Here is a 55482-nt window from a genome sequence, read left to right as displayed (position 1 = left end):
TCGTTCCGCTTCTTCTTACCGCCCTTGCTTTCTCCGTGGCCTCCAAGGCCTCGGTGTTCAACGTGGGTGTGGAGGGAGAGCTTTACCTTGGGGCGATGGCTGCCGCGTGGGTGGGCATCGCCTTTGGCCCCATGCCGTGGCCGTTGCACCTTGTGCTTTGTTTTGCCGCCGCGGTGCTGGCTGGTGCCCTTTGGGCGCTTATACCCGGCTACCTCAAGGCCTACTACGACGTGAACGAGGTCTGTGTCACCATACTGGCCAACTACGTGGCCATATTCTTCACCTCTTACCTGGTCAACTATCCCTTGTCTTCGGGCTTGGGGGCTCCCCAGACCACGCCGGTGCCGGATTATCTCATGCTATCCCGCATAATGCCTCCCAGCATGGCGAACACCGGTCTATTTATGGGCATAGCCATATTGGTGGCCTGTTACTGGGTGGTCCACAAGAGCACCTGGGGCTACCGGTTGCGGGCGGTGGGGGAGAACCGGCAGTATGCGGAACACGTGGGCATAAATTCAAAAGCGGTCATGCTGTGGGCCATGGCGGCCAGCGGCGCCATGGGCGGAATAGCTGGGGCCATACAGGTTTTGGGTGTGTTCGGCTCCTTCGTTGACAACTTCTCTCCGGGGCTAGCCTTTGACGGAATGTTGGCGTCCCTGATAGCCAGGAACGACATAAGGCTTATCCCATTGCTCTCCTTTTTTCTGGCGGCCCTCAAATCCGGGGCGTTGGGGATGGAGCGTTTCACCGGGGTCCCCAAGGCGCTGGTGGATACCGTGATAGCCCTGTTCATACTGTTGGCCTCCATGGAGGGGCTCTTTAAGTTTAAGTTCAAAACCAACAAGTCCGGATCCGATGGATCCGTCGGGAGGGGCTGAAGATGCTGGAGTCCTTGGCGGATTTGATGGACAACCTGTCCTTGGTGGTGGACTACACCCTCATAAGATCCACCCTTAGATCCTCAATGCCCATAATTTACGCCGCCATGGCGTGCGTCATAACCCAACAGGCGGATATATTGAACATAGGTGTGGAGGGCATAATGTTGTGTGGGGCTTTCACCGCCGTGGCGGTTAGCTACTTCTCCGGAAGCTGGCTCCTGGCCCTAGGGGCGTCGGTTCTCGTGGGGGTGGCCATAGCCTCTTTTATGGCCTTGGCCCACATAAAGTATAAGTCCGACGTGTTTGTGGTCGGCATGGGGGTCAACATGTTTGCCCTGGCCATAACCAAGCTCCTTCTGAACAGGCTCCTCAACGAGTCCGGTTCCTTCATGGACCCCGCCATAGCGCCCATGCCAAGGATCAACCTGCCCTTCTTAGGGTCCAATGAGGTCCTCGACAGCCTTTTTAACGGTTACTCGCTTCTGGAGCCGGTGGGGATCCTATTGGTGCTATTCCTTCAATACATGCTGTACAGGACCGTTTGGGGCCTTAGGCTCCGCTGCGTGGGGTTGAACCCAAAGGCGGCGGAGACCGCGGGCATAAGGGTGGCCCTTCGCAAGTTCGAGGTCATGATCTACTCGGGCATCATAGGCGGTGTCGCTGGAGCGTACCTGTCGTTGGGGTACAGCAAGGTCTTCGCGGAGAACATGACCAACGGAAGGGGATTCATGGGGGTGGCGGCGATGCTCTTCGGCGGAGGAGATCCAGTTAAGAGCATGATAGGCTGTTTCATCTTCGGGTTGGCGGACTCGGTGGGGGCGAGGCTTCAGACCTTTGGGTTCCCATCCCAGTTCATCTTGATGATCCCCTATATAGTCACCGCCGCTATACTTAGCCTTGCCATGTACAGAAAGCTTAGGTCCCAGAGGGCCAGGATGAGCGCCCTCTCGGTTCACCTGGAGGAGTGATGCAGCTTGAAGAGGGAAAAGATCATCCTTGACGTTGACCCGGGGCACGATGACGCGGTGGCCATGATGATGGCGGCGTCCCACCCGTCGGTGGAGCTCCTGGCCGTGACGGTGGTGGCTGGAAACCAGACCCTTGATAAGACTGTGAGAAACGCACTCAACATCGCGTCATTGCTGGGGCTCAAGGGCGTGCCGGTGGCGGCTGGGATGTCCCGCCCCATGGTGAGGGAGCAGATAATAGCGGACGACATACACGGGAAGACCGGCCTGGACGGTCCAAGCTTTGATGAACCCACCGTTCGGAAGGACCCAAGGCACGGGGTGGATCTTATGATCGAAACCCTGATGAACTCCGATGGGGACGTAACCGTTGTCCCAACGGGGCCTCTTACCAACGTTGCCATGGCCATGCGCAAGGAGCCTAAGATCGTAGAGAAGATAAAGCGGATAGTGCTCATGGGGGGCTCATATCAACTTGGCAACGTGACCCCTGCTGCGGAGTTCAACATATACGCGGACCCAGAGGCAGCCCACGTGGTGTTCTCCTCCGGAAGGCCGGTGGTGATGATGGGGCTTGATCTCACCAGGCAGGTTCGCTGTACCTCCCAGGTTGTTAGCAGGATAGGAGCCATAGGCAACAGGGTTTCCAAGGTTTTTGTGGAGCTCATGGAGTTCTTCGCTAAGACTCAGCGGGAGATCTTCGGATGGGACGCCCCGCCGCTTCACGATCCTACCACCGTGGCGTACGTCATAGACCCTTCCATATTCGTCACAAAGCCCATGAGGGTTGATGTGGAGCTGAGGGGAGAGCACACCTACGGGAGGACCTGTTGCGACTACTTTGGCGTAACCAAGAGGGAGCCGAACGCCGAAGTGGCCGTCACCCTGGACCTTGACAGGTTCTGGGACCTGTTGGAGGAATGCATAAGACGATACTCCTGAGCTTAGCGGCGGTGTGGGCCGGGTTGGCGGAGGACCTAAGGGAAGCCGGTGCCCCTTAAGGCTAGCCATATTTTAAATGGCGGCGGGACCCCTTTTAATGGGCCCCGCCGCCTTATGTTTTTAACTGGGCTGTGCCTTATAAACCCTGTGCCGTTGGAGCCTTGAAAGAATGGGGGTTGGTTTGATGCTCATCCCACGGAGGACATCTTGAGAAACAGCTTGTGCATTGAGTCGTCCTCGGTGAGCTCCGGATGAAAGGACATCAAAAGGCACCGACCCCATGATAGGGCCACCGGTTCCCCCTGGTGCAGTCCCAGCACCGAAGCCCCTTCTAGTGGAACCAGCTTCGGCGCCCTTATGAAAACCCCAGGTATCCTTTGGCCGTCGTAAAGGGTGATATCCCCTTGGAAGCTGTCTTTTTGGGTGCCGTAGTGGTTCCGCCTTGCCTCCGCCGGGAAGATCCCTATGCTTCCCATTGGGGGATCGTTCAAAACCTTCTTGCAGGTGAGTATGGCCCCTGCGCAGGTTCCCATGAGTGCCAGAGATCCGTCCTTCACTCTGTCCGCTATGGCGGAGGACAGCCCCTCCTGCTGGAGGAAGCGGCCTATGACCGTGCTCTCCCCTCCGGGTATCACGATGCCATCTAAGCCCTCCAGGTCTTCGAGTTCCTTGACTGGCACGGCATCCGCCCCAAGACGGCTAAGCTTTGACATGTGTTCCCTGAAGGCCCCCTGGAAGGCCACCACGCCTACCCGCATGGTTACCACCCTCTTGTCTGAAGCATGGAGGCCTCGTCTATGGAGCTGACGCATATGCCTCTCATGGCCTCTCCCAGTCCTTCGGAGACCTTAGCCACCAGGTCCCAGTCCTCATGGTGTGCCACCGCTTGCACGATGGCCGCCGCCCTCTTGGAGGGGTTCTCGCTCTTGAAGATGCCGCTGCCCACGAAGACCCCGTCGCATCCAAGGTTCATCATGAGCGCTGCATCCGCGGGGGTGGCTATGCCTCCGGCGGCGAAGTTGACCACCGGAAGCCTCTTGAGGCTGTCGCAGGTCTTGATTAGCTCCAGCGGGACCCTAAGTTCCACCGCCAACCGGGAGAGTTCCTCTTCCTCGACCCCAGCTAGGGCCTCTATCTCCTTGGTTACCGTCTTCACGTGTTTTACCGCCTGGGACACGTCGCCGGTGCCCGCTTCGCCCTTGGTCCTTATCATGGCGGCCCCCTCGTTCACCCTTCTTAGGGCCTCGCCGAGGTTCCTCGCGCCGCATACGAAGGGGACGTTGAAGGAGTGCTTGTCGATGTGGGCCTCGTGGTCAGCGGGTGTGAGCACTTCGCTTTCGTCGATGAAATCCACCCCCAGGGCCTCCAGTACCCGGGCCTCCGCGAAGTGCCCTATCCTGGCCTTTGCCATCACCGGTATGGAGACCGCGTTGCGAATCTCCATTATCTTGCTTGGATCCGCCATCCTGGCCACCCCGCCCTGCTGACGGATCTCGGCTGGCACCCGCTCAAGGGCCATCACCGCCGCGGCTCCCGCATCCTCGGCGATCTTTGCCTGCTCTGCGGTGGTGACGTCCATTATCACCCCTCCAACCAGCATTCGGGCCAGGCCGTCCTTCAGCTTCCAGCTTTTGTCCTCCGTGTTCATCATAAAGGCGCCTCCCTTCCGGATTTAACCGAGAGGATATAACAGTTCCCCCGGTGGAGAAATGGACATCCCCGGGGGAACCAAGCGCCTCTTTGGCACGGCACAGTGTGGGATCCAACTTACCCTAATCTGTGCTCATGGATGTTTAAGGTTTTCCTAGCCCTGGTAGTCGAATATTGGGGTGCTGAAGTACCTCTCCCCCCGGTCGCCGAAGATCACCACTATGTTGCCCCGTTCCATCTTGAGGGCCAGCTGCTGGGCGGCGTGGAGGGTGGCTCCGGAGGACATGCCCGCCATTATGCCCTCTTTGGCGGATATGGCCTTGGCCCCCGCGATGGCTTCGTCCCGACTTACGTCTATTATCCCCGTCAGGAGCCCCCTGTCGGCGATGAGGGGCTGATAGGCCTCGGACCTGTGCTTGAGGCCGTCTATGCCGCCGGTGTTGGGCATCGGCTCCACCCCGTAAACCTTAGCGGGCACGCCCTTGTCTTGGAACGCCTTGGCCACCCCCATAAGGCATCCGCCGGTGCCGAAGCCCGCCACAAAGGCGTCAACCTGCCCCTTCAGCTGCTCTATGATCTCCACCCCGGTGCCGGTTCGGTGGGCCTCCACGTTGTCGAAGTTCTCGTTCTGGTTTGCGTAGAAGCAGTCGGGGTTTTCCTTGGCGTACGCCATGGCGGAGAGTATGTGGCTGTCCGGGTCGTCCTTGGTGGTGAGCACCAGGTCGGCCCCCCAGTACTTGAGGATTTTCCGCCTCTCTATGGTCTTGGCCTCGGACATGAAGATCTTCAGCTTGTATCCCTTGACCGCCGCCACCATGCCCAGGGCTATGCCGGTGTTACCGCTGGTGGCCTCCACCAGGGTCATGCCGGGCTTGAGTTCCCCGCGCCTTTCGGCTCCCTCGACTATAGAAAGGGCCACCCGGTCCTTCAGGGATCCGCTCGGGTTCAGCATCTCCAACTTGGCCCATATCTTGACGTTGGGGTTGGGTGACGAGTTCTTAAGCAGCACCATGGGGGTGTTACCCACGTGGGCAAGGATTCCTTCTCTCAAAATTTATTCCTCCCTCGAAGTAATTGACGCTAAGGATTTTGATTCTCATCTCAGGATATGTCAATAAAGCCGGGAAATGAAAATCTTAATCCTCAATGATGATGACTGATGGAGTGACAGGTGATTAAATCGGGAGCGGTTTGACAGGTGGTCCAGCTTGTTTTACAATCTCCCGCATGTTGCGGGAGGGGGTAGGGAACTTGACGTTGTGCTCCTGGTCTGCGTTTCAAGCGATCCCTAGCCCGGGGAGCCCTTGGGGTTCCCCGGGAGGATGCCCTTTGCCCGTCCTTGGCCTTGAGGTATGAAGCAGCTGAGATCGTAAGGCCCTTTGGATGATTTGGGTGCGGGGCCGTCCCTTCGGGGGCGGCCCCGTTTTATTTTCACGGGAGGTGCGACGGATGGACAGGGTAGTTGTGAGGAAGGTGGCCATAATAGGGGCGGGAACCATAGGAAGCGCGGCGGCCATGGCACTTAGGCCCCATTTTGAGGTGATGGCCACCCGGAAGAGGGGCGTGATACCTACGGAGCTTTTGGAGGCCGGAGTGGAGGAGGGAGGGTCTAACCAAGAGGCCGCGTCGTGGGCCGACGTGGTGATATTGGCGGTGAAACCCTACCAGGTGCTGGACGTTATGTCCCAGATAGCTGCCTTAGCGCCGGGATCCGGCCCGAAGGTGGTGATATCCCTGGCGGCGGCCATGACCATCCAGATGATGGAAGCGGTTTGTCCCTTCCCGGTGGTGAGGGCCATGACCAACACCGCCTGTCGGATAAGGCGGGGGTACACGGTTTACGCTAACGGATCGGGCGTGGGAGAGTCGGAGGAGGCCATGGTTAGGAGCGTCTTCAGGTCCATGGGGGCCTTTGAGAGGGTGGATGAGCAGTACCTGGACGTGCTTACCGCCATGTCCGGCAGCGGGCCTGCTTACATATACACCGTCTTGGAAGCCATGATATTGGGCGCCCTCAAGGCAGGGCTGCCCAGGGATCTGGCGTTGCGCGCCGCGGCCAACACCGCCATAGGGGCTTCATCACTTTTGCTTGAGTCCGGTGGACATCCGGCGGAGCTGAGGGATCAGGTGATAACACCAGGAGGGGTTACCATAGAGGGGCTTTACGAGCTTGAGGAGGGTAGGGTAAGGACCGCCTTCATGAGAGCGGTTTCCGCCGCGGCCTCAAGGGCAGTAGAACTGGCGGATTCCGCCAGGAGGAACGTGATTGACAAGGGGATCCTTGCGCATCAGGTCAGGGAGAGTTAGAGTAGAAAAACCATATGGGCTTCTGTGGGGTCATGCCCTTGGGCTTGGGGGTCACTTAGGGAGGGGTGTTGGGAATGGACGAGAGAAAGGGTTATTTGACGGTGCCTGCGGCGTTGTTGGGCATCTCCTTGGTGTTGTCCGCCTTTCTTATAGCAGGTTCCATTGGGAAGATCAAAAGCATCGACCGTTATGTTACGGTGAAGGGCTTCTCCGAGATGGAGGTTAGGGCGGACCTGGCGGTGTGGCCCATAATGTTCAGGGTGTCTGCCAACGACCTTAGTACTCTGCAGAGGCTTAACGACAGGGCTAAGGGAGAGATAAGGGCTTTTCTGCTCTCGTTGGGCTTCAAGCCGGAGGAGATAAGCGAGTCCCCACCCCAGATAAACGACCTGAAGACCCAGTACGGGGTTGATCAGTCCTCCAGGATTGATGAGCGCTACGTGGCCCAGAGCTTCGTGACCTTGCGGACCACGCAGGTTGATAAGGCGAAAAGGGCGATGGAGCGCGCTGGGGAACTGGTGAGCAAGGGGGTTGTTCTGTCCCAGGAGTACGGGGTAATGCCGGAGTTCGTGTTCACCAAGCTGGACTCAATCAAGCCCAAGATGGTGGCGGAGGCCACGGTGAGCGCCAGGAACGCGGCGGAGCAGTTCGCCAAGGACTCCAACAGCCGCTTGGGGGGTATTAGACGGGCGGAGCAGGGGTACTTCAGCATAGAGGATCGGGACAAGGGATCCCCGGACTACAAGAGGGTACGGGTGGTTACCACCGTTCAATACTACCTGGAGGATTGAGGGAAAGCCCTTGGAGGACTTAGGGGCTGATTTGCAAGGTGCATGCCCCCGGGCTAGGTCCTGGCCAGGATTTAGCCCGGGGGCTTTTGTTGAATGTTGAAGCTGTCAGCTTTGTTGAAGAGGCTGAATCATTGGCGGGATCCCGTTAATGGCGCCTTAGGACCATTGATATGAAGTTGAAGTATTTTCCGCCCCCTGCTTGGAAGGCTTTTCTGTCCGATACGGCATATTGGTTATCCAGCTTAAGCCAGTCATCCCAAACCTCCTGGAAGCTCTGCATCTCTCTTATGGACAACAGCTCCCCCTTCTTAGAGTTTTCTACCATTGATCTCCAGTAGCTTATGTCGTGGATGTAGTCCAGTTGATCCTTGGTCCAGGAGAGTAGCAGCTCTGATGGGGGGTTATCGTGGAGGTCCTTCTTCATCCCTGGGATGGCGATGTAGATAAGCCCACCCGGCTTTAGAAAGTCCATTATCTTTTCATCTAGGAAGCGGGGATCCCTTCCGAAGTAGTTGTAAGAATCGACGCTCACTATGGCGTCAAAGAAGTTCTTTTCAAAGGGCAGTTGGTTGGCGTCTCCTTTTACGGCTATTAACCTGTCCTTGCACTCGAACTGGTTAAAGAACTCCTGGTTTTCCTCTGGATCGCTCCATAGATCCAGCGCATAGACGGTAAAGCCGTATTCAGAGGCCATGAAGACGCTGGTTACTCCGTTGCCGCTTCCGAGGTCGCATATTACAGCGTCCTTGGGTATTTTGTGGTCCGTCAGGAGTTCTTCGGCGAGCTTTATTGGGTTGGGACCCATTATTTTATCCATGAATTTTTTGTTCTCATACTTTTTGCTAAGCGTATATATCATCGAATAAAACCTACCTTTGGTTGATTTTAGTTGCAATTTTATCGATCATATCAAAATAGAGATCTAGGTAGTTATTTATTGCCTTTGTGAGCTCTTGCTCTCTTTGTAGAGAATTTTCGGTGCTTATGACATCCATGAGCTCGTAGAAAAAATACATTGGACCTATCAGCCCTATTGATATTATGGTTGCCGAGCCTTGGCTTAGATTAAATTTTTGGGCCATAATATCGCTTACGTATTCTAGGGGGCCAAGTCCAAGATGTTTATTGAAAAGATCGCGCATGTGCTGATTTCTTTCTCGTTCCTTGGTTATCATCCTCCTGAAGTTCGCTGCTAGATCGTCGCTAGACCAATAAGTGAGTTGGTGTTTTGCAAAATCCAGCAACTTGTTTAGATCGAGATCCTCATATTGATCTTTGCAGATATCTATGGTTTCGTCCGGTACTCCCTTGTCCCTGGCCCTTTCCCTGTCCAATTCCTCCATCCTGGCCACAACGCTGTTTAGGATGTCCTCCTTGTTTTTAAAATGTTTATAGAGGGCCCCCTTGGTAAGTCCCACCGACGAAGCTATGTCCGCGGTGGATACCGCGTCGTAGCCTCGCTGGGCGAACAGCTTCAGCGCGGCGGAGAGGATCCGCTCCTTCGTTTGATTCATGGCACCACCATCCCGGTAATTTAAGGTAAACGATCGTTTACCAGTCAAGGGTTCCGGGCTATAGGAGTGTATCGGAGTAAGTTGCCTTAATAGTTTCCGCTTAATGTTGGTTTTCTATTAAAGCCAGGCACTCCACGTGGTCGGTCATGGGGAAGAAGTCATAGGGTATTACCTTTGCCACCCCGTATCCCATGGAAGCCAGTTGGGCTAAATCCCTGGAAAGGGTGGAGGCGGCACAGGATAGGTAGGCTATCCGCCGTGCCCTGACTTCCCCCAGCATGTTCAAAACCTCGGCCTCCATGCCGGACCTTGGGGGGTTTGCGTAGACAAGGCGGTTTTCAACCGGGAAGGATCTCAGAAAGTCCGCTATCTGGGGCACCCTCTGGGCGCAGGTCCCTTGAAGCAGCAACGACGAAGGGGAGTTGATGCCCGCCATCTTCAAGGACAGGGATGACAGCTCCACCCCCAGCGTGGATGCCCCGTTGGCTGACCACAGGGCCAAGGACGCCCCGTCGCCACAGTAGAGGTCCACCACCCCCTTGCCCTGGGAGGGGCGCAGGAAGTTCAACGCCTCCTCCAGAGAGTCCCTGTGGAGGTCTGGTATCTGCTGGACGAAGGACCATGGCCCGTAGGCCATGTGGGACTCATCAAAGGAGAAGGGCTTGCCGTAGATCAGGTGCCATCCGTTTTTTGCGAATATCCTCTGCCCCGCCGACGGGTTGGCGTGTCCCCACAGCCCCTCGCAGCCCCAGCGGGCAAGATCTTCAAAGGGGAACTCCATGGTAGGAAGTCGTCTGTCCTTGAAGACCAATGCCACCTGGGCCATGGTTATAGCCACCATGAAGAGCGGGATGCCCTTGGGCAAGCCCATGAGCGCCTTCAGCATCCCATTTATTTGATCCCGCTGAACCGGACACTCCTCCAGGGGGATGATGTGATCTCTTCTCATCATGCCGAACCGCCAGCGGAACCCATCGTGAAGGGCCTTGAGGCGTACCCGCCTCCTGTACCCCAACGCCCTGTGCTCACCGGCGCTTCGAATGGGATGGATCGCGTCCCTGTGGTCCGAGAGCGCCCTGCGTATCCACCCTTCCTTCAGCCGAAGACCCTCTTCGTAGGGTATGCCTTTGTACCTGCAGCCCCGGCACTGGTCCGGGCACCCCGGGCGGCTCATGGCCTCCGTCCTGGCCTCCCTGAGGGCAGGTGTATCCCCTTGTTGAGGCAGTATATCCTCGAGGCGGTGGTTATTATCATGCACGCGTACATGGCATGTTCTGCGGACAGTGCCCTGGTTATTGGCAGGAGTGTGGCAGATCCCATAAGCGCCGCTACAGCGTAGACCTCCCGGCGGAATATGAGGGGAGTTGAGCTAGAAAGCACATCCCTTAAGATACCGCCCCCTGCGGCGGTTATGACCCCGAGGGCGGTTACGGTGAAGAAGCTTTGGAACCCCATGTTTATGGCCAGCATCCCCCCCACGGCAGAGAAGGCCCCAAGGCCCACCGCGTCCATGAGGGCTATGGTCTTGTCCATTTTGAGAACCGGAATGGGTTTGACAAATACTAGAACCGAAGTTGCAACGGCCATGAGGCAGTAATGTGGGTCCTTCAGCGCCAGAGGGGGTAGATTGCCGGACAAAAGGTCCCTGGTTATGCCTCCCCCCACCGCGGTTACAAGCCCCAGCACGCAAACCCCAAAAAGGTCAAAACCCCTCTTTATCCCCGTAAGCGCCCCGGAAGCTGCGAAGGCCACGGTGCCCAAGGCTTCGAATATGTTCCATAGGATCACGATTTACCAGACCTCCTTAATTCAGCAACCAGGAGTTTATCATAAAATGGACAGGACTTTACCGCTCCTGCTTTTGGCGCGGGGTTGTGGAGGTGTGGGGTGTTGGGATCGGACGTTTTGATAAGGATTGATGGAAAGCCTGTGGCGGCGGTGAAGGACGGCGTCCTTTCGGATCCATCGGAGGCCCTTGCGGTGAACTCCGCGGCGGAGAGGATCGAGGACTACCAATGTGGGTTTTCCGTGACGGCAGGGGATTTCAACGGCCACAGCCATCCGGAGCAGTCCGTTTACGCCCACGTGGTTCAGGAGGGGTGGGACCTTCCAACTTGGTGCAGGAGGACCATATACGCTCACAGCGTCCACATGACCCCTGAGCTTGTTTACCTAAGCTGCTGCAGGGCCTTTGGCCGCATGCTGCTGAACGGAATAACCTCCGTTGCGGTTTCCTTTTACTGCCACAACCGCATGGGCAACGCCCTTGACCGAGAGGTCATAAGAGCCGCGCTGGATTCGGGCATCAGGATCCTGTTCGGAAGGATGAATTACGACCTGCTGTCCGAGGACGCGTACCCTAATAAGCGGGCTTCTCAGGAGAGCTACTTCGAGGGCCCCTATTACGAGAACCATCTAATATCCCTCATGGAGGAGTTCAAGGGCCTTCCTGGGGTGCAGATCGTCCCTTCCCTTCACAGCTTTCACGCCAACACGTTGGGCGCCATAACAAGGGGGTTGGAGCTCGCCGTAGAGCTTGATTCGCCCCTACAGTTCCACCTTTCCGAGGACAAGGGAGATGTGGACCTGTGCCTTGACCTCTATGGGGAGCGGCCCGTGTTCGTGTTGGCCCGGCTTTTGGAGAGAACTGGCCCCGTAAGACTTTTGCTCTCCGATTGCATATGGTTGTCCCAGGAGGAGAAGGACCTGCTCGTCCAAATGGGGGCCTCGGTGGTATTGAACCTTAGGATGAACCACCGAATGAAGGTGGGTACCCCTGACTTGCCGGGCTTCCTTGAAAGGGGCGTTCCGCTTTACCTCGGTACCGACGGCGAGGCCAGCAACTATGGCCTCAGCATCCAGGAGGAGCGGGATTTCGCCCTTGAACGCTTCGGGGTGTCGGTTCCGCCGATGCCCTTCAACATGAGGTGTGGAACTGTGGGGTCCATGGAGGTGGGCGCCATGGGGGACCTTAAGGTTATGAACGGCAGGCAGGTTCTAGATGTATTCGTAGGGGGACGCAAGGTGGTGTCCCAAGGCAAGCTTTTGACAATGAACCTTGAGGCGGTGGAGGAGCGCATCAGAGAGATTACGTCGAGTTGGGATGTGTTGTGATAAAATAAAAGGATAAAGTTAAAGGGGGTGATGCTATGGACCTGAAAGATCTTCTGCCGCTGGGCAGCGTAAAGAAACTGGTGAAGAAGGTGTCCACCTCCGATACGGTGGGCAATAAGTCCAAGGCGCTGGAGGAGTTCCTTTCCACCGCCGCATGTCTTGAGACCATGACCCAGTTGGCGGTTGAGCTGGTGGATCCTAAACTTCCGGAAGGCCTTATATCGCTTGGGGTCATGTCCCACGTGGAGAACCTGGCCCCCGCTGTGTTGGGGGAGGACGTGGCCTTCACCGTTTCCCTTGACAGCGTGGAAGGCAACCGGGTGTTTTTCTCCATGGTCGCCAGCGACATGTATGGTCCTGTGGCGAAGGGGACTCAGGAGCGGGCGGTGGTCCACGTGTCCGCCCTGGAGCGGAAGGTGGCGGAGCGGCAAGGCCGTTAGCTTTTGCTCCCTTGACCTCCGCTGGCGCGTTTCAAGATAAAGGAGAAGAGGGGGCTTATGGCCCCCTCTTCTTTTAGCTTTTAGCGCTGCTTAGCGCCAGCCCCGCATCATCTGTTCGTGGTGGCGCTGCTTCTCCCTGTCCTGGATGGAGAACTTCCGCTCCGCCCATCGGGATAGCCTCACAAAGGGCAGGCCCAGCAGTAGGTATATGGCGGCCACCATTATCCCGGTCCCGAAGTAGTCGTAGTAGGTGGCGGCGATCTGGCCGTAGGCCTTGGTAAGGTCCACCATGGTTATTATGGACACCAGCGACGAGTCCTTAAGAAGCGAGATGAAGTCGTTGGTGACCGGCGGTATGACCACCCGGAAGGCCTGTGGGATAACCACGTGCCTTAACGCCTGCCATCGGGTCATGGAAAGCGCCAGTGCGGCCTCCATCTGCCCCCTTGGAACTGCAAGGAGTCCCGCCCGGTAGTTCTCTGCCTCATAGGCTGCGTAGTTGAGCCCCAGGCCTATGACCCCTGCCATGAAGGGGGAGAGCTTTATCCCAACGTTGGGCAACCCGTAGAAGATGAAGAAAAGCTGTATCAGCACCGGCGTTCCCCTGATGACCTCTATGTAGCCCAAAGCCAGCGCCGATGCCCACTTAGGCCCGAACACCCTCATGATTGCCAGCACGAACCCCGCCGCCATGGCAAGAAGCATCGCGCATACCGACACCTTCAAGGTCACCACCGCAGCCTCGCCGAAGGTGGGCAGGAAGCTGAGGTACCGATTGATGCGGTCTTTTAAGGACAACCTTGGCTTGTGGGCCTCTGCCCAGTCGTTATAGGCATAGGGCGGGCTTTTAGGAGGGGAGAAGTCGTTCCACTCCTTGGCCATCACCGGATTCCAGAGGTTCCAGCGGTCGTATATACGCCTTAACTCCCCGGTATCCCTGAGCTTCATCAGTGCGGCGTTTATCTCCCGCAGCAGCTTTTTGTCCTCCTTGCGCACCGCTATGGCGTATGTCATGCTCCCCACCGGCTCCCCAACGAACTTGACCTCCGGGTTGAACCCCGCGGAGTACATGGCTATGGGGGCGTCGAACAACGTGGCGTCAAGGCGGCCGTTCACCAGGTCGTCGTAGGCGTTGGCCTCCACGATGTAGGTCCTTATGTCCTTGCAGCCAAGATCCTTCAAGAGGAAGTAGGCGTAGGACTGTTTAAGGGTCCCCACGGTCTTGTCCTTGAGGTCCGAAAAGGCTTTTATGTCCCTGTTGTCCCGGCGCACCGCTATCTGGAGGTAGGTGTGATAGTAGGGTATGGAGAAGGCCACCTCCTGCTGGTGCTCCGGGGTAACCTCAAGGCCGTTTATGGCCACGTCGTAGAGCCTTCTGTTCAGCCCCGGTATCAGGTTGTCCCAGCTGTTGTTGACGAAAACCGGTTTGCGCCCCATCTCCCTGGCCACGGCCTCGATGATGTCCACTTCAAAGCCTATGAGGCGATCCACGTTCTTGGGGTCGTTGAACATGAAAGGAACGCCACCTTCGGAGTCCCCAGCCCAGCGCAAAATCTTCTCCTGCCCCCACGCGACCCAGGGTATGAGAAGGCACAACATAATGGTGAGCATCCCAAGGAGCGGGAAGCTAAGATGGCGGCGTCCCATCACGCGATCCCCGTCCCCACCAGGTGCCTTAGGAACTCCCTGGTGCGCTCGTTCTTGGGGGAGGAGAAGAGGACCTCCCCATCGTCTATCTCCACGATCTCCCCCCGGTCCATGAAAACCACGTAATCTGAGGCCTCCTTGGCGAACCGCATCTCGTGGGTGACTATTATCTGGGTCATCCCCTCCGCGTCCAGGTCCCTCATGACCTGCAGGACCTCTCCAACAAGCTCCGGATCCAAAGCCGATGTGGGTTCATCGTAAAGCATGACCCTTGGGCTCATGGCCAGGGCCCTGGCTATGGCGGCCCGCTGGGTTTGCCCGCCGGACAACGTGGAGGGGTAGCGGTTCATCCTGTCCCCAAGGCCTACCTTCTTGAGCAGCTCTACAGCCCTGGCCTCCGCCGTTTCCCGATCCTCCCCCTTTACCACCATAGGCGCCAACATAACGTTCTCCAGAACCGTCTTGTGGGGGAAAAGCGTGAAGGACTGAAACACCATGCCCACTTCCTTGCGGATCTCGTGGGCCTTCATCAGGGTCTCCTTGCCGTATCCCCTTTCACTGCCGTCCCGTTCCAACGTGTGTCCGCACACCGTAAGGCGTCCCCGGTCCATGATCTCAAGACAGTTAAGGCACCTAAGCAGCGTGGACTTGCCGCACCCGGAGGGGCCTATTATGGATACCAGGTCCCCTTCCTCTATGGTGAGGCTTATGTTGTTGAGAACCTCTCCGTCTTCAAATCCCTTGCAGAGGTTTTCCACCACCACCAGGGGCTGAGCCTTCCCGTTCATCCCTTCTATCCCTCGAATACGTACGTTTTGATGGGGGGAAACCCGTTGAAGTTGACCGAGCAGTAGCTTGCGGTGTAAGCCCCGGCGGTGAGGAAATATACCCTGTCCCCTTCCGCAAGGCTCACCGGCAGCTCATACTTGAAGTGCTCGTAGAGGATGTCCACGCTGTCGCAGGTGGGGCCCGCCAGTATCACCTTCTGGCTGGGTCCCTTTTTCTCCACGTATATGGGGTACTTTATGGCCTCGTCCAAGGTCTCTATAAGTCCCCCGAACTTGCCGGCGTCCAGGTAGACCCAGCTGTAAGGGTTCGTCTGGGACTTTTTGGAGATCATCACCACCTCGCAGACCAGTATCCCCGCGTCGCCCACCATGCCTCGGCCCGGTTCTATCCATATCTCCGGCAGCTGCTCTCCGAAGTCCTCCTTGAGGAAGCGCCTTATCTCAGAGGCGTAGAGGGACAAGGGCGCCGTGGGTTCCAGGTACTGGGCTGGCAATCCCCCTCCCAGGTTGATCATCTTTAGCTCCACATCGAACTCCTTGGCGGAGTCGAAGAGGTACTTACAGGTGGATATGAGGAATCCCCACTGACCTATGTCCCTCTGCTGGGACCCCACGTGGAACGAAAGACCGTATGGCTCAACCGCCAACCTCTTGGACAGCCCTATGAGGCGGTATATGGAGTCCGGGTGGGTGCCGAACTTCCTCGACAGGGGCCAGTCCGCCCCGCTGCAGTCCGACAGGATCCTGTAGAACACCTTGGACCCCGGTGCGTTGTCCGCTATCTTCCTAAGATCCGACTCGCAATCCGTGGCGAACACCCGGACCCCCTTGGAGTATGCGTAGGCTATGTCACGGGCCTTCTTTATGGTGTTGCCGTAGCTTATCCTCTCCGGCTCCACCCCCAGGGAAAGGAGCTGATCCAGCTCGTATACGGAGGCCACGTCGAAATGGCTGCCCCGGTTCGCAAGGGCCTTGACCACCTGGTCGTGGGGGTTGGCCTTCACGGCGTAGTAACACGTTGCAAAGCCCATCTCTCGTTTTATCTCTTCGTACCTTTCCACCACCTTGGAAATGTCCACCACTAAGCAGGGTGTCTCCTTCTGGGCGGCGAAGGCCTTAAGCCTCTCGAACCTGTCCGGAGGGAAGTACCTGTCCAGGTCAAAGGTGTAGATGGGTGTCTTCAAATTTTCCTCTCTCCTCCCCTTTTTTGTGCGCTCATTTCGGCGAGCCCTGGAGAAGTTTAATGGCTTACACCTTAATGAGCAATCCCATTTGGTGCTATATTTATATGACCTCTCGAGCGGATTGCGCCACCGCCGAGGCTGTGACACGTAAATGGTTAAGGACTGGAGGTTGTTCCACACATGAGCCGAGCCTTCGTTAGGGAAGAAGACGAGGATCTGCTTAACCTCAAGTACGATGAGTCATACGTTAAGAAGCGGACCGATTGGCTCAACATCCAGCGGAAGAAGCTCGCTTTCCTTACCACGGACCCCAAGGCGGAGTCAATAGACCCCGCCACCAGGCAACGCTGGATAGCCCAGACCAAAGAGGACATCGAGCGCACCGAGGAGGAGCTCCGGCGGGTCAAGGCCATGCTGGAGGAGCCCAGGGGTTAGCGGACTTAGGCGCCTAATCGCCCTTGACTTGGCGCTACAGGTACTCCTTCTTTTCGTTGTGGGTAGCGTTGTTCGGGTCCTTTGCCCCTTGTGGCAGGTCCTGTGATGCTGGAGCGTTGCCGGCGGATCCTTCGTCCTGGGGGGCCGCGGTGAAGGACTCCGACGGAGAGGCGCTGGCCTCCTCCTGCTTGTCCTTTACCACTTCCTTGGTAGCCCCCTTGGGTGGAAGCCCTGGCATCTTGGCTTTCCCCTGACTTTGGGCGGCCGCCTTGCCCCCTTTTTGTGGGGCTGCGTTTTTTGTTTCCCCAGGGGTTATCCATATCTTGGTGCCTGGGGCTATGTACGTTACCAGCTTCTCAATGTCCCGGTTGCGCATCCTTATGCAGCCGTGGGTCACCCTCTTGCCTATTGACCCAGGGCTGTTGGTCCCGTGAATGGCTATCTGCCACGGGTTGTAGAAGGATATGAGCTTGCTCCCGTAAACCCCCTTCTGGGGCTCTCCTGGCTCGTTGAACCACGCGGGGTCGAACACCAGGTTTGTGGCGTCCTGGAGGATTCTGCGGACCTTGAAGACCCCCACAGGTGTGATGAGGTCCAGACGGTCCTTCTTGGTGTCTCCCTTGCCTCGGCCTATGGCCACGGGGAAGGATTTAAGGGGCTCGTCCCCCTTCATGAGGTAGAGCCTCAACTTCGACTTGTCGATCTTGATCCAGTACTCGTCCTTCTTTATGGTAAAGGGGGCCCCCCATGCCGTTGTGGCGGAGATCATAAACAGCGCGGCTAAAAGGACAGCTATCTTCTTGCTCAATCTTGGGGTCTCCTCCTGAGGCGAGGTGTCTTTAAGTGGGAATTATAGCATCTTTCAACGGTTTGGTTTATAGTATCCTCAAAGCCCCTTTAAGGGGTTGCCTTTTGTGAACAAGAGGCCTTTCGATTCGCTTGATGTGCTTTAAGCCGGGTGCGGGTCGCCACATCTACAAACTTAAGGGAGGGGAAGCGATATGGAAGTTCTTAAGGTCTCGGGCAACTCCCAGCCGAAGTCCGTGGCTGGTGCCATAGCGGCGGTTCTTCGGGAGTCCGGTTCCGTTGAGGTCCAGGCGGTGGGCGCCGGGGCGGTGAACCAGGCGGTGAAGTCCATAGCCATTGCCCGCGGTTACGTGGCCCCTAACGGGATAGACCTGATATGCATTCCCGCCTTCGCCAGGATAGAGATAGACAACGAGGAGAGGACCGCCATCAAGTTCCTGCTGGAGTCCCGTTAAATTTGTCCGAGGGTCCCAGCCCCTTCTCTGCGGGGTTTAAGCCATGACGGCGTGCTGTGCTAGGGGCCATTAGGCGCGGAGATTGGCGGGAATAGGTTCATCTGTCCATCCGCGGGTCCCCCGTGAGTTGTCACGGGGGACCCCATTTTAGTAATATGAGAGGATAAGCCTTTTGTGGGATCCCTTTAGGGGGTTGTTTCATGGGAGGGATCCGCGTCTTCATAATTGAAAGTCTTGGGGGGATTAGAGATGGAGGCCATAAGGGCGCCTAGGGGAACTAAGGACATCATGCCCGACGAGTCATGGAAGTGGGCGTACGTCCTTAAGGTGTGCCGCGATGTGGCGGATGACTTCGGCTACCGGGAGGTTCAGCTTCCCATCTTCGAGCACACGGAGCTGTTCTGCCGGGGCATTGGTGACACCACCGACGTGGTTGAGAAGGAGATGTACACCTTCACTGATCGGGGGGGCAGGAGCATAACCCTGCGGCCGGAATTGACCGCCTCCATGGTGAGGGCCTACCTTGAGCACGACCTCAAGAACCAGCCCCAGCCGGTAAAGCTTTGGAGCGCCGGTCCCATGTTCCGTTACGAGAGGCCCCAGAAGGGGCGCTACCGGCAGTTCTGGCAGGTGGACGTGGAAGCGCTGGGCTCTCAGGATCCGCTGGTGGATCTTGAGGTGATAGGCTTTTCCCTGGAGTTGTATCGCAGGCTTGGGCTTTCCAATCTCGAGGTAGTTCTTAACTCGGTGGGGTGCCCTAAGTGCCGTCCGGAGCACCGGAAGGCCTTGACCGATTACCTGGAGCCCCGTTTGGGTCAGCTCTGCGAGACCTGTCAGGGCAGGTTTTCCAGGAACCCCTTGAGGATACTGGACTGCAAGAACCCCTCATGCAAGGAGCTGACCGAGGAAGCCCCTGCCATGACGGATCACCTTTGCGAGGAGTGCAGGGCGCATTTTGACGCCCTCCTCAGAGGATTGGATTCGGTGGGGGCCAAGGTCAGCCTGGACAAGAGGCTCGTCCGGGGGCTTGATTACTACACCAAGACCGCCTACGAGATACTGTCCGGGGACTTGGGCGCCCAGAACGCGGTCTGCGGCGGAGGCCGATACGACCACCTGGCGGAGGCCATAGGGGGTCCCTTCGTGCCCGGCGTTGGCTTTGCGTCCGGCATAGAGCGGATCGTAATAACCATGGAGAGCCAGGGCTGTTCCTTCGGAGATGCTCCCAGCACCCAGGTCTTCGTGGTGGCCGCCGACCAGGACATTGAGGTCCGCCTGGCCGCCGCCGGCATCCTGAAGGAGCTTCGCTCCATGGGCGTTAAAGCGGACATGGATTACTCCGGCAAGTCCTTCAAGGCTCAGATGAAACTGGCTTCCCAGAAGGAGGTCCCGTGGGTTTGCATAATCGGCCGCAATGAACTTGAGAAGTCCGTGGTGGCCCTCAAGGACATGGGGCAGGGCACCCAGCAGGAAGTGCCTATTGCAGCGGCGGCGGAGGTTATCTTTAAGACAGCAGGGGAGGTAAGGTAGGATGTCCGTTTCAGAGGGTCTCTTCGGGGAGTCTTGGAAGAGGACCGTTAAGTGTGGTGAGGTGGGGCCGTCCCTGACCGGCGATGCCGTGGTTTTGAACGGATGGCTCAGACGCCGCAGGGATCTTGGTGGGATAATATTCCTTGAGCTGTGGGACTATACCGGCCTTGTCCAGGTGGTGATAAACCCCGAGGTGGCGCCCTCCGCCCACGAGAAGGCCAAGGACGTGAGAAGCGAGTACGTGCTTGCCGTGAAGGGTCGCGTAAGCCGGCGGCCCGAGGGCACCGAGAATCCCGATATGCCCACCGGGGAAGTGGAGGTGGTGGCGGAGGACATTCAGGTGCTGGCACCCTCCAAGCCCCTTCCCTTCGAGATAAACGAGGCGGACAGGGTTGATGAGAACCTGAGGCTTAAGCACCGCTTCTTGGACTTAAGGCGCGATAAGATGCAGCATAACCTGAGGGTGCGAGGTAAAGCCGCGCTGTTCACCAGGAGCTACCTGTCCCAGAACGGTTTCCTTGAGGTGGAGACCCCCATGCTCACCAAGTCCACCCCGGAAGGGGCAAGGGACTTTTTGGTTCCCAGCAGGGTAAACCCCGGCAAGTTCTTTGCCCTCCCGCAGTCGCCCCAGATATTCAAGCAGATACTCATGGTGGCCGGATGCGACCGGTACTTCCAGATAGTCAAATGTTTCCGCGATGAGGATTTAAGGGCGGACCGCCAGCCGGAGTTCACCCAGGTGGACCTGGAGATGAGCTTCATAACCGAGGAGGACGTGTTTTCCCTGCTTGAAGGCTACATCAAGGGGCTGTTCTCCCACGTGCTGGGGGAGGATATCCCAACCCCCTTCAAGCGAATCACATGGCGGGAGGCCATGGATCTTTACGGAAGCGATAAGCCGGATTTGCGGATACCGTCCCATATGGTGGACCTATCGTCCGTCATGGCCTTTGAGGGCTCTCCTTTGAAGGCATTGGTGGATGAGGGCGGTTCTGTGAAGGGGCTTAGGCTCCAGGGTGGCGCCAAGCTGTCCAGGAAGGACGCGTCCAACCTTGAGGCCCGAGCCATTGAGCTTGGGGCTAAGGGCTTGGCGGTCATACAGCGCACCCATGAGGGGCTTAAGGGGCCCTTTGTGAAGGGCATGGATGACGGAACAAAGCAGAGGCTTCTGGAATTGTCGGCCCTGGAAGAGGGCGATGCCCTCCTGGTCTTAGCGGATAAGTCCTGGCGCCTGGCCTGCGAGGTCCTTGGCACCATAAGGCTTGAGGCCTCCCGGTCCCTTGGGTTGGTGGAGGAGGGATGGCGTTTCCTTTGGGTGGTGGACTTCCCGCTTTTCGAGTGGGACGAAGATCAGGGCCGCTACGTCTCGGTACATCATCCCTTTACCTCTCCCAAGCAGGAGGACCTTGGCATCCTGGAGTCCGATCCCCTGGCGGTGAGATCCCGGGCCTACGACTTGGTGCTGAACGGAAGCGAAGTTGGAGGGGGGTCCATAAGGATACACCATCCAGCGGTGCAGGAGAGGGTGTTCAAGGTGTTGGGCTTCTCGGAGGAGCAGCTGAGGGATCGGTTCGGATTCCTGTTGGACGCCCTCTCCTACGGAACTCCTCCCCACGGAGGGCTTGCCCTCGGTTTCGACCGGCTGGTAATGATGCTCTGCGGAGCCAAGTCCATAAGGGAGGTCATGGCTTTCCCCAAGACCCAAAGGGCTCAGTGCCTGCTGTCGGGAGCCCCTTCGTGGGTTGATAAGTCACAGCTGGATGAGCTATACATAGCCAGCACGTTCAAAGGAGATGACGCGGCGGATTGACCGCCTTCCAGATTTGATTATTTGATTGTTTGATTAAAGCTTGCAAGGTGGTACGCTAATCCCAGGACAGGAGGTGTTGTCTTTGCTTTCCGTCAGGTTTCTTGGACATGCGGCCTTTTACCTGGAGGGGGATTCCTTCGGCGCCCTGGTGGATCCCTTCATAAGCGGCAACCCCGTGGCCAGGGGGATTGAAGGAATAAGGCCCCAGTGGATCTTCGTGACCCATGGCCACGGGGACCACCTGGGGGACACCGTGGCCATGGCAAAGGAATACGGAGCCACGGTGGTGTGCAACTATGAGTTGTCCCTCATCCTTGGCCGCCGGGGTGTTAGGACCATGGGGATGTACTTTGCCGGAAGGACTCCTATGCCCTTTGGCAGCGTCCGGATGGTGAAGGCCCTTCACGGCTCCGGGGTTGACGAAGGGGATACGGTGGCCTACGGAGGTGTGGCCTGCGGCTTTGTGATAGAGGCCTGTGGGGTAAAGGTGTACCACGCGGGGGACACGGGGCTTACCGCTGACATGGGGCTTTTAGCCCAGGAGGGCATAGATCTGGCCCTGTTGCCCATCGGCGGATTTTACGTGATGGACTGTGAGGATGCCGTAAGGGCGGTGAGCATGATAAAGCCCCGGAAGGTGGTTCCCATGCACTATGACACGTTCCCTCCCATAAAAGCGGATCCTAAACGGTTTGCTCAATTGGTGGGGGCAGAGGCAGAGACCGTCGTATTGTCCCCGGGGGAGTCCTTGACCGTAGGGGATTGACCCAAGGAGATGCTGCACGAAGGGTTAAAGTAGTTGGGACGGTCCATTGGTGACCACAGGTTTCAAGGGCGGGATGGGGAGTCTCCCGCCCTTGATCTTTTGATGCAATCAGTATCTGAGGCCGAACACCGGGTGGAAGATGCGCTCGTCGTGCAGGAACTTGGCTTGTTCCTCCAAGGCTTTCTTTGCCCGGTCTCCCATGCGGATCGCCAGGACGGATGTTATCACGTGCACCAGGAAGAGCGGGCCTATTATGCTGCTTCCGAAGGTGGGGGAGGAGGCGGAGACGTACATGGATAGCTCCGCGAACCTGCAAACCGGCGCTGCGGGGCTGTCGGTTATGGATATAACCTTGCAGCCGTTGTTGTGGGCGGTCTCCACGGATTCGGTGACCTCCACCACGTAGCTGGGAAGTTCGCAGACCACCAGCAGATCCTCCTTGCCCGCCACCCGCACCTGCTCATGCAGCGTTAAAGTTCCCCGCTTAAGGAGGAAGGAGTTTAAGTTCATAACCCTAAGCCGTACCTGAAGGGATTCCGCCACCATGGAGGATATGCCCCAGCCGATGCAGTATATGTTTCGCGCCCGCTGAACCATATCGCAAAAGGTGGACACGCTTGCGGCTGACAGCTGGGACCAAGTGTCGTCCAGGTTTGCGTGTTCCATGCGGTATATGGTGTCCGGCAGGCTCTCCTCCGAGCTGGATACCTTGGCCAGCATGGCGGCGGGGTTCACCTGCTCAAGGATGGCCTTCTGCAGTGCGTCCTTGAGCTCTGAATAGCCTTCGAACCCGAGCATCCTGGCCACCCTCACCAGCTGGGCCTTGGAGACGTTGAGGTCCTCCGCCACGTCCCCTATGGATCTGAAAGCCGCTTCCCGCATGTTCGACAGCAAGTACTCAACCACACGCCTTGCCTTGTTGGGCATGGTTTCCACCCGTTCCATCATCAGCGCCTGAAGCTGGGCACTGTCCATGTTGACACCCCTTCCGTTATCAGTGGGATTTACGAACCTGTTAGTCCCTACCTTCAAAGGGGCCCTTACGGCGCCATCGGCTTGGAGGTGCTTTGACCTCTTGAAACCTCTTGAAGGCACGGCCTCACCCCATGGTTTCTACCATTGGGGTGAGATATTGGGGACTTTAGTAAACCTTAACGGGGTTTCCGTTCAAGTTTTCCTGTACATTATATACCATGGCATATGCCAAGGAAACTGATTTTCCCTTTTGGTTCGTTGTCTACAGTTGACACCTTTGGGCTGTAAAAGAAGAAGGGCCCCTCCTCAACGGAGAAGGGGCCCTTGGCTTTGTCGTTTAATGTTTCAGCTTTTAAGCGGAAACCGCTTCCTTGGCCATCTGATACCCCCGCTCGATGGCGTTCTTGTTCACCTCTATGAGGGATGCCTTGCCGCCGGCGGAGAGCTTCTTCTCCAGGGCCTTGACTATGCTGTCCATGGAGACGACGCCGGTGGCTCCCGCCACGGCGCCCAGCATGACCATGTTGGCCACCTTGAGGTTCCCCAGCTGGTCCGCTATCTCGTTGCAGGGGACCTTAACTGACACGATGTCCTTCCTCTGGGGCTCCCGATCTATAACCGACTGGTTGATCAGAAGATGCCCTTTGGGAGTTACCGCGGGCTCGAACTTGGTGAGGGAAGGGATGTTCATGGCCACCACCACTTCCGCGTCGTTGGTGACCGGTGAGGCCACGGGCTCATCGCTTATCACCACCGTGCAGTTGGCGGTACCCCCGCGCATTTCCGGGCCGTAGGAGGGCATCCAGGTGACGTGCTTGCCCTCAAACATGCCTGCCAGGGATATTATCTGCCCCATGAGCATGACTCCCTGCCCCCCGAATCCAGCGAAGATCATCCGAGTGTTCATCGGTTACTCACCCACCTTGTCCACGAATACTCCCAAGGGATACTCGGGAACCATGTTCTCCTCCAGCCACTTGAGCGACTTGACGGGATCTATGCCCCAATTGGTGGGGCAGGTGGAGAGGACCTCCACCATCCCGAAGCCAAGCCCCCTTACCTGGGCGAGGAAGGCCTTTCTTATCGCATCCTTGGTCTTGCGTATGTCCTGGGGGGTGTTGACCTTGGTGCGGGCCAGGTAAGCCACTCCGCGGGTCTCCTTTATGAGCTCGGAAACCCTCAAGGGGAAACCATCGTTCTCCGCCTTCCTGCCGTAGGGGGTTGTGGTGCTCTTCATCCCAAGCAGGGTGGTGGGGGCCATCTGGCCTCCGGTCATCCCGTATATGGCGTTGTTAACAAAGATGGTGGTGATCTTCTCCCCACGGTTTGCGGCGTGGATTATCTCCGCGGTACCTATGGCCGCAAGATCCCCGTCACCCTGGTAGGTGAACGCGTAAAGGTCCGGCCTGGCCCTCTTTATTCCGGTGGCCACTGCGGGGGCCCTGCCATGGGCCGCTATGGTCCCGTCGGTATCGAAGAACTCGTAAGCGAAGACGGAACAACCTATGGGAGCCACCGTTACGGTCTTCTCCCTTATGCCTAGCTCGTCCAGCACCTCCGCCACCAGCCGATGGATCACCCCGTGGGTGCAGCCGGGACAGTAGGTGAACTCCTTCATGGTGAGGCTGTCGGGCCTCTTCATAACAACCTGAAAAGTCATGGCTCAATTACCTCCCCAGCTTCGAGTTTAGGGCGTTTAGGATCTCGTCGGGGGTGGGCACCACTCCGCCCATGCGCTTGAAGAACTCCACGGGGGCATGGTCCTTAACCGCCATCTTAACGTCCTCCAACATCTGTCCCATGTTGAGCTCCGCGTCCAAGATGAGCTTCTTGCCCTTGGCCAGCTCCTCAAGCCTCTTGTAGGGGAAGGGCCACAGGGTTATGGGGCGGAAAAGCCCCGCCTTTATGCCGCTGGAGCGGGCCTGATCGACCACGCTCTTGGCGATCCTGGCCACGGTGCCGAAGGCGGTTATGATCACATCCGCATCCTCCGTGAGGTACTCCTCCCAGCGGACCTCCTCCTGTTCCATCCGCTCGTACTTGGCCACCAGTGCCAGGTTCATCTGCTCAAGCCTGTAGGGATCCAGGTCAAAGGGGGCCACAATCCTCTTATCCCTTCCCGAGGCGCCGGTAAGAGCCCAGTTGCTGTGGCTCGGAAGGGCTGACAGGTCCATGAAATCCGGGAAGGTGACGGGCTCCATTATCTGGCCTATCACTCCGTCGGCGATTATCAACGTGGGGTTTCGGTACTTGTCCGCCAGATCGAAGGCAAGCACCGTGAGATCCACTGCCTCCTGCACGGTGGAGGGGGCCAGGACTATCAGCTTGTAGTCTCCGTGTCCACCCCCCTTGGTGGCCTGCCAGTAGTCACCCTGGGCGGGCTGTATGTCCCCAAGGCCGGGTCCGCCGCGCACCACGTTCACAAGCACTGCCGGCAGCTCTGCGCAGGCCATGTAGGAAACGCCCTCCTGCATTAGGCTGTAGCCGGGGGACGATGTGGACGTCATGACCCGGGTGCCGGTGCAGGCGGCCCCGTATACCATGTTGATGGTGGCCACCTCGCTCTCGGTCTGGAGGAAGGTGCCGTTTACCTCCGGCATCCGCTTGGACATGTACTCAGGAAGCTCGTTCTGGGGCGTTATGGGGTAACCGAAAAACAGCCTGCAACCGGCCCTTACGGCGGCCTCCCCCATGGCTTCCGTTCCCTTTACCAAAACTCTCTCGGCCATATGAGTTCCCCTCCCAATCCTTTTAGGTGTTATCCCTAAGCGCCCCTTAAGCGTTGTCCGCCGTTTCCTTGTAGACGGTTATGCACACGTCGGGACATATGTTGTAGCAGAAACCACAGCCGATGCACTTGTCCAGGTGCTTGGCCTCCGCGGGATGATACCCCTTGGCGTTGAACGAGTCACCGAACTCGATGACCTTCATGGGGCAGACGCTCACGCATAGACCGCACCCCTTACACCTGTCCTGGTCGATATCAATCTTGCCCTTGGCCTTTGCCATACCAACAACACCTCCGTGCTTGATGTGCCTTTCTATATTTCCATCCTCATGAAGCGCCTTATGGGAAAAGCCGGGAACCGCAGCCCCTTGGGTTCTATGAAGTCCGGGACCACCGTGAACTTGACCGGGATGCCAAGCCTCCTGGAGGCCTCTTCAAGCACTTCCTCCCCACGAAGGATGAGGTCCAATGTGGTCTCCTTTGAGAGGTTGGGGTTGTTTATCAGGTAATCAACCCTTATGTCCGCCACCTTGGTTAGGTCATCCAGTGCCTTTGTTATGCCGTCCACGGTGGAGGAGAAGGGGCGCGCCACGTTTACCACCATGGATATCTCGCAGTCCCCGAGGTGGGGTTTCAGGTACCCCAGGACCACGATGCCCCCCTCTTCTCCCCCAACGTCTATCACGGTCTTGTACTCCTGGCGCTCCAGATAGCCCCTGGCAGCGCCGGTTATCACCGGAAGATCCCCATTCCGAAGAGATCCTTGGGGATATACCGGTGTAAGCCCCAAAACCTCCAGCTCTTCCGCCACATCCCGGCTCCTGAAATAGGGGGATATTATGTCCCCGTCCACTATGGCCACCTTGGGCCACTGCTGCCTAAGATGCAGGGCCCAGTTTATGGCCATCTCGGTCTTCCCGCTTCCGAAGAGCCCGATGAACGCGTAGTTTTTCCTAAGCTCCGTCACACTAGCACCCCTAGCCTTGGAACTTCATCTGGGAGTAGACCTTTGGCGTCTCCTCTCCCCTTAGAACCCGGAGCCCTCCCATGGCAAGGGCCCGCTCCTCGTCGCCGCCGGGGAAGACGAACACCTGGGCTATGAACTCCACCATCTCCTTTATCCAAGGGACCATGTAATCGTTGTCATAGGCAAGGCCGCCGGTAAGGACGATGCCGTCCACCTGCCCCTTCAAAACCGCTGCCATCTTGCCGATCCACTTGGCGGTCTGGTAGGCCATGGCCTTGTATATCAGCAAGGCCTCCTTGTCGCCCTGTTCTATGCGCCTTGACACCTCCATGCCGTCGTTGGTGCCCAGGTAGTCCACCATGCCGCCGGAACCCTTTATCTTTTTCTTCATCTGGTCCAGGGTATACTTGCCGCTGTAGCAAAGGTCTATGAGCTGGGTGAGGGGCAGCGTGCCGCTGCGCTCCGGGGTGAAGGGGCCGTCTCCATCCAACGCGTTGTTCACGTTGACCACCCGTCCCTTCCGGTGGGCGCCCACGGATATGCCGCCTCCCATGTGAACCACCACCAGGTTTACCTCTTCGTAAGCCTTCCCAAGCTTCTCAGCGGCGATCCTGGCGGTGGCCTTCTGGTTAAGTGCGTGGAATATGGAGCGCCGTTTAAACATTGGATGACCGGAATAACGGGCCAGCTCCTCCATCTCGTCCACCACCACCGGATCCACGATGAACGATGGGATCCCGAAGGACTTGGTGAACTGATAGGCGATGAGGGCCCCCAGGTTGGACGCATGTTCCCCGTTCTTGCCGGCCTTCAGGTCCTCCAACATGTCCTCGGTGATTTTGTAGGTTCCCCCTGAGGATATGGGATCCAGAAGCCCTCCTCTTCCCACCACCGCCGCCAGGTCCTTGGGGCTCACGTTGGACTCCTCCAGGAAGGCCTCTATTATACGGGTCCTGAACTCGAACTGATCCGTGAGCCTCTTAAAGGGGCTGAGCTCCTCCGACGAGTGGCGCAGGGTCTTGGAGGCCAAAACCTCCTCTCCCTCAAATACCGCCACCTTGGTGCTAGTGGAGCCGGGATTTATGACCAGTATCTTCATCCTTCAGCACCGCCTTCTTATGGTTCGTTGCCGACACGCCAAGGGCTAAGCCTTGAACGTCCAGGACCGGGCCCTCTCCTGGCCGGTCATGACCCGGAGGGCTCCGTAGGCCAGAGCCTCCATCTCCATCTCCCCGGGAACTACGAACACCTTAGCGAACCGGTCCACGTAGCTTCGTATCATGTTGATGAAGTCGCCGCTGTGGGCCATGCCGCCGGTTATGACAATGCAGTCCACCTTGCCCTTGAGGGCCACGCACATGGCCCCTATCTCCTGGGCTATCTGGTAAGCCATGGCCTCGATAACCTCCAGGGCCTTGGGGTCCTCTTGAGACATCTTGAACGCCTCCCTTAGGTCGTTCGTCCCAAGATAAGCCACCAGTCCCCCCTTGCCGACGAAGGTCTTCTTCAGCTGATCCTTGGTGTACTTGCCGGAGTAGGCCGTCTTCACCACGTCTCCCACCGGCAGTTCCCCGGAGCGCTCCACGCTGAAGGGGCCCTCGTCGTTGGCGTTGTTAACGTCGAACATGCGCCCCTTTTCAAAGGGGGCCACCGATATGCCGCCCCCCAGGTGGGCTATCACCATGTTGGTCTCATGAAATGGCGCCTTGAGCTCCTCTTCCGCCACCTTGATGCCCACCACCCGCATGTTGGATATGTGGGACAGACACTTTCTCTCAAGGTCCTTTATCCCCGAGATCCTTGCCACGTCCTCCATCTCGTCCACGCTGACCGGGTCGGTCACGTACACCGGTACTTCCTTCTTGGCCTTCCGGGCCATGTCAAGGCCTATGACCGCCGCGAGGTTTGAGGCATGCTGGACTTTAGCGTGGTGGAGGAGGTAATCCTCCATCTCATGGTTGACCTGGTACGTGCCGCTCTCCAGCGGGGGCAGTATCCCTCCCCGGGCTGCTATGGCGTCCAGCTGATCAACCGAAAGGCCGTTCCTGGTTAGGAAATCCGATATGGCCTTCTCCCGGAGCTCCCTTTGGTCCATGAGTGATTCGTAGCGATCCAGTTCGTTCGCCGGGTGGCTCAAGTTCTCCTGCGCCACCTTCTCCTTGCCGTTGAAGATGGCGACCTTGGTGCTGCTGGATCCGGGATTGATGACCAATATCTTCATGCTACATCAGCCCCTTTTGCTTGCCGTACTCCACGATGACGTCCCTAAGGCGCCTTACGCCCTCGACTATCTTCCCCTCCGGCGGCAGACAGAAGGACAGCCTCATGGAAGTGGACGGGGTCTTTTCGATGGAGAACGCCTCGCCGGGTATGTAGTAGACGTTCTTGGACTTCGCCACGTCGAACATCCCTATGGTGTCGAAACCCTGGGGCAGGGTGATCCAAACGAAAAGGCCGCCCTCCGGGTCTATCCACTTGGCGCCCTCTATGACCGAGAAATCCTCGTTCAGGGCCTTTATCATGGTGTCCTTCTTGGAGCGATAAAGCTCTATGCCGGGCCTTATCTGCTCCACTATGTCGTAGCGGTTCAGGTACCGCGCGGCTATGCGCTGAGTAAGGCTGGGGCAGCAGAGGTCCATGGCCTGCTTGGCCATGGTGGCCCTGCGCACTATGTCGGACCTGCCCAGGATCACGCCGATCCTAAGCCCTGGGGTAAGAACCTTGCTGAAGGTGTTAAGCAGGACCACCCGATCGGGGCCCGCAAGCCTGTAAAGGGAGGGCTGGGGTTCCCCGCTGAAACGGAGCATCCCGTAGGGGTCGTCCTCAAGGATGAGGATGTCGTAGCGGTCGCAGATCTCTATGAGCCGCTTGCGCTTCTCAAGGCTCATGGTGACGCTGGCGGGGTTGTGGAAGTTGGGGACGGTGTAAATGAACTTTACCTTGTTTATCTCCCCCTGGGCGTCGATCTCCTTAAGGCGCCTTTCAAGGTAGTCCACGTCCATGCCGTCGTCCTCAATTGGAACGGTTTCGAACCTTGGGAACGACATCCTGAAGGCGCTCACCGCCCCAAGGTACGCGGGGAACTCCATGAAGCATATGCTGTCCTTGTCGAGGAATATACGAGCCATGAGGTCCAGGGCCTGCTGCGAGCCGGTGGTGAATAGCATCTGATCCCTCTGGATTCCGTCGATGCCGTAGGTCCTGTGGAGCAGCTTGGCCATCTCCTGAGCTAAGAGGTCGTCCCCTTCGGTGGTGTTGTACTGCAGCGTGTAGGAGTAATCCTGCTCGATTACCTCCTTGGCTATCTGGGCCAGCTCGTGACGGGGGAAGGTGTTAGGGTCCGGGACTCCTCCGCCGAAGGATATGGCCTCCGGAGAGGCGGCGAACTTCAAAAGCTCCCTGATGATGGAGGATCTCAAGTTCAGTCCCACTTCCGACAGCTTGTCTTCCAATGACATGATACCCACTCCTTCGTCTCTTTTATGCCCCTTGGGCCACGGCGGACGCCGTAAAAGGGTGCCTCTAAAGCCCTGGCTTTGGCGCTTCTTTGTGACAGCGTGAGAAACAAGAAGAGTCAAGGTTTTTATGTGATTTTTGCGTCAAGCTTTAGGTATCACGCTTACCCTCCGCTAGTAAGTTTAAACTTGTGGGTTATGATTGTCAATCCAATGGATTTGAAGTTTCTAAATTTTGAGTTTTTTAGGTCAATCGGGGCTTCTCAAGTTCCAAAAGTTCTCTTCCTTTTCCCTCATGACGGGACAGGTTGCAAATTCAACGCCATTCGCCACGCAGGCGTTGCACGAGAAGCACGCGGAGGGCCGGCGGTCGTCTTCCTTCCAGCGGTTCACCAGATCCGATTCCGCTATGAAGGGCCTTCCCATTGAAACCGCCGAGCAGACGCCCTCCTCAAGCAGATCCGCGGCGCGCTCAATGCTCCTAATGCCGCCTGACAGCATCACGTGGGTGTTGAGTTTGAGTTCCCTTAGGGCCGTCGAAAGACGGCGGCACTGCGGCGCCAAGTGGGCTTCGCTTTCCCCCGATGATACCCCAAGCCTCAACGTCCCAAGGGGAGGCTTTGATGCAAACGTGCCGGAGGTGACCTCTATGAGGTGTGCGCCTCTCTTCGCCAGCTCCAGCGCAAGCGTGAGCCCCTCTTCAACCCCGTAGCCCTCCGGTACCTCCTCTCCTAACCCAACCTTGACCCATACGGGTCCATGGGGAAGACACGTGTCAAGGACCATTGCCGCCGGCTCCCAGGGGTTCTTGATGCCCGGTGGGTTAGGTTGAGCCGTTAAGAAAGAGTCCAGGAGGCTCCCGTGGCAGCAACGGATCTGCACCGCCGAGGCTCCCGCCTCAAAAGCTTTTTGGGCGAAGCGGCCAAACGCCTGGGCCACCCTGAGCGGGTCCACCTCGCCGGGAAGCGGTCCCTTGGGCCCCATGAATTGGGGCACGTTGTGTGTCCTGTGGCTTGAGTGTCCCAGCTGAACTACCAGGGGGCAGCTCACATCCCTTAAGAGAGCGCTCAGCCGTTCCACAAACCCTACGAAGCCGTCTCTGTGGGCCTTGTCGCTCTCCAGCCTGTCCACCTGGAACTCACCGGTTATTACCGCTCCGGCGCCACCCGCCCCAATGGAACGGTAAAACCTAAGGGCCCTGTCGGAGGGCCATGGCTTAAAAGCCTCGGTTGTCATGGCGGAGGCCACGAAACGGCAGGTAAGCGTAACGCCACCAACGTTGGGGGGCTCAAAGAGTTTCCGCACGGTTTCCAAAGATGCCAAAGGATAGCACCTCCTGCCTTCAAGGTAGGGTATATCACCAGTCCCGGTAGTCCCCCTCTATCCACTCGGGCCATACCGCGGCCCAGGCAAAGTGGTCCGCCTCCTGCTCAAAGCGGCTTAGGGGTTGAAGGGTCCTATCGAAGAATGCCTGCCCCTTGGGGTGGTGGATTATGTGGTACACCTCGTGGAAGAGGGTAAAGCGCCTCCAGAAGGGGGGGAGGGACGAGTTTATCAGTATGGCCCCCCTGGAGGTCCTGCAGATGTGAAACCCCCACATGCCGTCGGGCAGCTCAGTGTACCGAACCTCAAGGGAGCGGCCGCACAGTTCCTCCGCCATGACCAACACGTCGAACTCGTCCTTCCTCTGCCACCTCTTGGCCTCCTCCAATGCCCACCGGGGCAGCTCCTCCGGCGGAGACGGAAAGTCCATACGGCAGCCCATGGAACCCCCCTTAAACTCGGTCTCCTTCCTCTTCCTCATCCCATTCCTCTAGAACAGTTTCCACCAGCCGGTGGATGCGCTTCATGTCCTTGGGGGAGAGCTTTCTGCTCCTGTACCAGACCTCCACCTCTCCGGACGACAAAACCTCCTCCAGCTGCATCCTGCCCCCTCCGTCGGATGGGGCCCTCATCAGGTCCGCCGGGGTGGCGTCCAACGCCTCCGCCAACCGCTCAAGAAGGTCCATGGAGGGCTTCCTGCGGTTGCTCTCTATGGCTTGAACGTATATTCGGCTGACGTTTATCATGTCCGCCAGCTTCTGCTGAGTGAGCCCCTTGGCCAGTCGAAGGGTCTTTACCCTCATGCCAAGGCTCATCTAATCACCCCCATTTCGCTTGATGTTATCTAGCAGTATATGTCCGTTTGTTTGAGTTATCAACTCTTTGTCCGCCAGCATAAGGGCAAATAGCCCGCAGGCAAGAAGATCCGCCGCACCCCCGGGGCTTACTCCGGCCTCCTTTAGCTCAAGGTCAAGCCGCATGATTGGGGAGTAGTCCCCTGACAGGGGGCTGAACTCCCGGAGGGCGTTTCTAACCGCCTGTCTGTAGGCTCCGTTCCAGAATTCGTATCCTCCCCGGTGTATCACGTTGCTGTCCTCGCAAGCCTCCATGGCGGAAAGGAGCCCCATGAGGGCCGCGTTGTTAAGGGATGCCCCCTTGGAAAGCCATTCCTTGACCGCCGGGTACACGCGATTAACCACCGTGGGGAATCCCGCCTCCGCCTCACCCCTTATGCCGGTGACCGAGTGTTCCAGGTAAAGCCTTTCCCCGTGGGTGAGATGCGGTTTTCTACCAGGACCGTCCTTCAATGGCCTAAGTTCCCTCTCCACAAGGCCCGCCGCTGGTCCCGCCGCGGCGGAGCCCATGAGGGCCACGTCCAGCGGCAACCCATTGATTGCGCAACTGCCCGCCCCGTAGACCCACAGCGACAGGGCGAAGATCAACCCCTTGTGGGTGTTCACCCCGCCGGTGGCTTCGAACATGGCCCGCTCCATCTCAAGTCCGTTCCGCCTTAGCGTTCCAAGGGCCGCCTCCCCGGTCATGCCCATGAGCCCCACCTGGGCCTGCCTGCTCCAAAAGCCCGCCAGGGCCGAACAGCTCAAAAGGAAGTGGGTCCAGTCCATGTCGTCGTGGCAGCCCGGATCGCTGGGATCCACCAGGCCTGGCTTGGGGCATATAAGCACCTCCGTTGCGGAGGCCCAGGCGGCGGCGCAGCCTATCATGGTGGATAGGTGATCGGCCCTACTCTTCACCGGATCACGCCCCTTTCTGGATTTTTGAGCCAGCCCCCGGATCCTTGGGGATGTTGGAACCTTGAAACTGAGGCTTACCCTTCGCTGAGTGCTAAACTTTGGCTCGGAAGAGTATATCAGATGTTGGCCTTATACTTTTGTGCAAGGAGGTCTTAACGATGGCATGTTCCCCCGATGCGGTGGAGCTCGTGGAGTCCAGGCTTAAGGAGATGGGGTATGGCGGAAGGGTCTTTAAGTCAGCGGAAACGATCCACACCGTGCAGGACGCCTCAAGGGCCGTTGGGGTGGAGGAGGGCAGGATCCTTAAGAGCATCCTCCTCATGGACCGGGGGGAGCTGGTGTTGGCACTTATGAGCGGCACTAACCGTTTGGACCTTAAGAAGGCCGCGGGGCTTTTGGGGCTCAAAAGGATTCGGATGGCCACTTACGATGAAGTGGTGGCCCTTACCCCCTTCAAGCCCGGAGGCGTGCCGCCGGTGGGGTATCAGTTCCCCATAAGGGCCCTCATGGACGAGGACCTGTTCCTTTACGATGTCGTCTGGGCTGCGGCGGGCGATGACCACTCTTTCTTCCCCGTGTCCCCGGAGGAGCTTAAGGGTTACACTGGAGCTTCGGTGGGGGATATAAAAAAATAAAGAAGGCTTGATGGGGCCTTTGCGTTGGGCTTACGCGGCGATGACGTGAAAGACCACGCCGGTCCAAGGAGCCGCAGCCTTTAGCTTTAGGTCCTTGGGCCGGCGTTTCTACCCTTTGGGGCTAGCTCAACATGTACTCCCTTATCTGCTGTTCCTCCATGCCGGCTCCCACCGCCACGGACAGGCGGAGCCTAGCCTGGACGGGTCTTAGCGTGCCGCCGTCTATGGCCCCCATGTCTATGAGCCTCTTGGCGGATCCTTCGAAATCGTAAAGGGGCAGCACCCTGCCCAACTGGCAGCGGGAGGTTATTACCACCGGGACCCTGCGGCGGATTATGTTCTTAAGGTGCGGTATCCAAGGGGGCGGCACATTGCCGGTCCCAAAGCCCCCAAGCACCAGGCCCTTCAGGGATTCGTCCCTGGATAGATGTCCCAGCACCAGCTCTCCGCCCCCCAAAGATGCGTAGAGAACCTCCACGTCCTTGGCGGGTACCACCGGTCTGTCTATGACCCTTGGCCTCTTGGGTATCCTGTTAACGTACACCCTGTTTTGAACCACCTCGCCCACCGGGCCCATGCCGGGAGCGGCGAAGTCATGCCCCCGATGGCTGTAGTATTTACAAGCCTCGGAGGCGGCGAAGAGCTCCCCTCGGGAGAAGATGGTGACCCCCATCCCCCAGCACTCCTCGGAGGAGGCGGATAAAACCGCCTGACGCAGGTTTATGACTCCCTCGTTGCTGCCGTGCCTTGCCGGAGACCCCAACCCGGCGAACACCACCGGCTGCGGATACGGCCAAAGCAGGTCCACCAGGTAGGCCATCTCCTCCATCACGTCGGTGCCGCTCGCCACCGCTATGCCGTCGAAGCCCTCGTTTACCAGGGATCTTAAGAGCTCCAGCAGGTCGGTGGTTACCCGTATGGTGTAGTGGCTGCTGGGCTGTCGGCTCCACTCTACTACCTCCAGATCTCCCATCTCCGAAGGCAGGCCTATGGTCGCCTTCAGTGAATCCGATGATGAAAGGTCCGCCAGAGATGGGCTTCCGGCGAAAACCAGTGCCGTCTTTTTAGATCTCATCGCTTGCCTCCTTGCGTTCGTGATCCATGAGGACCGGAGCTGGGCTCGGTGGCACTTGATGCAGCCGTTCAGTATCCCAGTTCCTGGAGGACGATTATAACGTGGGCATCCCTTCCGGCGGGACACCTCTCAAGTATGGACACCACCCGACACATCCTATCCGGTACTTGGCAGTCCACGCAGGTCCCGGTCTTGGCGCACGGTACCGAAGAGTTCAGCCTTAGCCCGTTGGGGGCCGCGGAGGCCTTAGCTCGCTTAAGGGCTGATTCCAGGTCCCAGGTTATCTTGTTGATCCCCGCTACCAGGATCAGCTTGCCGGGGCCGAAGGAGATGCCCGCCACGCGGTTGCCCGTGCCGTCAACGTTCACGATGAGCCCCTCTTGTGAGAGGGCGTTGACGCTGGACAGGAACACGTCGGCGCATATCTCCTCCACAAGAACCCTCTTGCGCTCCTCCGGCGTCATCTCTTTCCAGTGGTGAATGACCCGGTTGCCCCGCCTGTCCAGTGCCTCGGGAAGACCTATCTGCCTTATGGTTACGCTCCCAGGTATGCCTACCGACGCCCCTTCGGGCACCAGCTCAAGCACCTTGGCCAACGCCTCCTGGGCATCCCTTACCACCCACGCCTGGAACCCCCTGCCTCGAAGCTTCTGGGCCACGCCCTCCGCCAGCACCTCATCGGCCTTGGCCTTATGCGACATGAGATCAGCCATCTTTGCCTGGGTCACCTCCTGGATAAAACTGCTTCACCGGATACTAGAAAAATCTTGACTTAGCGGCTCCATACGTCATCAGCCCTTAACGCTTAAGGCGGGCTTTGTATACCCACGCTTCAGCCATTTGCCAAAATCGCCGAGGCTTTGGATAACAGGACCGTCATCTTGGCCATTGTACTCCCTTAAGATCCCGGCCCATGGTTTCCTCCTCTGAGCATTACGAGGATTATAACCCTTTCACGCCGCAACCGCAGAGCCCATGGTTTGCGGCTTCCATGCCCTTGCGCTATAGATCCGGTCTTGCGTATGATCTTCAACTGGTTCGTCGTGTAGGAGAACGTGGCGGAGCGTTATGCAGCCCTTGGTGGATCAGCCCCGTGGAGGTGTTTGGGTGGTGGACTTCCAGGATGAGTTTTCCCAAAGGGAACATGTGGTGGCCCGGAGGGTTTTAGTTACCGGCCATGTCCAGGGCGTGGGGTTTAGACGGTTTGTTCAGATGAAGGCCCTGGCCATGGGGGTGAGAGGCTTTGTGAGGAACGTGGGACTTGAGTCGGTGGAGGCCCTGTTGGTTGGGAAGCCGTCGGCGGTGGAGGCCCTTTGCGGGCTGATTGAGCAGGGGCCCCCCTGGGCCCGGGTGGAGCGTTTCGAGTGCCGGGAGGTACCGTTGGAAGCCGTGGGGGAGCAGGAGGGCTTTCGGGTGCTTCCCACGGTTGGAGAGGGGGAGTGAGTGTTGAACGGGGTCATAAGTTCCGTGGAGTCCAAGGGGGAGTTGCTTTTCGTGTCATTGGACCCCAACCCCTTTCACCTGGCCGGCGGAGGGCAGCCCGGCGGCAGGGGTTTTATAAGGGGGGACGGTTTCAACCTTGAGGTGGTGGATTGCCGCGGCAAGGCAGACGAGGCGGTTATAACCGCGAAGGTGCTTGAGGGATCGTTAGACCGTGTGGTGCCGGGGGCGGAGGTTCAAATCCAGGTGGACATTGAGTGGCGGGATTGGGTTGCTCGGATGCACTCCGGGGAGCACGCCTTGTCCAGGGCCTTGGAGAGGAACTTTCAGGGTCTCAGGGTCTTCAAGGTTAACATCGCCGATGAGGAGGGGTTAATAACCCTGGACTATCCGGAGGAACTTACGTGGGATAAGCTTTGGCTTGCGGAGGACGAGGCCAACTGGGTCATAGCTAGGGACCTAACGGTGCGGATAGAGGAGCTCAGCGGAGAGGATGCCTTGCGGGATGAGTCCCTCAAGGCCAACTGGGAGCGGTTGCAGATGGACATGCCGGACTTAGTTAGGGTGGTAAGTCTCGGCGATTACGATCGGGTGGCCTGTTGCGGTTTGCACGTGGAGCGGACGTCCCAGATCGGCGGGGTATTGGTGACCGGTTTTAAGGGGTCCCCTTCCCGATGGGAGGTCAGGTACACCGTGGAGCCAGTGAGGTCCCGACTGATCAACCGTTGGAGCCGGCTGGTACGCCGTTTCTCCAGGGACGTGGGTTGTCAGCCCGATGAGATAGAGAAGGTTTATATGAGCGCAAAGGAGGATGCAAAGTCCAAGGGAAAGCTGCTGGAGAGGCTTAGGCCCTTTCTAGTTTTCCCGATGAACGAGGTACGTCTTAAGGGGGTAAACATCTTCGTGATGGATCTCTTGTCCTTGGGGGATCTTCCGTCGGAGATGATGACCCATCCGCTAAGGGCCAAGGCGGCGGAGGATCCCAAGTGCATCGCCGTTGGGGTGTGTCTTAGCGGCGGGACAAATCGTTTTGCCATTTGCCGCGGTGGGGATGTGGCGCTGGACCTCTCCAAATGGCTTAAGGGGAACAGGGACCTTGGTCTTAAGGGGGGCGGTTCCCCCGATTGGGTGAGCGGGATCTTTGGGGATTTTAACCTGGATCTTTGGGTGGATAGGATGAGGGGAGAGTTGTAGTTGACGGATATTCTGCATCATCTGGTGGATTTTCTTGTGGGAACCATAGGCAAGATGGGGTACCCAGGGGTGGTGGGCCTCATGTTCTTGGAGTCCTCGTTCTTTCCTTTCCCAAGCGAGGTGGTGGTCCCCCCGGCGGGGTATCTGGCGAGCCTTGGAAGGATGAACCTATGGGCGGTTATAGCCTCCGGGATATTGGGGAGCCTTTTGGGGGCTTGGTTCAACTATTGGGTGGCGGTCAGGTTTGGGCGACCCTTCTTCGAGAGGTACGGACGTTACTTTGGGGTCACCCCGTCGGCCTTGGACAAGGCGGAGAGGTTCTTTGCCCGACACGGCCACGTGAGCACCTTCACCGGGCGGCTCCTGCCGGTCATAAGGCAGTACATATCCCTTCCCGCCGGGGTCTCCAGGATGTCCCTATGGTCCTTCTCCTTCTACACCGCCCTGGGTTCTGGCATATGGGTGGTGGTCCTTGCCCTGGCGGGGTATTGGTTCGGCAGCAACCAGGAAATGGTGCACAGGGCGGTGGGCCGGGCGTCCTTTGGGCTAATAGCCTTCGTCGCCCTCTTGGTAGCTGTGTACGTGGCCTTATCGATTAAGAAGGGCAAGAAGGAGGCTTCCTGATGGGCTTTGTGCGGTCCCTTGGGGCCTTGGCCGCAGGGGGCCTTATGTTGACCACCCTTATGGCCGCCGGGGCCGCTGGACTGGAGACACTCAAGGTACTGCCTCCGGAGAGGGGGATTTACCTTTCGGCACACCCCTACTCCGGTCCCTATGACGACGTCCTGATGGAGGAGGAGTTGGACCGCTTCGTGGCCCTTACCGGCAGGGGCATGGCATGGATGTACCTAAGCTGGAACTGGGACGGGGAGTCCAAGTTCCCGGCGGATCAGTGCAGGGCCCTGTGGAACAGGGGAATAGTTCCATTGATAGGGGTCATGCCCTGGTCCCAAAGGGTTCAGAACCGGCCGGAGTGGAAGATAAGCCTTAGGAGGATACTTGATGGGGTTTACGACCGTCAGATAGCGGAGGCGGCGAGGGAAGTGAGGGCCCTTGGCTTCCCGGTGATGATCACCTTCGGCCCCGAGGCGGACGGCGGGTGGTTCCCTTGGTCGGGGCGTTTTAACGGGGGGAGCGTGACCGACGGTTACGGGGACCTCAAGGTTCCGGACGGACCGGAGCGGTTCAGGGATGCCTTCAGGCGATTTGTAGGGATATTTGACGCCCAGGGGACCCGTAACGTGACGTGGGTCTTTCACCTGGCGGAGCGGCCTGGTCCCGATGCGCCTTGGAACCAGGGGAGGTTTTACTATCCCGGAGACCACGTGGTGGACTGGATGGGGGTGAGCCTTTACGGCCGGTTGGGCACTAGGCCCCTCAGGGGCATGGACGGCCTGTTGGATCGCGCCATCACGAGGCTAAGGGGCATATCCAGGTCGAAGCCTCTGGCCGTCCTTGAGTGGTCGGTGGCGGATGGGCCTGATATTAATAAGCCCCTTTGGATAGAGGATGCCTTCAGGGCTTTTCTTGCGGAACGGCACAGGGGGTTGAGGGCGGTGGCCTGGTGGGACAAGGCCCTTAAGCCCGATGGGTCCCCTTCGGGGCTGGACCTAGGTTCGTCGCCAAAATCCCAGGAGGCTTACCGCAGGTGGGCGGGGTTGGAGGACTTCGTAACCGTTCCAAGGATTGGTTCGCCCCCTAAAACTGTAGAATGAGCTAAGCCCGGGGCGTGGCGTCCCCGGGCTTGTTTTTTAACTTCAAGAACCTACCCCTTGCCAGGGGCTACAGGGCCTTAGATGCCTTCTTCCTCTCGTTGGGGTCCAGTATGGCCTTCCTTATCCTTATGGAGGAAGGGGTTATCTCCACCAGCTCGTCGTCGGCTATCCATTCCAGGGCCCCTTCCACGGTGAGCTGCTTGGGGGCGTTAAGGATGACCGTGGCGTCCTTGGTGGCGGAGCGATGGTTTGTTAGCTGCTTCTTCTTGGCTGGGTTGCAGGGCAGGTCGTTGCCCCTGGAGTGCTCCCCCACCACCATTCCGCAGTAGACCTCTTCCCCTGGGGATACGAAGAGGGTGCCCCGGACCTGCAGGTTTTCCAGTGCGTAGGATGTGGCCTGGCCGTCGTCAACGCTTATCATGGACCCCCTGGCGCGGCCGGATATCTCCCCCGCCCAGGGGGCGTGGCCGATGACCCGGCTGGACATGGTGCCAAGGCCCTTGGTGTCGGTGAGGAACTCGCCCCTGTAGCCTATGAGCCCCCTTGTGGGGATCACGTAGCTTAGCCTCACGGTGCCGGTGCCGTGGTTTTCCATGGAGACCATCTCTCCCTTGCGAAGCGCCAGCTTCTGGATCACCGTGCCCTGAAACTCCTCTGGCACGTCTATGGTGAGCTCCTCGACGGGCTCTTGCAGGTTGCCGTTGTCGTCCCTGGAGGTTATGACCTCGGGCCTTGAGACGCAGAACTCCATCCCTTCCCGGCGCATCTCCTCTATGAGGATGGCCAGGTGAAGCTCCCCCCTGCCGGATACCTTAAGGCCGTCGTGGCGTCCCGCGTCCTCCACCTTTAGGGCCACGTCGGTCTTGCTCTCCCGCTCAAGCCTTGCCTTGAGCTGCCTTAATGTCACCGCCTGTCCCTCCTTGCCGGCGAAGGGGCCGTTGTTGACGAGGAAGAACATGGATACGGTGGGTTCCTCCACGTCGAGGGGCGGAAGGGGGGACGATTGGGACTGGGTATCCATGAAGGTGTCCCCCAGGGCTATCTCGTCGGGGCCGGAGAACCAAACTATGTCTCCCGCGCCGGCTTCCTCCACCTCAACCCGTTCAAGCCCCTGGGTGACGAAGAGGTGCTCGCAGGATGTCTCCCCGGACCATATGGTCTGGAACTCCCCCCTTTGCCGGTCCGTCCAAGCCACCCTCACCTGGTTCAGCCTCTTGGAGCGTCTAATAGTTCCGCTTAGTATCTTGCCGCAGCCTATCTGTCCCAAGTAGTCGCTCCAGGCCAGGGTGCAGACCTGCATGAGGAAGTCGCCGTCGGGGTCCGCCTTGGGTGGGGGTACGAAACGGATTATGGTGTCGAAGAGGTCCTCCATGCCCTCCCTTGGGGAGTTAAGGTCCTTCACCACCCATCCGTTCAAGCCCGATCCGTACAGGATGGGGAAGTCGCACTGCTCGTCCGAGGCGCCTAGCTCCACGAAGAGGTCGAACGTCTTGTTGAGCGCCGCGGAGGGGTCCCCGTGTGGGCGGTCCACCTTGTTTACGATGACGATGGGACGAAGCCCCATCTTAAGGGCCCGGGACAGAACGTACCTGGTCTGTGGCATGGGGCCTTCAACGGCGTCCACCAGCAGCAGGGCGGAGTCCACCAGGGAGAGCACCCGTTCCACCTCGCCGGAGAAATCCGCGTGTCCTGGGGTGTCCACTATGTTTATCTTGTAGTCCCCCCAGGTTACGGTGCAGTGTTTGGCCTTTATGGTTATGCCCCTTTCCCTCTCCAGGTCGTTGCTGTCCATTATCCTCTCCGAAAGCCTGGCGTTTTCCCTGAAGGTCCTGGCGGCCTTGAAGATGGAGTCTATCAGCGTGGTCTTGCCGTGGTCTATGTGGGCTATTATGGCCACGTTTCTTATCATCTCATGGGGTTTCATCGTAGACATACCTTCTTTTCCTCTTTGATTTTGCCCTCTTTGGAGCGCAATTTACTAGAATACCACAAAAACCTTGAAGTTGTGCGGTCTTGGGGTGGGGGTGGTTTTTTGATGATTTATAGACGCATATTTGACGTTGATTGAGGTATGGTTTAGAATTTGCGGAAGATCCAAGACCTTCCAACAAGGAGGAGATCCGCATGCTGTCGAACCAGGACATAAGGCAGGCCATGACGGTCAGGTTGGACGAGATACCCGACGAGATACCCCCCTTTGAGCCCGGCATAAGGAGGGCCCCGGACAGGGGATTTACCTTGACGGAGGCTCAAACGGTGGTGGCGCTTAAAAACGCCCTGCGCTACATACCCGAGGAGTATCACGAGAAGCTAGCCCCGGAGTTCCTTAACGAGCTTATGACCCGGGGGCGCATATACGGCTATCGTTTCCGTCCCAAGGGCAGGATATGGGGCAAGCCCATAGATCAGTACGAGGGCCGCTGCATCGAGGGGAAGGCCTTCCAGGTGATGATAGACAACAACCTGGACTTTGAGGTGGCCCTGTATCCCTATGAGCTGGTCACCTACGGCGAGACCGGTCAGGTATGCCAGAACTGGATGCAGTACCGCCTGATAATGAAATACCTGCAGGTGATGACCCAGGACCAGACCCTGGTGATCCAGTCGGGGCATCCCCTGGGCCTTTTTAAGTCCCATCCGGAAGCTCCAAGGGTGATAATCACCAACGGTCTCATGGTGGGCATATACGACAACCCAAGCGACTGGCACCTGGCCACCCAGCTTGGGGTGGCCAACTACGGCCAGATGACCGCGGGTGGATGGATGTACATAGGTCCCCAGGGGATAGTGCACGGCACCTTCAACACCATCCTCAACGCCGGGAGGCTCAAGCTGGGCATAAGGGACGACGAGGATCTTAGAGGGCACCTCTTCATATCCTCCGGCCTTGGCGGCATGAGCGGGGCCCAGCCGAAGGCGGCGGAGATAGCCGGAGCGGTGGGAATAGTGGCGGAGGTGGATTACAGCAGGATAAAGACCAGGCTGGATCAGGGTTGGGTCAGCAAGTGCTCGTCCAACCTGGACGAGGTCTTCGCCTGGGCCAATGACGCTTTGTCCAAGAGGGAGCCCTTGTCCATCGCTTACCACGGCAACATAGTGGATCTTCTCCAGTACTGCGTCGATAGGAACGTAAAAGTTGAGCTCCTGTCCGATCAGACGTCCTGTCATGCGGTGTACGACGGCGGCTACTGCCCTCAGGGGTTGACCTTCGAGGAGAGGACGAAGCTTCTCAAGGAGGACAGGACCAGGTTCTGCGAACTGGTGGATCAGAGCCTGCGTAAGCACTTTGAGCTTATCAAGATACTCACCCAGCGGGGAGCTTACTTCTTCGACTACGGAAACTCCTTCCTCAAGGCGGTATTTGACGCCGGCGTCAAGGAGGTCTCCAAGAACGGCGTGGACGACAAGGACGGGTTCATATTCCCCTCCTACGTGGAGGACATAATGGGCCCCATGCTCTTCGACTACGGTTACGGTCCCTTCCGTTGGGTGTGTCTGTCCGGCCGTCCTGAGGATCTCCGCAAGACCGATCAGGCCGCCATGGAGTGCATAGATCCGAACCGCCGGGGCCAGGACCGGGATAACTGGGTCTGGATAAGGGACGCGGAGAAGAACAAGCTGGTGGTGGGAACCCAGGCCAGGATCCTCTATCAGGACGCGGAGGGTCGGGTCAGGATAGCCCTTAGGTTCAACGAGATGGTCCGCAAGGGAGAGGTGGGGCCCATAATGCTGGGCAGGGATCACCACGACGTGTCGGGGACCGACAGCCCCTTCCGGGAGACGGCGAACATAAAGGACGGCAGCAACATGATGGCGGAGATGGCCACCCACTGTTTCGCCGGCAACGCCGCCAGGGGTATGAGCCTCATAGCCCTACATAACGGGGGCGGGGTGGGCATAGGCAAGTCCATAAACGGAGGCTTCGGCCTGGTGCTGGATGGGTCCCATCGGGTGGACGAGATAATAAAGTCCGCCCTCTCCTGGGACGTCATGGGAGGCGTGGCCAGGCGGGCGTGGGCCAGAAACAGAAACGCCATAGAGGTGTCCAGGGAGTACAACTTGAAATCCGACGGCCGGGACCATATAACCCTTCCCTACGTGCCCAAGGAGGGGCTTGTGGAGGAGCTGGTAAGCAGAGCTTTCTCTGGGAAATAGACGGTAAAGCTTGTCCGGAGGAACGTGCAGGGATGGTAAAAGGGAGAGGGCTTGCCCTCTCCCTCCTTTTCTTTCAGCCTTTCGGCCTTTCGTCGCTTCCGTGGCTCAGGGTTCCAGGTTGTAGGTTAATCCCCCGGTGGCGCCTGGGTATCCTCCGACCACGAAGCGGTACTGCCCGGGCGGGAGCCTAAGCAGGGGATTGCCGCTGCTGTCCACCATGTACTTGCCAAGGGTGACGGAGTAGATGTTCTTCCCCAGCTTTTCGGAGTGGTACCCGGTGTTGGGGTCATCGTGCCTGAAGCTCACTATGACGGCGTTGCTGCCGTTGGGGACCGTGAACTCGCCGGGCACCAAAACGGCCTGGATGGAACCGCTGCCGGTGGTAACCGACGCGTAAACGGAATATGGACCCGATACCGCCTGCGAAGGTGAACCCAGGGCCAGCAGGATCAGCCCAAGGATTGCGCATAAACCCAAGATCCTTCTCATCCCCCTCAACCCCTTTCTTAATTATGTTAGGCCAGGAGTTGCTCGTTACCCCTTAGGTGCCTAGAGCTTTCCCCAAATGCTGTATTTGAACGAGTATCCTTCCGCCTCCGCCGCCCTTCTTACCGCCTCCCTAACCGCCTTGTGGTCGAAGGAGTAGGAGTACTTCTTGCCGAACAGGTCCGATTGCTCGTCTATGAACCCCTCGAGCCCATCGGTGCCGGATTTGGTGACCGTCTTCTTGAAGCTGAACCCCTGGGAGATGCCGTCAAGGTCCCCCGCTCCAAGGCCTGACTTCCGCTCCTCCAGCATCTCCGTGAAGGTTACCTGCTTTGAGGCTTCGTCCACCTTGAAGCGGGCGGTGTACCAAAGGCTCTGCTTCGAGAGGAACGCCTTTCTCTCCGCGATCATCACGTTAAGGCAGAACACATCTCCCTTTTTCTCGAACTTGCCGTTGACGCTGCTTATGGCATCCTGTGCGGCCTTTAGGATGTTCTCCCCTGACAATTGCATCACCCCTCTTTCGTCGGCTGAATTAAGGCCGTATCTTCTTAGCGGTGGGCTTGTACCTTGAGACCGTTAAGAGAGACCAGCTCGGCGTTGCCCTCCGCGCCGGGCCCAGTGTTAAGCCACCCCACGCCGGTGGTCTCGCTGCTCAGGTTGAGGAAGAAATAGGCCCCGGATCCGTCGCAGTCGAAGGTTATGTTGTTGCCCGGTAGCAGGTAAGACCTGTGGGTGAGCATTTTGACGTTGTAGGCGTATGAGCCTCCGGACTTGGGCTTGGGTATGTTTAGGCTCCCGGTGTAGGTATCCCCTGTCTTGGTCAGGATCAACATGCCCTTGCCTTGTGGGTACTCCAACAGCCAGGGGCCGGCGATCTCCAGTTCCCTAGCCCACGCAAGGCCCGGGAGGGCCGCCATTAGGAAAACCGCCAACAGCAACAACCCTAATCGACGCATGGCAATCCCCCCTTATCTTAGGATATCATCGCAACACTACATCTTGCTAAAACGAAAGTCAAGTCTCGTCCCCAGAGTTCCTCGCTCGGCAACCTTTTGCTATGATAATGGCTAAAAAAGACATTGAAGGGAGGTGCCATCCATGAGGATATACGGGGTGGTTGAGAGGACCGGTTATCAGATACCCGGCGAAGCGTCATACCTTTATGGGCTGTTAAGAGGGAAGGACAGGGACGTTCCCCCCGCCTGGTCCAACAGGGTGCCAGTCCCGGGGGACAGGGACATGGACGTGGTATACCAATACAGGGTTCTGGAGGGATGGCAGGGGGACGTCCCCGTGTCGATGACATACCTGGTGGCAAGGAGGAGCTACCGGGAGACGGAGGTGCTGTTTAGCGAGTATCCCTATGGGAGGGGGCAGTTCAGGCAGTGGCTTGCGTGATGGGAAATGGTAGGTTGCGCAGCGGAAGCTTTGGCGGAGGGCGCAGGATTCGAACCCGCGGTGGCAGTGCCACAACTGATTTCAAGTCAGCCGCCTTAGACCGCTCGGCCAGCCCTCCGCGCACGAAAGTGATTTTATCACAAAAGGGGCCGCTTCGCACCGACTTAACCTTGCTAAAAAGGACCATGGGGGTGGCCCTTGGGGCGTTATTGTCGCTCCTTCTCGTGCTAGGCTTCTTTGGCTCGTCTTGGGCGGCAGGTAACGGGGTGGCCATAAAGGGGTTTGAATGGTCCTATGACGCCTCCTCGGGGGTTGGCAGGGCCGCGGTCCGGGTGCAGAACCTGAGCGGCAACAGGATCTCCTCGCCCCGGGTGGCGGTGGTCCTGCTTGACTCGTTGGGCAACCAGATCTCAAGCGCCTGGGGAAGGCCCAAGGGGCCATACCTGCCTGCCAGGTCCACCGGCCAGTTTGTCGTGACCCTAAGAACCAGCTTGATACCCTCGGGGGTAAGAGTTATGCTGTTGGACGAGACGTGTGGAACCTGTGGGAAGTGAATTTGTGCTTGATGGTTAATGGATTGTAGGGATTCCCCTTGGCGTTTTGTTATGCCATGCGCCTTGGGGCCTAAAAAACTGAAGGAGGATGTCCTTTGATGCGGTCTAAGATGGAGTCCCTGATCTCGTCCGCCCGGACCGTGGCGATAGTCGGTGCTTCAAAGAGGGAGGAAAGGATGTCTAACCGGGTGCACCGGTACCTCAAGTCCAAGGGGTTCAAGGTGTATCCGGTGAACCCATCCATCAAGGGCGAGGAGGTAAACGGAGACCCTTGCCTTGGGGGTGTTCTGGAGCTGCCGGAGGATGTGGACGTGGTGGCCCTGTTCCTTTCTTCCGCTAATCAAGGGGATGTGATCCAAGACCTGGGGCAGATGAGGGTTAGGCCTGCGGTTTTCTTCCAGCCCGGGGCGGAGAACCCTGAGGGGGAGGAAACCCTTAGGGGACTTGGGTTTGAGGTGTTCGAGGGCTGTGTCATGGCGGTCCACATGTCCCTGAGCGGGGGTATCCTCTGATGTCCTTGCCGGTCCATGCCACTAAGGTAAGGGTTCGTTACAGCGAGACCGACCAGATGGGTATAGCGTATCACGCCAACTACCTGGTGTGGTTTGAGGTGGCTAGGGCGGCTTTTTGTGAAGCCCTGGGGGTATCTTACCGGGAGTGGGAGGAGAGGGGGATACTCCTTCCCGCTGTGGAGGTGCGCTGCAGGTATAAAAGGCCCGCCCACTACGACGACGTTATAACTGTGGAATGCGGTTTGAAGGATCTGCTGCCCCACAGCGTGACCTTTTCGTACCGCGTTCTGCTGGATCAAGCGCTTCTTGCGGAGGGGACAACGAAACACGGCATATGCGACAGGGAAGGGCGTTTGATAACCGGCGACAACCCTTTTTACCTCTGGCTTAAAAGGAGGATGAGCGGGTTGGAGGGGTAGGAGGCTTTTCTAGCCTCCACAAGTTAAATGGATGTACGTGGCGTCGCCTTGGGTTTAGCCTGGCGGAGGTCCTCGTGGCGCTTATGATAGCGTCGCTCCTGCTGGGGGGGTTAGCGCTTAGGATGTACGGCGGTTTCGCTTCGGACCCGGCGGATGACCGCTGCAGGGAGGCTGCGCTGGAGGCCTGCGAGTGGCTTAGATGCGTTCTTGTGAGGGCCAAGGAGGGCATGGAACCCTTTGTCCTTAAGGTCGCGCTGTCCTCCAGGACCGAGACGCTAAGGGTGTTCTGGCCTAGGCTTAACCGATGGGAGGCCTTTAATGCGGGGGGAAGGGGATTCTTCCTTGGGTCGGGGTACGGGGATCTCATAACCTATTACCCCCAGTGGCATACCTTCTCCCCCGGGGTGACCATAGGGGTTTACAACGCCCTAAGGGGTGGAACCCTTGTGGGCAATCTGGTGCTCACCCCCTTGGGGGCCGTGCGCTTGGATCTCATCCGTTAGGGCTTTTGGGGTTTTCGTGGATTTTGCGAAGCTGCGGAATTGCGGCTTGTTTTGGCGCAAGAAACGGAGGTTTTTAATTGTCGGAAGCGGAATTGACCAAGAGGACATACCGGGTATCGGGCATGACCTGCGCCACCTGTTCAAGGATGCTTCAGAAGGGGCTGTCGAAGGTGGAGGGGGTTAGTTTTGTCTCCGTAGACCTGGCCACCGAAACCGCCCTGGTGATATGCGACGGCGATGTATCGGATGAGGTGCTGATTGCCGCGGCGGAGAAGGCGGGGTACCCCATAGTTCCATTCTCAGAGGCGGTGGATTCAAATGAAGGCCAGCGTTACAGGGCATCGGTGCGGAATCTGCTCCTTGCGGCGGCCCTTTCCTTGCCGGTGTGGTGGAACATGTTTTACCACATGGTATTGCGCCGCCACGCCCCCCTTGGTCCCCTGGCGGAGGCGCTCTTAGCCTTCTTTGCCATATTCATCGGCGGAAGGACCATATTCCGCGGCGCTTGGATAGCCCTGTCCCATAGGCATGCCAACATGGACGTCCTGATAGGCATAGGCGCTGCGGCGGGCTCCCTGACTGGCTTCCTTGGCGCCATGTCCCACCATATCCCATCCTTTGCCGCCGTGGGGACCATGATGGTGGTGCTTCACCTGACGGGAAGGTTCATCGAGTCCAGGCTGCGGGACAGGGCCCTGAAGAAGGTTAGAAGCCTCATGGACATGAAGCCCCGGATGGCCAGGATTCTCGAGGAAGATCGGGAGGAGTTGGTCCCCGAGGAGTTCCTCAAGTCAGGCCAGACCATAAAGGTGCTTCCCGGGGAGCGGATACCGGTGGATGGGGTTGTCCTGGAGGGTATTTCAGGGGTCGACGAGTCCTTCATAACCGGAGAGTCCGACCTGCCATTGAGGGGCCCAGGAGACCCGGTGGTGAGCGGCTCCTTGAACCTTACCGGTCCTTTGACAATACGGGCCGAGAAGGTGGGGGATGAATCGTTTGTATCCCGGATGCTCCAGATGGTGAGGGAGTCCCAGGGGGCCAGGACCCCCATACAGGCCCTGGCGGACCGGGTAACCATGTACTTCGTGCCGGTGGTGATAGGCCTTGCGGTGGCTTCGGGAGTCCTTTGGGTGCTGGCGGAAGGCGGCATGGGCTACATCCGGGGGATGGTGCTCTCCTTCTTGGGCTTCAACGCACACTCTGTTATGTGGCCTTGGTTGTACGCCTCCATGGCCACCCTTGTCATCGCCTGCCCCTGCGCTTTGGGGCTTGCCACCCCCATGGCCCTCGCGGTGGCGTCGGGGGAAGCTTCCTCGGCCGGCGTGCTCATAAGGGATGGGGAGGCCTTTCAGGAGTTAAAGTCCGTGGGCGCGGTGGTCCTGGACAAGACCGGTACGTTGACCATGGGCCGCCCGGCGGTGGTTAGGTGGCAGATACCTGATTGGGCAGCGGGCCATGTCCTGTCCCTTGAGTCGTCGTCATCGCATCCCATAGCCAAGGCGGTGGCGGCGCATATCGCTTCCAGCTTTGCGGTTGAGGTCTTTGCGGTGGAGAACCCAAGGGAGGTTCCTGGCGAAGGGGTCTTTGGGGTCATAGACGGTGAGGATTGGTTCGTAGGTCGTCCTGAGGGTTCGAAATGGGCCAGCTGGGCTCAGGAGGGTTTGACCGTCGTGGAGGTTCGGAAGGGCGGTCAGGTGCTGGGGGCCATGGGACTTAAGGATCCCTTGCGAGAGGACAGCATGGAGGCCGTGAGGGCCCTCAAGGAAAGGGGCGTTGAGGTTATCATGGCCACCGGCGACTCTGAGGCGGTGGCCCGGCGGGTGGCGGAGGAGACGGGGATCGAAAGCTGGCGGGGAAGGATGAAGCCGGAGGACAAGCTGGGGTTGATACACTCCCTTCAGGCCCAGGGGCTTAAGGTGGCCATGGTGGGGGACGGCATCAACGACGCCGCGTCCCTCAAGGGGGCCAACGTGGGCATAGCCATGGGAAGCGGGTTGGATCTTGCCATCGACAGCGCCGACCTGGTGCTGGTAAGGCCCGGTCTTTCCGGGGTTGTAAGGGCCTTTGACATATCAAAGGGCCTTTCCAAGGTGATAGCCCAGAACTTGGCTGGGGCGTTCGGGTACAACCTCGTGTTCATACCCCTTGCCATGTTGGGCATAATGCACCCCATGTTGGCGGAGTTGGCCATGCTTTGCAGCTCCATTACCGTTATAATCAACTCGCTTAGGATAAGGTCGAGGGGATGACCTTTTATCGGGCCGTTGTGGGGTTGGTGTGTAACTCGACGTGTAATATGGGGGAGGTCTTAAGGAATGATCGCCATAGCAGTTGAGGACATGTCCTGCGGGCACTGCGTGGACCGCATATCCAAGGCCCTAAGAGCCGCGGGGATTGAGGGCTTTACCGTGGATCTTTCGTCAAAAAAAGTAACCATTGAGTCCGATGACCGGGGTATCCTTGAGAGGGCGATTGAAGCCATTAAGGAGGCTGGGTACGATTGCAAGGAGGGGGAGTGATACCCCCTTTTTTTTTGTTCTTGATATTAAATTTACGTGAAGGGGTGCGGCTTTTTGGATCTTAAGGGAGGAATGAGGCTTTTTGAGTCCTTGGGGTTCGAGCCATGGGAGTGGGGGGGTTTTAGCGGAGTTAAAAGAAGGGTTGCTTTCGTCAAGGACGGGCTTTTGGGGGAGGTGTGCCGCTATTATGCCTGGGACCACGTACTCTGGGGTGAGCTCAATGACCGCCACGTTGAGGAGATCCTGGCGTCCGCTCGTCCCATGTCCGACGTCATGACCCAGCGATTCCTCCTTTGGTCTTCCCTGAATTCGGATGGGAAGAGGAGGGTTCGTTCTTTTTCCTTTGGGTTAAGGGGTTTTGCGGAGGCCTGCCTGCTGGGGCCTGGCGTCAAGGCGCCAAGAGGTTTTGAGGATTTAGGCGCCATAGCCCTGTCCGCGTGGACGGGGAACTTTGAGGTGAAGGGGGGTGCTTAAAAAATAAAAAAGAAAGAGGGATGCCGTTATTGGGTTTTTGTTTAATTAAGCATCAAGAAGGTATCTTCCGTTGTGTGGTTTGTTGATGGGAAAGGAGTGACTAAGTTGCTTCTTGGGCTTTTGGTTTTCGCCATTGTCGTTTTTGCGGTTTGCTATCGCTTTTACGGTGGTAGGATGGCTAAGCTTTACGAGCTTGACCCCAATAAGGATACCCCTGCGGTGGTCCTTTGCGATGGAGTGGACTTCTGCCCTGCCCATCCGTCCGTGTTGCTGGGGCATCATTTCTCCTCCATAGCCGGGGCGGGGCCCATAGTGGGGCCCATAACCGCGTCCTCCATGTTCGGCTGGCTTCCGGCCTATATATGGTGTCTTGTGGGATCGGCGTTCGTGGGAGGCCCCCACGACATGGGCTCCCTGGTTGCCTCAATGAGGCACGATGGTAAGTCCGTGGGAGAGGTTGTGGACCGTTGGATAGGCCGTAGGGGCAAGGTGCTGTTCCTATGCTTTACCATACTGGCCCTGGTTTTGGTGGTGGCCGTTTTCCTTCAGCTGGCGGCGAACTCCTTTGCCGCCGACCCGGCGGTGGCGTTCTCCGGGATGCTGTACATACTCCTGGCCATGATATTTGGGGTCATGGTTTACCGCTACAGGGTGCCCCTTCTTTGGTCCACGGTGATCATGGTACCCATAGTCATATACGCCTGTTGGTACGGCAATGACGCCCAGTGGGTTCAGGACCTGTTCTCCCTTCCCGCGGAGACTTGGCGTTGGATATTGGCGGTCTACATATTCGCCGCTTCGGTCCTTCCCGTTTGGCTTCTCCTGCAGCCCAGGGACTACTTGGCGTCGTACTTCCTCTACTTCTCTGTGATCATAGGCGGCGTTGGAATGCTGCTTGGAAGGGGATCGGACTTCGCGGTTACCCTGCCTGCCTTCAAGGGTTTCGCAGCGGGCAACCAGTACCTTTGGCCCATGCTCTTCGTGGTTGTGGCGTGCGGTGCCATATCAGGCTTCCACTCCTTGGTTGGCAGCGGCACCACGTCCAAGCAGCTCCGGAAGGAGACCGACGCGGTGGCGGTGGGCTACGGCTCCATGCTCCTTGAAGGGGTGGTGGCGGTTATAGCCATAGGCACCGTGATGATAAGCGGCGTGGTGGACCAGGGAGGGCCGGTGGTCACCTACGCCAAGGGCTTTGGTAAGTTCGCGGGTCTTCTGGGCATCAATCCCAAGGTAGGCGTGTCGCTTGGGCTTTTGGCCATAAACTCCTTCATCCTGACCTCCCTTGACACCGCCACGAGGCTTACCAGGTATCAGATCCAGGAGCTCACCAACTACAAGGTGGATAAGTACAGCGCCACCCTTATAACCGTCATAGGCGCCCTGGTGCTGCTTCTGGTGAAGATCCACGGGGCGGACGGCAAGGAGGTGCCCGCTTGGGCCGCCATATGGCCGGTCTTTGGGGCATCTAACCAGATGGTGGCCGCCCTTGCCCTGCTGTCCGTATCGGTGTGGGTAGCCAAGGGCCTCAAGAAGGACAACTCGTTCCTCATGGTCCCCATGTGGTTCATGTTGGCCACCACCGTAGGAGCCCTTGCCATAATGATCAAGGATAACCTCATGCTGGCCACCCCTAACTACATCCTGGTGGTCCCGTCGGTCTTGCTCATGGTCTTGGCGATCCTCATGGTGAAGGAGGCCTTTGGAGCCCTTAAGAGGGACACCATTTGACCCATTGCCCCGGGCCCTGCCCGGGGCTTTCGTCATCTCTAGATAGCCGGTTCCACATGGTGGTTGACTTTGAGGGAGTATGGTATAAACTAAAATTGTTATAGATAAAAGCGGAGGGGGTGTGGGGATGTCGGTTTCTCTACCTCGAGAAGGCTTCCGGGACCTTTCCATCGTGATTTGTGGAGCCGCCGGCCAGGGGCTCCAGACCGTTGAGGTCATGGGAGCTAAGATGTTCAAGCGCCAGGGGTTTCACGTTTTTGCCACCAAGGAGTTCATGTCAAGGGTCCGGGGAGGTAGCAACTCCTCCCAGTTCAGGCTGTCCGATCTCCCGGTGGGAGCTCCGGTTGACCGGATTGACCTTATGATATGCATGAACCGGGGGATAAGGGACAACATCCGGGAGAGGATATCCTCCGATACCCTGGTATTGGGTGATCCTGACGAAATGGGAGACGAGGCCGCATCCCTGGGTGGTTCCTTCCTGCCCTTTCCTTTCTTGGCCTTAAGCCGGTCCGCCGGTTCCCCATCGTTTATCAGCTCAGTGGTCCTTGGCCTCATGGGAGCCATCGTAGGGGTTTCTGAGGACCTCCTCTGCGGGGAGGTGAAGTCCCGTTTCAGCCAAAAAGGTCAGGACCTCCTCGATGGGAACCTTAATGGGGCGTTGGCTGGCTACCGAGAGGGGTTAAGCCTGAAGGCAAGGGCTGGAATAGTCGTATCCCTTGATCCTAGGGGAGAGCTGGCGGATCGTCTCCTCCTGTCCGGCAACGAAGGGGTTTTCTTGGGCGCCCTCTCTGGAGGATGCGACTTCGTCACCGCCTATCCCATGTCCCCCGGCACAGGGGTGCTGCAGCTCATGGCGGCCCATGCTAAAAAGTTCGGTGTCATCGTGGAGCAGGCGGAGGACGAGATATGCGCCGCCAACATGGTTCTTGGGGCCTGGTACGCTGGCGGAAGGGCAATGACGACCACATCCGGCGGCGGCTTTGCTCTAATGTGCGAGGCGGTGAGCCTTTCGGGGGTTACCGAGGTCCCCATGGTAGTCCACATCGGCCAGCGTCCCGGTCCTGCCACGGGCATGGCCACCAGGACGGAGCAGGGGGACTTGAACCTGGCCCTTTACGCGGGTCACGGGGAGTTCCCAAGGGCCATCTTCGCACCGGGAGATCCGCTGGAGGCCTTCCACTGCGCGAGGCAAGCCTTTTACGTGGCGGATCGTTACCAGGTGCCGGTTTTCATCCTCACCGACCAGTATCTTCTGGATAGCTCATGGTCCCTGGAGCCCTTTGAGGTTGACTCGATCCTGTCCAATCAGGTGGTCACGACCTCCGGTGATTATGCAAGATACGAGATAACCGAGGACGGGATCTCCCCCAGGGGGATACCGGGTTTGGGTGATGGGCTCGTATGCGTGGACAGCCACGAGCACGACCGGACCGGCCACATGAAGGAGGACTTCAAGCTCAGGGTTCAAATGGTGAACAAGAGGCTTAAGAAGGCCGAGGGGCTTGAGTCCTGCGTTATGCCCCCGGTGGTTGGAGGGGACATTGATTCCCCGGTGGCGGTCATAGGGTGGGGATCAACCAAATGGATCATAGAGGAGGCCATAAGGTCATTGGGCGGAGGCATAGCTCAGGTACACCTTCCCCAGGTATGGCCCTTGCCTGTTAAGGAACTCAAACGCCTTCTTCCCGGTAAGAAGTTGATAACCCTGGAGGGCAACGCCACAGGCCAGCTGGATGGGCTTTTGAGGCTTAACAGCTTTGTATCCAGCCACAGGATTAACCACTATTCTGGGCTTCAGATGTCGGTTGAGCAGGCCGTGGCTTTAATAGGCGAAGCGATGGGGAGGTGACTTGTCATGGCGGTGGATCCAAAGGTATTCAACGTGCCCGGTGATAATTCCTGGTGTCCCGGTTGCGGCAATTTCCCCATATTGGACTGCCTTAAGGAGGCGGTGGCCCTTTCGGGCCTGACCCCCAAGGATGTGGTGGTGGTATCCGGGATAGGGCAGGCGGCCAAGCTGCCCCATTACTTCAGAAGCCACTTCTTCAACGGTCTTCACGGAAGGGCGCTGCCGGTTGCCACGGCGGTTCAGGCCTCCAACCCGGCCCTCAAGGTGATATGCGTTGGCGGCGATGGCGACATGTATGGAGAAGGGGGCAACCACTTCCTCCACGCCATAAGGCGAAACCCCAACCTTTTGCATTTGGTCCATAACAACATGGTGTATGGCCTTACCAAGGGGCAGGCATCCCCAACGAGTCCAAGGGGGATGGTAACCCCCGTTCAGGTGGAAGGGGTTTCATCGGAGCCCTTCAACCCGCTGGCGGTGGCCATATCCCTTGGAGCTTCCTTCGTGGCCAGGGTTTTCTGTGCGGACAAGGACATGATGGTAAATGTATTGACCGAGGCGCTGGCTGGGGAGGGGTATGCCCTGGTAGACGTCTTCCAGCCCTGCGTCTCTTTCAACAAGATAAATACCTATCAGTGGTTCCGCAGCAACACCGTCCCCATAGGGGATGACCATGATCCTTGCGATAAAAGCAAGGCCATGGAGCTGGCGTTTAGGGGAGCCCCGTACCCAGTGGGGGTGTTGTACAAAAAGCAGGGAACCCCATTCCACAGGACCCTGCCCCCTTACGCGGCTGGCGATTTAAGGCCCCTTTACGAGAGGCAAAGGAGCCCGGAGGAGCTGAACCGTTTCATAGGTTCTTACCGGTGATCTCTTAATGGAGTGGGCCGGTCAAGTTGTTTTCACCCCTTAGGGGCATGAAAAATAAAGACACGGTATAGGAGGAGATAGTCATGGCGGAGCTCGTTAAAGTTGGAGATTTGGTTAAGGATTTCACCCTCAAGGACCAGGACGGCAACGACGTCACCCTTTCTTCCTTTAAGGGGCGCAAGGTGCTTCTTTCCTTCCATCCATTGGCGTGGACTCCCATATGCAGGGATCAGATGAAGGCGTTGGACGACCTGTACCACAGGTTCCAGGAGAAGGGCGTGGAGCCATTGGGGCTCAGCGTTGACTCTATGTTCTGCAAGAAGGCCTGGGCGGACTCCATGGGGCTTAAGAACCTCAAGATCCTGGCCGACTTCTGGCCCCACGGTGAGGTGGCGGACTCTCTGGGTCTTTTCCGGGAGAAGAACGGCTTCTCCGAGCGGGCCAACGTCCTGGTTGACGAAGAAGGCAAGGTCCAGTGGATCAAGGTTTATGAGATAAAGACCCTTCCGGACTTTGAAGAGGTGCTCAACCTGTTGTAAACTACCCCTAAGGAAGGGGGGGGTCCCTTGAGGCGTTTCGCGAGTTTTGCGAGGACCGTGGCGGCTTTCTTGCTGCTTACGGGCATGGCGGGAGCTGCTTTTGCCCATCCGCCCGCAAAGGTGGACCTGTCTTATGACGGATCCAAGCTTTACGTAACGGTGATTCACGAGGTTTCGGAT

Annotated in this window: 60 protein-coding genes and 1 tRNA gene (1 of these 61 only partly in view); 30 read left to right on the top strand and 31 right to left on the bottom strand. The window is 58.1% G+C overall.

Going from position 1 to position 55482, the window contains the following annotated elements; translation table 11 throughout:
- The 3 genes in view from N2315_02620 to N2315_02610 are tightly spaced (at most 6 nt apart) and all read left to right on the top strand, a layout consistent with a single transcriptional unit that may run on beyond the window.
- A protein-coding gene (locus N2315_02620) for an ABC transporter permease (protein ID MCX7828082.1) crosses the window boundary here: on the top strand, positions 1–881 show its 3' portion. It extends 160 nt beyond the left edge of the window; 881 of the gene's 1041 nt are visible here — the last part of the coding sequence; the start codon falls outside the window, past its left edge; its stop codon occupies positions 879–881.
- A gap of 2 nt (positions 882–883) precedes the next feature.
- Positions 884–1852: an ABC transporter permease gene (locus tag N2315_02615; protein ID MCX7828081.1), complete on the top strand. Its 969-nt coding sequence runs from the start codon at positions 884–886 to the stop codon at positions 1850–1852.
- 6 nt (positions 1853–1858) lie between these two features.
- On the top strand, positions 1859–2794 hold the full coding sequence (locus N2315_02610) for a nucleoside hydrolase (protein ID MCX7828080.1): 936 nt from the start codon (positions 1859–1861) through the stop codon (positions 2792–2794).
- 188 nt (positions 2795–2982) lie between these two features.
- Here the strand turns inward: N2315_02610 and pdxT are convergent, their stop codons facing one another.
- The 3 genes from pdxT to N2315_02595 all read right to left on the bottom strand — a co-directional run bounded on the left by pdxT (position 2983) and on the right by N2315_02595 (position 5495).
- Positions 2983–3552, bottom strand: coding sequence for a pyridoxal 5'-phosphate synthase glutaminase subunit PdxT (gene pdxT / locus N2315_02605; GenBank protein ID MCX7828079.1), 570 nt, complete (start codon positions 3550–3552; stop codon positions 2983–2985).
- Between the two features lie 2 nt (positions 3553–3554).
- On the bottom strand, positions 3555–4442 hold the full coding sequence (gene pdxS / locus N2315_02600) for a pyridoxal 5'-phosphate synthase lyase subunit PdxS (GenBank protein ID MCX7828078.1): 888 nt from the start codon (positions 4440–4442) through the stop codon (positions 3555–3557).
- 156 nt (positions 4443–4598) lie between these two features.
- Positions 4599–5495, bottom strand: coding sequence for a cysteine synthase family protein (locus N2315_02595; GenBank protein MCX7828077.1), 897 nt, complete (start codon positions 5493–5495; stop codon positions 4599–4601).
- Between the two features lie 398 nt (positions 5496–5893).
- On the opposite strand from N2315_02595, the gene proC reads away from it, so the two are divergent.
- The gene (gene proC / locus N2315_02590; GenBank protein MCX7828076.1) at positions 5894–6751 is read left to right on the top strand and encodes a pyrroline-5-carboxylate reductase; all 858 of its coding nucleotides are present in this window, start codon (positions 5894–5896) and stop codon (positions 6749–6751) included.
- 74 nt (positions 6752–6825) lie between these two features.
- Complete coding sequence (locus N2315_02585) at positions 6826–7542, top strand: SIMPL domain-containing protein (GenBank protein MCX7828075.1); 717 nt, start codon at positions 6826–6828, stop codon at positions 7540–7542.
- A gap of 145 nt (positions 7543–7687) precedes the next feature.
- Here N2315_02585 and N2315_02580 read toward each other — a convergent pair whose 3' ends face one another.
- From N2315_02580 to N2315_02565, 4 genes are all read right to left on the bottom strand, one after another.
- Positions 7688–8401, bottom strand: coding sequence for a class I SAM-dependent methyltransferase (locus N2315_02580; GenBank protein MCX7828074.1), 714 nt, complete (start codon positions 8399–8401; stop codon positions 7688–7690).
- 10 nt (positions 8402–8411) lie between these two features.
- The gene (locus N2315_02575) at positions 8412–9056 is read right to left on the bottom strand and encodes a TetR/AcrR family transcriptional regulator (protein MCX7828073.1); all 645 of its coding nucleotides are present in this window, start codon (positions 9054–9056) and stop codon (positions 8412–8414) included.
- Positions 9057–9156: 100 nt separating this feature from the next.
- On the bottom strand, positions 9157–10230 hold the full coding sequence (locus N2315_02570) for a hypothetical protein (GenBank protein ID MCX7828072.1): 1074 nt from the start codon (positions 10228–10230) through the stop codon (positions 9157–9159).
- Positions 10227–10844, bottom strand: a complete 618-nt coding sequence (locus N2315_02565; GenBank protein ID MCX7828071.1) for a trimeric intracellular cation channel family protein — start codon at positions 10842–10844, stop codon at positions 10227–10229. The genes N2315_02570 and N2315_02565 overlap by 4 nt, the downstream gene beginning before the upstream one ends.
- A 102-nt stretch (positions 10845–10946) precedes the next feature.
- On the opposite strand from N2315_02565, the gene N2315_02560 reads away from it, so the two are divergent.
- Both N2315_02560 and N2315_02555 read left to right on the top strand, forming a co-directional pair.
- Positions 10947–12170: an amidohydrolase family protein gene (locus N2315_02560; GenBank protein ID MCX7828070.1), complete on the top strand. Its 1224-nt coding sequence runs from the start codon at positions 10947–10949 to the stop codon at positions 12168–12170.
- 35 nt (positions 12171–12205) lie between these two features.
- Positions 12206–12610 carry a hypothetical protein gene (locus tag N2315_02555; GenBank protein MCX7828069.1) on the top strand — a complete coding sequence of 135 codons (405 nt, stop codon included), beginning with the start codon at positions 12206–12208 and terminating at the stop codon, positions 12608–12610.
- Positions 12611–12700: 90 nt separating this feature from the next.
- Here N2315_02555 and N2315_02550 read toward each other — a convergent pair whose 3' ends face one another.
- From N2315_02550 to N2315_02540, 3 genes are read right to left on the bottom strand one after another with little or no spacing between them, the layout of a single operon-like run.
- Complete coding sequence (locus tag N2315_02550) at positions 12701–14257, bottom strand: ABC transporter substrate-binding protein/permease (GenBank protein ID MCX7828068.1); 1557 nt, start codon at positions 14255–14257, stop codon at positions 12701–12703.
- On the bottom strand, positions 14257–15024 hold the full coding sequence (locus tag N2315_02545) for an amino acid ABC transporter ATP-binding protein (protein ID MCX7828067.1): 768 nt from the start codon (positions 15022–15024) through the stop codon (positions 14257–14259). The genes N2315_02550 and N2315_02545 overlap by 1 nt, the downstream gene beginning before the upstream one ends.
- Positions 15025–15050: 26 nt before the next feature.
- Positions 15051–16229, bottom strand: a complete 1179-nt coding sequence (locus tag N2315_02540; protein ID MCX7828066.1) for a type III PLP-dependent enzyme — start codon at positions 16227–16229, stop codon at positions 15051–15053.
- Between the two features lie 180 nt (positions 16230–16409).
- Between N2315_02540 and N2315_02535 the strand changes: the two genes are divergently transcribed.
- Positions 16410–16664: a hypothetical protein gene (locus N2315_02535; protein MCX7828065.1), complete on the top strand. Its 255-nt coding sequence runs from the start codon at positions 16410–16412 to the stop codon at positions 16662–16664.
- Positions 16665–16698: 34 nt separating this feature from the next.
- On the opposite strand, the gene N2315_02530 is transcribed toward N2315_02535, so the two are convergent.
- Positions 16699–17472: a L,D-transpeptidase gene (locus N2315_02530; GenBank protein MCX7828064.1), complete on the bottom strand. Its 774-nt coding sequence runs from the start codon at positions 17470–17472 to the stop codon at positions 16699–16701.
- 193 nt (positions 17473–17665) lie between these two features.
- Between N2315_02530 and N2315_02525 the strand changes: the two genes are divergently transcribed.
- From N2315_02525 to N2315_02510, 4 genes are all read left to right on the top strand, one after another.
- Positions 17666–17926, top strand: coding sequence for a stage V sporulation protein S (locus N2315_02525; protein MCX7828063.1), 261 nt, complete (start codon positions 17666–17668; stop codon positions 17924–17926).
- 249 nt (positions 17927–18175) lie between these two features.
- On the top strand, positions 18176–19456 hold the full coding sequence (gene hisS / locus N2315_02520; protein MCX7828062.1) for a histidine--tRNA ligase: 1281 nt from the start codon (positions 18176–18178) through the stop codon (positions 19454–19456).
- A gap of 1 nt (position 19457) precedes the next feature.
- Entirely contained in the window at positions 19458–21266 is a 1809-nt protein-coding gene (gene aspS, locus N2315_02515) for an aspartate--tRNA ligase (protein MCX7828061.1), read from the top strand.
- Between the two features lie 82 nt (positions 21267–21348).
- On the top strand, positions 21349–22032 hold the full coding sequence (locus tag N2315_02510) for a metal-dependent hydrolase (GenBank protein MCX7828060.1): 684 nt from the start codon (positions 21349–21351) through the stop codon (positions 22030–22032).
- Between the two features lie 108 nt (positions 22033–22140).
- On the opposite strand, the gene N2315_02505 is transcribed toward N2315_02510, so the two are convergent.
- From N2315_02505 to N2315_02445, 13 genes are all read right to left on the bottom strand, one after another.
- Positions 22141–23127 carry a MurR/RpiR family transcriptional regulator gene (locus N2315_02505; protein MCX7828059.1) on the bottom strand — a complete coding sequence of 329 codons (987 nt, stop codon included), beginning with the start codon at positions 23125–23127 and terminating at the stop codon, positions 22141–22143.
- Positions 23128–23359: 232 nt separating this feature from the next.
- On the bottom strand, positions 23360–23914 hold the full coding sequence (locus N2315_02500; GenBank protein ID MCX7828058.1) for a 2-oxoacid:acceptor oxidoreductase family protein: 555 nt from the start codon (positions 23912–23914) through the stop codon (positions 23360–23362).
- A gap of 3 nt (positions 23915–23917) precedes the next feature.
- Complete coding sequence (locus tag N2315_02495) at positions 23918–24667, bottom strand: thiamine pyrophosphate-dependent enzyme (protein ID MCX7828057.1); 750 nt, start codon at positions 24665–24667, stop codon at positions 23918–23920.
- Positions 24668–24674: 7 nt separating this feature from the next.
- Positions 24675–25736 carry a 3-methyl-2-oxobutanoate dehydrogenase subunit VorB gene (locus tag N2315_02490; protein ID MCX7828056.1) on the bottom strand — a complete coding sequence of 354 codons (1062 nt, stop codon included), beginning with the start codon at positions 25734–25736 and terminating at the stop codon, positions 24675–24677.
- Positions 25737–25782: 46 nt separating this feature from the next.
- Positions 25783–26016: a ferredoxin family protein gene (locus tag N2315_02485; protein MCX7828055.1), complete on the bottom strand. Its 234-nt coding sequence runs from the start codon at positions 26014–26016 to the stop codon at positions 25783–25785.
- Between the two features lie 32 nt (positions 26017–26048).
- On the bottom strand, positions 26049–26702 hold the full coding sequence (locus N2315_02480; GenBank protein ID MCX7828054.1) for a hypothetical protein: 654 nt from the start codon (positions 26700–26702) through the stop codon (positions 26049–26051).
- 10 nt (positions 26703–26712) lie between these two features.
- A complete protein-coding gene (buk, locus tag N2315_02475) occupies positions 26713–27801 on the bottom strand; it encodes a butyrate kinase (protein ID MCX7828053.1) in 1089 nt (362 codons plus the stop codon).
- Between the two features lie 45 nt (positions 27802–27846).
- The gene (gene buk / locus N2315_02470; protein ID MCX7828052.1) at positions 27847–28923 is read right to left on the bottom strand and encodes a butyrate kinase; all 1077 of its coding nucleotides are present in this window, start codon (positions 28921–28923) and stop codon (positions 27847–27849) included.
- Between the two features lies 1 nt (position 28924).
- Positions 28925–30160 (bottom strand): PLP-dependent aminotransferase family protein, encoded by a 1236-nt coding sequence (locus tag N2315_02465; GenBank protein ID MCX7828051.1) that lies wholly within the window; start codon positions 30158–30160, stop codon positions 28925–28927.
- Between the two features lie 246 nt (positions 30161–30406).
- Positions 30407–31480 (bottom strand): hypothetical protein, encoded by a 1074-nt coding sequence (locus N2315_02460; protein MCX7828050.1) that lies wholly within the window; start codon positions 31478–31480, stop codon positions 30407–30409.
- 34 nt (positions 31481–31514) lie between these two features.
- Entirely contained in the window at positions 31515–31961 is a 447-nt protein-coding gene (locus N2315_02455) for an ImmA/IrrE family metallo-endopeptidase (GenBank protein MCX7828049.1), read from the bottom strand.
- Complete coding sequence (locus tag N2315_02450; protein ID MCX7828048.1) at positions 31933–32295, bottom strand: helix-turn-helix domain-containing protein; 363 nt, start codon at positions 32293–32295, stop codon at positions 31933–31935. The genes N2315_02455 and N2315_02450 overlap by 29 nt, the downstream gene beginning before the upstream one ends.
- Positions 32296–33231 carry a triphosphoribosyl-dephospho-CoA synthase gene (locus tag N2315_02445; protein ID MCX7828047.1) on the bottom strand — a complete coding sequence of 312 codons (936 nt, stop codon included), beginning with the start codon at positions 33229–33231 and terminating at the stop codon, positions 32296–32298.
- Positions 33232–33389: 158 nt separating this feature from the next.
- Between N2315_02445 and N2315_02440 the strand changes: the two genes are divergently transcribed.
- Positions 33390–33866: a YbaK/EbsC family protein gene (locus N2315_02440; GenBank protein MCX7828046.1), complete on the top strand. Its 477-nt coding sequence runs from the start codon at positions 33390–33392 to the stop codon at positions 33864–33866.
- A 121-nt stretch (positions 33867–33987) separates the two neighbouring features.
- Here the strand turns inward: N2315_02440 and N2315_02435 are convergent, their stop codons facing one another.
- Together N2315_02435 and N2315_02430 are read right to left on the bottom strand one after the other, a co-directional pair.
- Positions 33988–34941, bottom strand: coding sequence for an asparaginase (locus tag N2315_02435; protein ID MCX7828045.1), 954 nt, complete (start codon positions 34939–34941; stop codon positions 33988–33990).
- Between the two features lie 68 nt (positions 34942–35009).
- On the bottom strand, positions 35010–35654 hold the full coding sequence (locus tag N2315_02430; GenBank protein MCX7828044.1) for a lactate utilization protein: 645 nt from the start codon (positions 35652–35654) through the stop codon (positions 35010–35012).
- A 367-nt stretch (positions 35655–36021) separates the two neighbouring features.
- On the opposite strand from N2315_02430, the gene N2315_02425 reads away from it, so the two are divergent.
- Genes N2315_02425 through N2315_02410 form a run of 4 tightly spaced genes read left to right on the top strand, consistent with a single transcriptional unit; the run spans position 36022 to position 39290 of the window.
- Complete coding sequence (locus N2315_02425; protein ID MCX7828043.1) at positions 36022–36384, top strand: acylphosphatase; 363 nt, start codon at positions 36022–36024, stop codon at positions 36382–36384.
- 3 nt (positions 36385–36387) lie between these two features.
- Entirely contained in the window at positions 36388–37575 is a 1188-nt protein-coding gene (locus tag N2315_02420) for a hypothetical protein (GenBank protein MCX7828042.1), read from the top strand.
- The gene (locus N2315_02415) at positions 37576–38199 is read left to right on the top strand and encodes a DedA family protein (protein ID MCX7828041.1); all 624 of its coding nucleotides are present in this window, start codon (positions 37576–37578) and stop codon (positions 38197–38199) included.
- Positions 38199–39290 carry a glycoside hydrolase family 26 protein gene (locus tag N2315_02410; GenBank protein ID MCX7828040.1) on the top strand — a complete coding sequence of 364 codons (1092 nt, stop codon included), beginning with the start codon at positions 38199–38201 and terminating at the stop codon, positions 39288–39290. Before N2315_02415 ends, N2315_02410 begins: the two co-directional genes overlap by 1 nt.
- A gap of 67 nt (positions 39291–39357) precedes the next feature.
- On the opposite strand, the gene typA is transcribed toward N2315_02410, so the two are convergent.
- Positions 39358–41223 carry a translational GTPase TypA gene (gene typA / locus N2315_02405; GenBank protein MCX7828039.1) on the bottom strand — a complete coding sequence of 622 codons (1866 nt, stop codon included), beginning with the start codon at positions 41221–41223 and terminating at the stop codon, positions 39358–39360.
- 191 nt (positions 41224–41414) lie between these two features.
- Here typA and N2315_02400 point away from each other — a divergent pair, with 191 nt between their 5' ends.
- A complete protein-coding gene (locus N2315_02400; GenBank protein MCX7828038.1) occupies positions 41415–43445 on the top strand; it encodes a urocanate hydratase in 2031 nt (676 codons plus the stop codon).
- A gap of 105 nt (positions 43446–43550) precedes the next feature.
- On the opposite strand, the gene N2315_02395 is transcribed toward N2315_02400, so the two are convergent.
- Genes N2315_02395 through N2315_02385 form a run of 3 tightly spaced genes read right to left on the bottom strand, consistent with a single transcriptional unit; the run spans position 43551 to position 44890 of the window.
- Positions 43551–43934, bottom strand: a complete 384-nt coding sequence (locus tag N2315_02395) for a hypothetical protein (GenBank protein ID MCX7828037.1) — start codon at positions 43932–43934, stop codon at positions 43551–43553.
- 60 nt (positions 43935–43994) lie between these two features.
- Positions 43995–44438, bottom strand: coding sequence for a hypothetical protein (locus N2315_02390; protein MCX7828036.1), 444 nt, complete (start codon positions 44436–44438; stop codon positions 43995–43997).
- Positions 44439–44482: 44 nt separating this feature from the next.
- A complete protein-coding gene (locus tag N2315_02385) occupies positions 44483–44890 on the bottom strand; it encodes a hypothetical protein (protein ID MCX7828035.1) in 408 nt (135 codons plus the stop codon).
- 142 nt (positions 44891–45032) lie between these two features.
- On the opposite strand from N2315_02385, the gene N2315_02380 reads away from it, so the two are divergent.
- Positions 45033–45332 (top strand): hypothetical protein, encoded by a 300-nt coding sequence (locus N2315_02380; GenBank protein MCX7828034.1) that lies wholly within the window; start codon positions 45033–45035, stop codon positions 45330–45332.
- Positions 45333–45363: 31 nt separating this feature from the next.
- Here the strand turns inward: N2315_02380 and N2315_02375 are convergent.
- A tRNA-Ser gene (locus tag N2315_02375) sits at positions 45364–45450 on the bottom strand.
- A 52-nt stretch (positions 45451–45502) separates the two neighbouring features.
- Between N2315_02375 and N2315_02370 the strand changes: the two genes are divergently transcribed.
- The 11 genes from N2315_02370 (at position 45503) to N2315_02320 (ending at position 55302) form a co-directional block, all read left to right on the top strand.
- Positions 45503–45886 carry a hypothetical protein gene (locus N2315_02370; GenBank protein ID MCX7828033.1) on the top strand — a complete coding sequence of 128 codons (384 nt, stop codon included), beginning with the start codon at positions 45503–45505 and terminating at the stop codon, positions 45884–45886.
- A 98-nt stretch (positions 45887–45984) separates the two neighbouring features.
- Positions 45985–46398: a CoA-binding protein gene (locus N2315_02365; protein ID MCX7828032.1), complete on the top strand. Its 414-nt coding sequence runs from the start codon at positions 45985–45987 to the stop codon at positions 46396–46398.
- A complete protein-coding gene (locus N2315_02360) occupies positions 46398–46817 on the top strand; it encodes an acyl-CoA thioesterase (protein ID MCX7828031.1) in 420 nt (139 codons plus the stop codon). The genes N2315_02365 and N2315_02360 overlap by 1 nt, the downstream gene beginning before the upstream one ends.
- Positions 46818–46891: 74 nt before the next feature.
- Positions 46892–47320, top strand: a complete 429-nt coding sequence (locus tag N2315_02355) for a hypothetical protein (GenBank protein ID MCX7828030.1) — start codon at positions 46892–46894, stop codon at positions 47318–47320.
- Positions 47321–47397: 77 nt separating this feature from the next.
- On the top strand, positions 47398–49569 hold the full coding sequence (locus N2315_02350) for a heavy metal translocating P-type ATPase (protein MCX7828029.1): 2172 nt from the start codon (positions 47398–47400) through the stop codon (positions 49567–49569).
- 66 nt (positions 49570–49635) lie between these two features.
- A complete protein-coding gene (locus N2315_02345) occupies positions 49636–49839 on the top strand; it encodes a heavy-metal-associated domain-containing protein (protein ID MCX7828028.1) in 204 nt (67 codons plus the stop codon).
- 72 nt (positions 49840–49911) lie between these two features.
- Positions 49912–50313, top strand: a complete 402-nt coding sequence (locus N2315_02340; protein MCX7828027.1) for a hypothetical protein — start codon at positions 49912–49914, stop codon at positions 50311–50313.
- 96 nt (positions 50314–50409) lie between these two features.
- Positions 50410–52041: a carbon starvation protein A gene (locus tag N2315_02335; GenBank protein ID MCX7828026.1), complete on the top strand. Its 1632-nt coding sequence runs from the start codon at positions 50410–50412 to the stop codon at positions 52039–52041.
- 127 nt (positions 52042–52168) lie between these two features.
- A complete protein-coding gene (locus N2315_02330; GenBank protein MCX7828025.1) occupies positions 52169–53893 on the top strand; it encodes a 2-oxoacid:acceptor oxidoreductase subunit alpha in 1725 nt (574 codons plus the stop codon).
- Positions 53894–53899: 6 nt separating this feature from the next.
- A complete protein-coding gene (locus N2315_02325) occupies positions 53900–54763 on the top strand; it encodes a thiamine pyrophosphate-dependent enzyme (protein MCX7828024.1) in 864 nt (287 codons plus the stop codon).
- A gap of 83 nt (positions 54764–54846) precedes the next feature.
- Entirely contained in the window at positions 54847–55302 is a 456-nt protein-coding gene (locus tag N2315_02320; protein MCX7828023.1) for a peroxiredoxin, read from the top strand.
- The last annotated feature ends 180 nt before the right edge of the window (positions 55303–55482 follow it).

This window comes from Thermanaerothrix sp., assembly GCA_026417795.1.
Taxonomy (GTDB): domain Bacteria; phylum Synergistota; class Synergistia; order Synergistales; family Synergistaceae; genus Thermanaerovibrio.
This window is presented reverse-complemented; position numbering and strand designations above follow the sequence as displayed.

What these genes read in the sequence shown, in the direction of transcription:
- N2315_02615 (MCX7828081.1), top strand. Translation starts at nt 884, where the DNA reads ATGCTGGAGTCCTTGGCGGATTTGATGGACAACCTGTCCTTGGTGGTG.
- pdxT (MCX7828079.1), bottom strand. Translation starts at nt 3,552, where the DNA reads ATGCGGGTAGGCGTGGTGGCCTTCCAGGGGGCCTTCAGGGAACACATG.
- pdxS (MCX7828078.1), bottom strand. Translation starts at nt 4,442, where the DNA reads ATGAACACGGAGGACAAAAGCTGGAAGCTGAAGGACGGCCTGGCCCGA.
- proC (MCX7828076.1), top strand. Translation starts at nt 5,894, where the DNA reads ATGGACAGGGTAGTTGTGAGGAAGGTGGCCATAATAGGGGCGGGAACC.
- N2315_02585 (MCX7828075.1), top strand. Translation starts at nt 6,826, where the DNA reads ATGGACGAGAGAAAGGGTTATTTGACGGTGCCTGCGGCGTTGTTGGGC.
- N2315_02580 (MCX7828074.1), bottom strand. Translation starts at nt 8,401, where the DNA reads ATGATATATACGCTTAGCAAAAAGTATGAGAACAAAAAATTCATGGAT.
- N2315_02575 (MCX7828073.1), bottom strand. Translation starts at nt 9,056, where the DNA reads ATGAATCAAACGAAGGAGCGGATCCTCTCCGCCGCGCTGAAGCTGTTC.
- N2315_02570 (MCX7828072.1), bottom strand. Translation starts at nt 10,230, where the DNA reads ATGAGCCGCCCGGGGTGCCCGGACCAGTGCCGGGGCTGCAGGTACAAA.
- N2315_02555 (MCX7828069.1), top strand. Translation starts at nt 12,206, where the DNA reads ATGGACCTGAAAGATCTTCTGCCGCTGGGCAGCGTAAAGAAACTGGTG.
- N2315_02550 (MCX7828068.1), bottom strand. Translation starts at nt 14,257, where the DNA reads ATGGGACGCCGCCATCTTAGCTTCCCGCTCCTTGGGATGCTCACCATT.
- N2315_02535 (MCX7828065.1), top strand. Translation starts at nt 16,410, where the DNA reads ATGAGCCGAGCCTTCGTTAGGGAAGAAGACGAGGATCTGCTTAACCTC.
- N2315_02525 (MCX7828063.1), top strand. Translation starts at nt 17,666, where the DNA reads ATGGAAGTTCTTAAGGTCTCGGGCAACTCCCAGCCGAAGTCCGTGGCT.
- hisS (MCX7828062.1), top strand. Translation starts at nt 18,176, where the DNA reads ATGGAGGCCATAAGGGCGCCTAGGGGAACTAAGGACATCATGCCCGAC.
- aspS (MCX7828061.1), top strand. Translation starts at nt 19,458, where the DNA reads ATGTCCGTTTCAGAGGGTCTCTTCGGGGAGTCTTGGAAGAGGACCGTT.
- N2315_02500 (MCX7828058.1), bottom strand. Translation starts at nt 23,914, where the DNA reads ATGAACACTCGGATGATCTTCGCTGGATTCGGGGGGCAGGGAGTCATG.
- N2315_02495 (MCX7828057.1), bottom strand. Translation starts at nt 24,667, where the DNA reads ATGACTTTTCAGGTTGTTATGAAGAGGCCCGACAGCCTCACCATGAAG.
- N2315_02490 (MCX7828056.1), bottom strand. Translation starts at nt 25,736, where the DNA reads ATGGCCGAGAGAGTTTTGGTAAAGGGAACGGAAGCCATGGGGGAGGCC.
- N2315_02485 (MCX7828055.1), bottom strand. Translation starts at nt 26,016, where the DNA reads ATGGCAAAGGCCAAGGGCAAGATTGATATCGACCAGGACAGGTGTAAG.
- buk (MCX7828053.1), bottom strand. Translation starts at nt 27,801, where the DNA reads ATGAAGATACTGGTCATAAATCCCGGCTCCACTAGCACCAAGGTGGCG.
- buk (MCX7828052.1), bottom strand. Translation starts at nt 28,923, where the DNA reads ATGAAGATATTGGTCATCAATCCCGGATCCAGCAGCACCAAGGTCGCC.
- N2315_02465 (MCX7828051.1), bottom strand. Translation starts at nt 30,160, where the DNA reads ATGTCATTGGAAGACAAGCTGTCGGAAGTGGGACTGAACTTGAGATCC.
- N2315_02455 (MCX7828049.1), bottom strand. Translation starts at nt 31,961, where the DNA reads ATGAGGAAGAGGAAGGAGACCGAGTTTAAGGGGGGTTCCATGGGCTGC.
- N2315_02450 (MCX7828048.1), bottom strand. Translation starts at nt 32,295, where the DNA reads ATGAGCCTTGGCATGAGGGTAAAGACCCTTCGACTGGCCAAGGGGCTC.
- N2315_02440 (MCX7828046.1), top strand. Translation starts at nt 33,390, where the DNA reads ATGGCATGTTCCCCCGATGCGGTGGAGCTCGTGGAGTCCAGGCTTAAG.
- N2315_02435 (MCX7828045.1), bottom strand. Translation starts at nt 34,941, where the DNA reads ATGAGATCTAAAAAGACGGCACTGGTTTTCGCCGGAAGCCCATCTCTG.
- N2315_02430 (MCX7828044.1), bottom strand. Translation starts at nt 35,654, where the DNA reads ATGGCTGATCTCATGTCGCATAAGGCCAAGGCCGATGAGGTGCTGGCG.
- N2315_02410 (MCX7828040.1), top strand. Translation starts at nt 38,199, where the DNA reads ATGGGCTTTGTGCGGTCCCTTGGGGCCTTGGCCGCAGGGGGCCTTATG.
- typA (MCX7828039.1), bottom strand. Translation starts at nt 41,223, where the DNA reads ATGTCTACGATGAAACCCCATGAGATGATAAGAAACGTGGCCATAATA.
- N2315_02400 (MCX7828038.1), top strand. Translation starts at nt 41,415, where the DNA reads ATGCTGTCGAACCAGGACATAAGGCAGGCCATGACGGTCAGGTTGGAC.
- N2315_02395 (MCX7828037.1), bottom strand. Translation starts at nt 43,934, where the DNA reads ATGAGAAGGATCTTGGGTTTATGCGCAATCCTTGGGCTGATCCTGCTG.
- N2315_02385 (MCX7828035.1), bottom strand. Translation starts at nt 44,890, where the DNA reads ATGCGTCGATTAGGGTTGTTGCTGTTGGCGGTTTTCCTAATGGCGGCC.
- N2315_02380 (MCX7828034.1), top strand. Translation starts at nt 45,033, where the DNA reads ATGAGGATATACGGGGTGGTTGAGAGGACCGGTTATCAGATACCCGGC.
- N2315_02365 (MCX7828032.1), top strand. Translation starts at nt 45,985, where the DNA reads ATGCGGTCTAAGATGGAGTCCCTGATCTCGTCCGCCCGGACCGTGGCG.
- N2315_02360 (MCX7828031.1), top strand. Translation starts at nt 46,398, where the DNA reads ATGTCCTTGCCGGTCCATGCCACTAAGGTAAGGGTTCGTTACAGCGAG.
- N2315_02345 (MCX7828028.1), top strand. Translation starts at nt 49,636, where the DNA reads ATGATCGCCATAGCAGTTGAGGACATGTCCTGCGGGCACTGCGTGGAC.
- N2315_02340 (MCX7828027.1), top strand. Translation starts at nt 49,912, where the DNA reads ATGAGGCTTTTTGAGTCCTTGGGGTTCGAGCCATGGGAGTGGGGGGGT.
- N2315_02330 (MCX7828025.1), top strand. Translation starts at nt 52,169, where the DNA reads ATGTCGGTTTCTCTACCTCGAGAAGGCTTCCGGGACCTTTCCATCGTG.
- N2315_02325 (MCX7828024.1), top strand. Translation starts at nt 53,900, where the DNA reads ATGGCGGTGGATCCAAAGGTATTCAACGTGCCCGGTGATAATTCCTGG.
- N2315_02320 (MCX7828023.1), top strand. Translation starts at nt 54,847, where the DNA reads ATGGCGGAGCTCGTTAAAGTTGGAGATTTGGTTAAGGATTTCACCCTC.